Source organism: Pantoea sp. y20, from assembly GCF_054903455.1.
Genome location: NZ_JBUBNJ010000002.1, coordinates 687,553 through 745,223 on the forward strand (window position 1 = coordinate 687,553; position 57,671 = coordinate 745,223).

The window sequence follows — 57,671 nt, forward strand, 5'->3', positions numbered from 1 at the left end:
GTTTGATGCGCTGCACGCTGCGCAGATCGCCGAAGATCCTCAGCGCTACAACTGGACAACCTGGCCTGCGGCGTTGCAGTCGCCCGAGAGCGCAGCGGTGCGGGCATTCCGCATCGAACACACCTATGACGTGCGCTTTTATCTGTGGCTGCAATGGCTGGCCGCGCGCCAGTTTGCTGATTGCTGGGCGGTGTGCCAGCAGCAGGCGATGCCGATTGGCTTATACCGCGATTTGGCCGTGGGCGTGGCGCAGGGCGGCGCGGAAACCTGGAGCGATCGCGAGCTTTACTGCTTGCAGGCCAGCGTCGGCGCGCCGCCGGATATCCTCGGCCCGCTGGGCCAGAACTGGGGATTGCCGCCTATGGATCCGCAGATTATGCAGGCGCGCGCCTACCAGCCATGGATTGATCTGCTGCGCGCCAACATGCACGACTGCGGCGCGCTGCGCATCGATCACGTGATGGCGCTGCTGCGACTGTGGTGGATCCCGCAGGGCGAAAGCGCGGCCGAAGGCGCGTATGTGCATTATCCCATCGACGATCTGCTGGCGATTCTGGCGCTGGAGAGCCAGCGTCATCACTGCATGGTGATTGGTGAGGATTTGGGTACGGTGCCGGAGAAGATCATCGGCAAGCTCTACCAGGCGGGCGTTTACTCCTACAAAGTGCTCTATTTTGAGCAGACGTCCAAAGTGGCCTTTCGCGCCCCCGCCCGCTGGCCACGTCAGGCGATGGCGGTCGCCACCACCCACGATATGCCGACCCTGCGCGGCTGGTGGCAAAGCGATGATTTACGGCTGGGCAGCGAGTTGGGGCTTTATCCTGATAAGCAAATTCTTGCCGGTCTGAGTAAGTCACGCTTAGCCGCGCGCCGCGCGCTGTTTAAGAGCCTGCAACGCAGCAATTGCTTGCCCGAACAGGCCGAACCGCAGGTGATGGATCGCGCGTTAAGTGCGGCGATGCAGCGTTATCTGGCCGACAGCAATAGCGCGCTGCTGGGCCTGCAACCCGAAGAGTGGCTGGATATGGCTTCCCCAGTGAATATTCCCGGCACCACCCGCCAATATCCCAACTGGCGCCGCAAACTCAGCGCTTCGCTGGAGGCGATGTTTAACGACCCGCAGATCAATGCGTTGTTGGCGGATATCGATCAACGCCGGCGGAAAGTGAAATAATTCACAGCGGTCGCCATGGAAGGCGATCTTAAAAACGCACACATCCGTAGCGGCGCGATTCATCGCGTTGTTTTGACTTTCGTGCTCCGACACAGCATTGCGCAATAAATTGCGCCGCTACGAACTTTGGCTCCCAATAAAAAAGGTGCGCCGAAGCGCACCAGATGGGACAAATCAGCACTGCCGGGGCGGATTACCCCTTGCCTTTAACACTGCTGATAAACACCTGTCTGGCCGACGTGGAGCCTAAACGCTCGGCCTCGTCCAGCAGCTTCAACGCCTTATCGATATTGCCCTTCTCAACCGCCTCGCGGATGTTCTGATTAAAGTAACCTTCGGTATCCGTCATGATCGGTTTAGGTTTTGCATCCGAAACCGGGGCAGCACGATAAGTCGCCGGCGCAACCGGCTGCGTATTGCCCACCGTTACCGGCGCAGGACTCGATGATCCAAACAGCGGCCCAACCAAAATGGATGAACCTGAACTGGTTTTCACTTTCAGTTTCAAGGTGCCATCGCGGCTGTGCTGCGCAATCGGATCGGGAATATCCGGCACCGCATTGCCGGTACCGCGTGCATAGGCTTTCGCCGGATCCAATAACGTGGTGGTTTCGGTCAAATCCTTCTCGGTGGTGAATACCAGCAGATAGATCTTTTGCTGACCCAGCGCAGGCGTCAGTTTCATCACACCTTCCAGCCGATCAGCCGCCATCACGCCCGGCTGCTGATAGGTGAAAAAGCGCGCCGGGAACCAGGCCGCCGGACGCATGTTCTCATCCAGCACCAGCACATTCGGTGCGAACACCTGATTTTGTTTCACTTCACTGCTCAGCGTAATGGTGAGTTCACCGATATTGGCTGGCAAGCTGTAGGCCGCCACCGAACCCGTCACGCCCGCTGCATTCAGGTTGCTGTGGCTCTCGCTCAGCGTGGTGACCTGCGTGCGGGAGGTATCGACCGGCAGCCAGCTCAGCGTTTGCAGGCTGGCGGCGGGGAATGCGGGCGCGGCAGAGAGATCCTGTGGCACCAGATTGACATCCGCGAGCGCCGGTAAACTTTGGCCGGCCAGCAGCGCGGCGCTCAGGCAGAGCGCAAAAACCGTTTTTTTCATTCTCATTGTATAACCTCAAAAAACTGTCAGGCGGCGGCGCGAACCAGGCAATGGCGCACCGCGCCGAAAAGAGATTGTCTCAGTTAAGCCACATGCGGGAGCATTACCACCAAATCTCCATCTGCGCCCCGAATGTCACCTCATCGTCGTTGCCACGGCTGTTGGTCAGAATGCCGTTGCCGCTGCTGTCGTTAGAAGCAAAGGAGGTCAAATCACCTGAGCTGTCTTTGCTGTAGCCCCATTTCTCATCCCACTTGGCGTAGGTCGCGAACAGACGCAGCGCCGGACGCGACCAGATGCTATCGCCCGCCTGCCACTGTTGCGCCAGCGTCACTTTGTACTGGCCGTTGCGCTCGTTAACCTGCTGCGACTTCACGTTGTCGTAGCCCACTTCAAGCAGCGTGCTCATGATTGGCGTCCATTTGTACATGGGGCGCACGCCCACGGTGTACCACTCGGTACCACGGTTGTTATCGAGATCGGTGTTCTGGTACATGGCGACATACATCAGATCCCAGCGATCGGCGAGGCTGATCGCACCGTGATCGAGTACGCGATACATGCTGCCGCTGTTGTTGATGTTGGTGCCCTGCGGCAGCCCTTTACCCTGTGAAGTCAACGCATCGGTGGCGTACTGCAGCACGAATTTGTTGTAGCCCTTCAGCATGCTCTGCGTGTGTTCGGCGGTGAACATCCAGCCATCTTTGGAGGCGTTATCTTCCAGGCGATAACCGTCACGCGCGTTGGCGCGGCCATAATCGACGCCCAGCTCCAGCACGCCGTTCGGGTTGGTTTCAAGACCTGCGAGGCGCACATCAAACACGTCGTTGGCGGTGCTGGTGGCGTAATCACGGATCTGATCGCTAGAGAAGGTGTAAGAACCGCCCGCTTCGGAGGAGCGCGTGGCGGCAAAGGAGAGTTTGCCGAAGCCGAGATCGACATCTTCCAGACCGGCACCAGGACCGGAAATATCCCAGTAGTAGAAGTCGATCATATGCACGTCATGACGCTGGTAGAAACGCTTACCGGCCCAGATGGTGGAACCCGGCAGCGCGTCGATCAGGTTTTTGCCCTTGACGTTGGCTTCGCGGAACGCGGGCGAGGTCGCTTCCCAGTCATTCTGCTGAGAAACCGAATAGGCGACGTTGGTATCGAAATAGAAGCTCTTATCGCCCTCTTTCCACACTTCCTGGCCCAGCTTCAGCTCAGCGTAGGTTTCACATTCGTTGCCCAGACGGTATTTACTTTGAGCGCCGGTGGCCTGAAAACATTGCTGTTCCCCGCCGCTGCCGGTCCAGCCGATGCCGGAACGGGCATAGCCGGTAAAATCGACTGCCATCGACGGGGCAGCGAGCGTGCCTGCCGCGATAGCAACCGCGATAGGGAGTTTGCGCAGAGTTAACATTTTCTATCTCCTGAGGTCATTGCTTTTATTGTTTTGCAGGGCTAAATACCGGGTTCCTGATGTAGCCGGCGACAGGCGCTACCATCTTCACGGAAAAGATGGCAACGCTCTGGCGGCAGGCCGATGCCCATCAGGGCGCCCTCTTCTACCAGCACGACGTCCTCCTGGCGATAAACCAGGCTTTGACGAATGGCGGGAATCTGGATGTGAATTTGCGTTTCGTGTCCCAGCTGCTCCACCACCGTCACCTCGCCTTCGAGGGTGACGTCAGCGATATCGCTGGAGAGCAGATGTTCGGGACGAATGCCTAACGACATGTTGCTGCCCACCTGCACACCGGCGCTGTCGACCGGCAGCCACACCAGCTGGGTATTGGGTAAACGCACCTGAACCTGATCGATGGCGGTGGCGGTTACTTTTACCGGTAAGAAATTCATGCGCGGTGAGCCGATAAAACCAGCAACAAAACGATTGGCGGGATAGTGATACAGCTCGAGCGGCTTGCCGACCTGGGCAACGTGGCCGCCATCCAGCACCACGATCTTATCGGCCAGCGTCATCGCTTCGGTCTGATCGTGGGTGACGTAAATCATGGTGCGCTTCAAACGCTTATGCAGGCGTGAGATCTCGATGCGCATTTGCACGCGCAGCGCCGCATCAAGGTTGGAGAGCGGCTCATCAAGTAAAAACACCTGCGGTTCCGCCACCAGCGTACGGCCAATCGCCACGCGCTGACGCTGACCACCCGATAACGCTTTCGGACGGCGATCCAGCAGATGCGCCAGCTGCAGCACTTCCGCCACCTGATTGACCCGCTGCTGAATCTCCGCTTTGCGCGTGCCGGCCAGCTTCAGGCCGAACGACATGTTCTCAGCCACCGAAAGGTGGGGATACAACGCGTAGGACTGAAACACCATGCCGATGCCGCGCTCGGCGGGCGGCACCTCATTCATGCGTTTGTCGCCAATAAACAGATCGCCGCTGGTGATGGTTTCCAGACCGGCAATCATGCGCAGCAGCGTCGATTTGCCGCAGCCTGAAGGTCCGACAAAAACCACGAACTCGCCTTCAGCGATCTCAAGGCTGATGTTTTTCGACACCTCGGTTTCGCCCCACACCTTGGAGACACTGCGCAACGTAACGCTCGACATGATGCTTTCCTCTCAGCTTGCTATTCCTTGTCCGCAAGTCGGCGGACAGACCCCGGCGACCACTATGGGCAAGGAGATAACCGCCGACATCCTCCACCGCACGGCGTCTGCGTGGGGGAGGAGACGGGAGGAGGAGATCTTGCAGACCTGTCTGATAAAACGCGGCAGGCAACCATTTTTGTGAGCTATGACGCAGAGCAGAGCGACGATTGTGTGCGCCAGCCCGGGATAACCGGGTGGTTTTGCAACGCAGATCACATCAGGTGATAAGCAGGCGTAGAGCCGGGGAGGATGAGAAGCGGCGGCAGATACTCACAATGTGGCAGGTAAAACGATTTCCGTTTCCGCTAACAGGATGGAGTTATGACAATGAAAACCGGTGCACGCATTCTTGCCCTTTCCGCCCTGACGGCCGTGCTGTTTTCAGCCTCTGCCGTTGCAAAGATTGAAGAGGGAAAGCTGGTCATCTGGATCAACGGCGACAAGGGCTACAACGGCCTGGCTGAAGTGGGTAAAAAGTTTGAGCAGGAAACCGGCATCAAAGTGACGGTTGAGCATCCGGACAAAATGGAAGAGAAGTATCCGCAGGTGGCCGCCACCGGCGACGGCCCGGACATCATCTTCTGGGCGCACGATCGCTTTGGCGGCTATGCGCAGTCAGGCTTGTTAGCGGAGATTTCGCCAGACGCGCGCTTCCAGGAGAAAATCTTCCCCTTCACCTGGGACGCGGTGCGCTTCAACGGCAAGCTGATCGGTTATCCGATTTCGGTTGAGTCGTTATCCCTGATCTACAACAAAGATCTGCTGCCTGAGCCGCCAAAAAGCTGGGAAGAGATTGCCGCCATTGATAAGAAAATGCGCGCGCAGGGCAAGAGCGCCATGATGTTTAACCTGCAGGAGCCGTACTTCACCTGGCCGCTGCTGGCGGCGGGCGGCGCTTATGCCTTTAAGCTCAATGATGGCCGCTACGACGTAAAAGATACCGGCGTGGATAACGCGGGGGCCAAAGCGGGCATGAGCTTCCTGGTCGATCAGGTGAAGGCCAAAACGCTGAATGCCGATACCGATTACTCCATCGCCGAAGCCGCCTTTAACAAGGGGCAAACCGCCATGACCATTAACGGGCCGTGGGCGTGGAGCAACATCGATAAGAGCAAAATCAACTACGGCGTCACGCTGCTGCCCACGCTGCATGGCAAAAACTCCAAAACCTTCGTCGGCGTGCTGAGTGCCGGCATCAATGCCGCCAGCCCGAATAAAGAGCTGGCCAAAGAGTTCCTGGAAAATTACCTGCTGACCGACGCCGGTCTTGATGCGGTCAACAAAGACAAACCGCTCGGCGCGGTGGCGCTGAAATCGTTCCAGCAGACGCTGGAAAAAGATGAGCGCATTGCCGCCACCATGACCAACGCGCGCAACGGCGATATCATGCCAAACATTCCGCAGATGGCTGCCTTCTGGTACGCGATGCGCACCGCCACGCTGAATGCGCTGAGCGGACGTCAAAGCGTCGATGCGGCGCTGAAAGATGCGCAGGCACGACTCAACAAGTAATCCTCTCTACCAGAGCCGGCGCAATCCGGCTCGTTACTGGCTGTTAAGGAAAACCGCATCATGTCAGGAAAACCGAAAACAGCACGGTTCAGCGCCGTGCTGAAGGCTCTTTTTCTCGGTATCTGCTGTCTGCTGGTCGGCTATCTGCTCGTGCTGATGTATGCAAAAGGTGAATATCTGTTTGCGCTGATGACGCTGATTATCAGTGCCGTCGGCATCTGGATTTATGCCAATCGTCGCGCTTACGCCTGGCGCTATGTCTATCCCGGACTCGCCGGCATGGCGCTGTTCGTACTGTTTCCGCTCGCCTGTACCGTGGCGATTGCCTTTACCAACTACAGCAGCACCAACCAGCTGACGCTGGAACGTGCGCAACAGGTGTTGCTGAGCCGTCAGTATCAGGATGGTTCGGCGCTGAACTTCTCGCTGATCCCGGCGGGCGATCGCTGGCAGCTGGTGCTGACCGAAGCGGCCAACGGACAAACCTTCGTTTCACCTGCGTTTGCCTTTGGCGGAGCGCAAAAGCTGAAACTCACCAGCGCCTCGCCACCACCGGGTGAACGCGCCACGCTGCGCATCGTCACCACCAACCGCCAGGCGCTAAACCAGATTCAGGCCGAACTGCCGGATGGTCGTCTGGTGGTGATGAGCTCGCTGCGGCAGTTCTCCGGCACGCGCCCGTTGTATGTACTGCAAGCCAACGGCGACCTGAAAAATCAACAAAGCGGCGCGCTGTATCAGGCCAATCGTGAAAGCGGTTTCTATCAGAACAGCAGCGGCGAAGCGCTGAGTCCGGGCTTCACGGTGAATACCGGCTGGAAGAATTTCATTCGCGTGTTTACCGATGAAGGGATTCAAAAACCGTTTCTGGCGATTTTTGGCTGGACGCTGCTGTTTTCGTTTGTGACGGTAATTCTCACCCTGGCGGTCGGCATGGTGCTGGCTTGCCTGGTGCAATGGGAAGCACTGAAAGGCAAAGCGGTATATCGCGTGATGCTGATTTTGCCCTACGCCGTGCCGGCGTTTATCTCGATATTGATCTTCAAAGGCTTGTTTAACCAGAGCTTCGGTGAAATCAACGTGATGCTGAAAGCGCTGTTTGGCTTTCAGCCCGCGTGGTTCAGCGATCCGACGCTGGCGCGCACCATGCTGGTCATCGTGAATACCTGGCTGGGTTATCCCTACATGATGATTCTCTGCATGGGGCTGCTGAAAGCGATTCCGGACGATCTCTATGAAGCCTCGGCGATGGACGGTGCCGGGCCGCTGCAGAACTTCTTCCTGATTACCCTGCCGCTGCTGTTAAAGCCGCTGATGCCGCTGATGATCGCCAGCTTTGCCTTTAACTTTAATAACTTTGTGCTGGTGCAGCTGCTAACCAACGGCGGACCGGATCGTATCGGCACTACCACGCCAGCGGGTTACACCGATTTGCTGGTCAATTACACCTGGCGCATTGCGTTTGAAGGTGGCGGCGGACAGGACTTTGGTCTGGCGGCGGCGATTGCCACGCTGATCTTCCTGCTGGTAGGCGCGCTGGCGGTGATCAATCTTAAAGCCGTGCGGATGAAATTCGATTAAGGAGACGTTATGGCTATGGTGCAACCCAAATCGCAAAAGCTGCGTCTGTTGATGACGCATCTGCTGTTGCTGACGTTTATTGCGGGAATTCTGTTTCCGCTGCTGATGGTGTTCGCTATCTCACTGCGCGCCGGTAACTTCGCCACCGGCTCGCTGATCCCGGAGCAGATTTCCTGGGAACACTGGCAGCTGGCGTTAGGTTTCAGCGTGGAGCACGCCGATGGCCGCGTGACGCCGCCGCCCTTCCCGGTGCTGCTGTGGTTGTGGAACTCGGTGAAAATCGCCGCCATCAGCGCGATTGGCATTGTGGCGCTTTCCACCACCTGCGCGTATGCCTTTGCGCGCATGCGTTTTGCCGGGCGCGCCACGCTGCTTAAAGGCATGCTGATTTTCCAGATGTTCCCAGCGGTGCTGTCGCTGGTGGCGCTCTATGCGCTGTTTGATCGCCTGGGACAATATCTGCCATTTATCGGCCTGAATACGCATGGCGGCGTGATCTTTGCCTATCTCGGCGGCATCGCCCTTCACGTCTGGACCATAAAAGGCTATTTCGAAACCATCGATGGATCGCTGGAAGAAGCCGCCGCGCTGGATGGCGCCACGCCGTGGCAGGCGTTCCGGCTGGTGCTGTTGCCGCTCTCGGTGCCGATTCTGGCGGTGGTGTTTATTCTGGCATTTATCGCTGCGGTTACTGAAGTGCCGGTCGCCTCACTGCTGCTGCGTGATGTGAACAGCTACACGCTGGCAGTCGGCATGCAGCAATATTTGAACCCGCAAAACTATCTGTGGGGCGACTTTGCCGCGGCGGCGGTGCTCTCTGCAATTCCAATTACGCTGGTGTTCCTGCTGGCCCAACGCTGGCTGGTCAGCGGCCTGACGGCTGGTGGCGTGAAAGGCTAACCCGTTTATTATCCTCCTTCCTCAATGTTCACTGCAGTTGAGGGTTTTGGCGGCCTTAGGGCCGCTTTTTTTTACGGGGTGTGAGAGTTATTGGTCGTCGCGCAGGAGTGCTACATAGCGTTCGTAAAAGTGGCTTCGCACCCGCGTTGTTCTCGTGTCGCTGATGGTATTAAAGAGATCTTTAATAAGAAGGATACTTAGTAAAAGGTTTTTTAATAGTGTTGGAATCAATGGGAATCTAGCTTTAAGGGGATGAAGAAATGAACGATGGTCAGCGTGGTATAACTTTGCTTTAACTCCTATGAAGCTTCTATAATTCCATTCGCGGAGGAATGTGAAGGCTAAAACATTTTCAGTGTCCAAATTGAAATTTGTATAACTGGAAATTTTCAACATGATTATTATGTTAATAAACACCAAAAATTATTATCCTCGGCTTTCTTAGATTAAAGATTTTGTTGTTTATGACGATAACTAAATCATAATGCTGTGTGGGTTGCTTGCTAGTTTAGGTAAAGTTGGTCTCGAGACAATTACCTCTCTAACAATGATAATAGTCTTGAAGGTCCTCCTCCAACAAATTAACAATTAACATATTGATAAATAAGGTTATAACAAGCAGGGAGCAAATTGTTATGAGCGTTACCATATTTCGAAGAATAGGCGGAAGAGTTGTGCCTCTCATTGTTGACGAGGCTAAGGAATCTGAACACTGGGCCTCTCAGCAGCAAAAAACCCCAAGACATTCAGTTAACAAAGACCGATTCGATACTATCAGATCTTTTACCATACCTAATGCTATCTGCCAAAAATGCGGGAAAGATGTCTTTTATTATGAAAATTCCAATGGTTCTCGCGTTTTGTTTGACTCACTTGGTCCACCTTGGCCAATTCATCCATGTTACACCGGCGACCTTACTTTTCACGATAAGAACACTGTGTCAATTACAGCAGAATGGAAACCAGTAATAATTGATAGATGCGTTAAAACAAGTAGTGGCGGAATTCGAATACAAGGATACTTAGATGGGATTAAAATCAGATTTTCTTTTGAAGAATCCATCTTCGCAAAAATGAATTTAACACTTGAAGATTGTTATAAACTAATAATTTTCGCAGATGAAAACAAAAGAAGAATACAACTCACAACAGGAAAAAAGATATGGCATAGTTATTATGAAATTACTACCGCTACGGATAATTCAGTTTCAAAACCAACTAGTAGTTATGTACGTATTATAGTAAAATCAAGTGACGATATAGATGCAGAAGTTATTGAAAACGACATCCCGGTCATACAGTATTCGCTAGAGCCTGCTAGTTATCGTAAATATTTCCTTGATGAAAGTAGTTTAAGTGTTAAAAGTTACCTTTCCGATTCAGGGGAGAGGATTGATAGTGCGCGATCAAATTCATTCGGTATGTTTATACTCCTAAATAAGATCTCAAAAAGCATTCAGCTCCTAAGAAATTATCAGGGTGATAGTGTTACTAACAACTTTCAAACCAAACTGGAGGTTGATGAGTTCTTAATATCCATATCGCAATTAACAATAATAAAAGAGGGGGATGAAGTAAGCTCAATTCTGATTTCTGGTCTTATTAAAAATACAATCAGCATTCACTATATGATTGCTGACAGCCAAAACATTCAACAACTTTTATATTTAAATGATACAAAACCAGGCATCCTTTTCAAGAAAAATCATACTATTATAAAAAACGGAGAAAGAATATTCCTCGTGATATCTGAACAGGAAAGTGCCGCAACTTCATCCTTTCTTGTTTTGTTTGTCGATAAGATAAAGGCGATGGAGATGATCAAATCAACGCCGGAATACCTTTCGTCAATACATAATAAGTCTAGATGGAACAAGAAAAAATCGACACCTAAAAAGGCAAAAGAAAAAAACATAGATTGTATCATCAAGACAAAAAAGAAGAAAAAAATCTCCATTGAGGAAAAAATAGACAAGGCTATGAGGAGTATTGATACACCTATGGCGGACGTTTTCCGTAATGCTATAAAAAAACATAAGTGAAAACGTTATAATTTATTGTGAGGAGTGTTCATAGGCTCAAGCATCAATTCTAGGGATAGTAGATTACGAGATCGCTTGACGAGCTAGCGTTCAGAAATGCCCAAAGGGCCGTTTGAGTTTGAGAATTCGCCGTTATTTTCGGTCTTAACTACTAAACTACCCCTAGGTAAGATGGGTGGTCAGTCAAAGCTATGATAAGCACTTATTGTGCTTAATGTTGGTTTCCACATCACTGGATGTTAAAGTCATAACTGATATAGATTTTTTTTACAAGCTTTGAGAAAGTGTTACAGAGAGCGTATTATTGGCTTTTCACAAACCAAAACTATTAAGAGCACACTATGATTCACTTTTTTAGATTGTTAATACTCTTAGTTAGTATTATATCTTTAATTTTCTCTATCTATATGTATCTTCAGACGCCTACCAATTTATACTACATAATTGGTGGCGTATCCGCAGTCCTTGTGGCATTTACTTCATACATGGAGATAAAAGCAAAAAAGAACCCTATGGGAATATCGGGTGGGAAAAATAGCACTAACATAATAATTAACGGTAATCAAAACGAAACAAAAGTAAAGAGAGACAATTAATGTTTAATAACGGGATATCCTCTGGCGACAACTCCAACACAGTGAATACGAAAGGTGATGGGAATATCACCAACATAACAAATACTAACATCGATACAAAAACAGTAGAGGTAATTGTTAAGGGGATTTTATATGACAGTCTTCCTAAATTCCAAGAACAAGCTAAACATCAGGTTAAAGAATCAATAAAAATTTATATCGACGACTTGATAAAAGAGTTAGAAATACAAAAAACGAGCAATGAATTAATTAACACAAAACTACCCAATCCAGACATTCAATATTCAATTTTTGAATCTGCAAAAGCTTATGCAAAATCACCAGAAAGGGCAGAAAAAGACACATTAATCAACTTGGTCGTAAATAAGATAAATACCGATTCAGATGACTTTGATGAGCTCTCTGAATTAGATATGGCAATTGAAGCGGCATCAAAAATGAACTGCAGGCAGATCAAAGCGCTGGCTTTGGTTCGTTTCTCTTTAAACATAGTAAAATTCGGTCTGAGCCCGACGAGGGGATATTTGCCACTCGACCCTGCAAGACAAGAAGATTACCATGAAAATGATGATTACTATTTTTTTCATGGTGAGATCGTGCGCAGTAAAGACGAAATAAATAAATTATACATAGATAAATATAACAGGGAAATTATTGAAATCTTTCCCGACGGAGATATAAAGAATACTAATTTCCACATACCATTATCTCTGGGATGTATAAGGAAGTCTCCATTTGAGAAAATCACAATTGAACAAATAATAATGAAAAGGACCGGTTTAAACATCAACAAAGAAAAGGATGCTTTAATCATACATCCTTTTATAGATAGGATGAATGCCATAGGTGGAGTTGAAGAGTTTAGCTCTATTATACTTACTGAGGTCGGAGATAAAGTAGCTAACGCATACATTTCAACAAAAATGCGATTAATTAACTAGGGGGTTTATTGTGCAAATTACTTGTATCCTCTAGGGTTGTTTCATACGCGATCCTTGGCAGAACTGATGTTCTGCAAATGCTTGTTGTATCGACCTGCCCTTGCTTATGGAAGATAAAGAAGTAAGTGCAGGTTAACTAATCCCATTATTTCCAAACTATAGCGGCGATAGTAAATCAGTCTAGCTTGTCTAACCTATCCGAAAATATGCTGTTATTTGCGTGCGGATGTTTATCGTGCGACTCAGTCAATATTTTAAAACATTATTAGTAAATGCCGCTTGATTTATGCTGATCTGACTTTAGAATACGGTTAAAATAGACTCCATTAGCATCATTATTCTCCTTTTCTGAGTGGAACTATTCAGAGCTATATTGAGGCAATATTTTTAAATACAAGTCGTAATTTCCCTCATCAAAACAGACCAAATTAACTTGCTCGATATTGGAGTTCTCACGCAAACACTGATTAATCACACCTAATGCGATCTCAGCCGCCAACTGTTTAGGAAACCTATATATGCCAGTACTGATATTGGGAAACGAAACGGTTTGAATGCCGTATTCTTTTACCAGTTTAAAACAGCTCAGATAGGCATTTTTCAACAGCGTTTCTTCGTCATGTTGCCCGTCATGCCAGTGTGGGCCAACGGTGTGAATGACATATTTAGCTGGCAAATCACCCGCCGTGGTGATCACTGCATCTCCGACTTTACAGCCACCTTGTCGATTCCTGATTTGCTGACACTCAGCCAAAATCGCCGGCCCGCCCGCACGATGGATGGCGCCATCAACTCCGCCGCCGCCCAGCAAGGAAGTGTTGGCGGCGTTCACAATGGCTTCCACTGGTACTTTGGTTATATCGTCTTTGAGCAATACTAGTTTGTTCATGTATTTCTAACCCTCAGCGTCAGCAATCTTAGCCAAAAGCTAAGCAATCATCCTCTCATTCCATCCATCCTTAAACACAATATTTCCGTCCACGTATTTCCATGTGATCGTTTCATATCGTAGCTCAATATTTTCCAGATGCGTGCTGGTCTGGCCGTTTGGCAGCAGAGCCGGTGAAATGCTGGAGATTTTGACGTTATCCAGTTGGATATTAAAATACTCAACCTCAATACCCGCTTCGTTAATTCGGTACATCTTGATGGTCGCAGATTTCAGCGTTCTGGCCTGACACAATGCACGAAACAGTAGCGGTGTTGTTCTATCAAACTCCTTTTGAACGGATATCGGTGCATGAATCCTTGTGGCCGTAAGCCTTCCCGTGTGCGGATCCACCGGGATGGTAATATTATGCATGACCGAATTGAGCTCTATTGAACCGAGTCTGGTCGGCATCATGCACGAACCCACAATTGGCGAACCGCTTTCATCTTCTAACCAGAGATGTGCTGGAGTTGACATATTTAATCCTTTAAAGTTTTCGACATTTATAAACAACAAAAATATACGCGCACAGGTAAACTATCCATACACTCATCATCCCACTCTCGGGATAGAAATAAAATTTCAACATACCAAACACGAGCGCACATAAAACGGGAACGTATATGCGTAATAGAAATTGCAATTGCGTTACCAACCACCGATTTAAAAACCCTCTCATAGTTTTACTCCAACCTACTCGTATACAAGTCTGACGAGCATTTACACCTAATTATATTGAACATATGCTATTTCTCTAAGAGTCTTAAATTCACAATCAAGAACATATGTTTAGCCTGAAAAATAGGCACCTAAACAAACATACTTCAAACTTAATTCAACGACATTTGTAGATAACAAATGACAGAGAGCACAGATAAAATATCCCTACACCTAACATACTGCTATCTGGGAAAAAGTAGATTTGTAGCAACGCAAAAAGTATTGTTAATACTATCGGCACGTATGTGCAGATCAGGAACTTTGATTCTGATATTAACCATTGCTTTAAAAATTTTTTCATCATTTCCCCACTAACTTCATCAATACTTCAGCGACTTCGTAATCTGAAAGCCATTGATTTTTTAGCGCACCAGCCCGCATGAATGAAGGTTCAATAAGGAAATACATCATTTCGAGTTCTCGCATATACAATGCGTGGTAAAAAGGAGGGTGCATTATTTGCAAGCGCTTTGCGCTGTCTGCTGCGTTTTGAACTATGGCATAAATCCCCAATACTGACGCTGCCGCGCCAACTGCAGTACCAACATTACGGCCAACAGGAAGCGTTATATTCATCCCCATAACGACAGCCATAGCCGCTCCAGCACCAAATGCGCGAGTAGTGAGTGTGCTGGCTGCGATGTGAATATTGGCTCGCATCAGATGCATTTTAATTGCTTCGAGTTGGCGGTAAGACCTGCCTTCAAGCTGATAGTCTATGTAAGTTTGCAACAGTGAAAAAACAATATCTCTGTCTTTTATTAACCGTACGACTGCTTTTCTAAAACGATTATCTTCCAGCATCTGATTTTTACAGACGTCCATGTATTCATCAGTAAAGCACGATGCATAAAATGAAAGCCGGGTCGCCCCTTTATTGATCTTACTGACCTGATCGGAAACTGCGTCAATAACGCCGGAAACGGCGTTGTCGAGCTTTTCTGCCAGAATCCTTTGCGCCTGAAGCTGCCGTACGACCGCATCACTGTGGTACATATATATCCCTATAGTTAATCCTGTTAACCATGCAAACCATAGGGGAATAATAAAATTCAGTGAAGCGAAAATTTAGCCAGTTGTGATCCGTATTCATAAAAAAACCGCACTTACCAGTGCGGTTTACTCGTTTAACTAAAGAATTTTCTGAGAAAGACTCGTAAACGCAATATCCATTATTATCACGCAACGATCCCATTATTTCCCCATCACGGCGGCGATAACCGAACAATCTAACTCAACTTCACCAGCCCAATCGTTTTCTCAATCACCATTAAAATCAGCACCGCGAAGATAATAAAGATCACCGAAATCGCATTCACCGTAGGATCGAAAGTCTGATCGACGTAATTAAATACCCGAACCGGCACGGTGATGGTGTCTGGCGCGCTGAGAAACAGGCTCACGGAGACTTCACCAAACGAGGTCACCGCCGCAAATACCGCACCGGCCAGAATGCCGGGCTTAATGAGCGGCAGCGTGACGTGGCGAAACGTATACCAGCGCCCCGCGCCCAAACTCATCGATACCGCTTCGAGCCGCTTATCCATTGCCGCCAGGCTCACGCTAACGGTGCGCACCACATACGGTAGCGCCACCACCACATGGCCAATCACCAGCCCGCTGATCATCCCGGCGATACCCGCCGCCGTCAGCACATAGAGCAACGCAATACCCAGCACCACTTGCGGAATCATCAGCGGCGACAGAATAAACGCCTGCAAGGCTTCGCGATAGCGGAACTCCAGCCGCGCCAGCGACCAGGCGGCAAACGTACCCAGCACCACGGTGATTGGCGTGACGATCACCAGCAGCAAGGCGCTGATCCACAGCGACGCGATCCAACCGTCATCCTGTAAAAGCGCGCTAAACCAGCGCAGCGAGAATCCCTGCGGCGGAAACTGCGGATACGGTTCCGGGCTAAACGCCGAGAGCACAATTACCAGCACCGGCAGCGCTAAAAAGGCGTAAATCACGATGCCCGCCAGCGTCACGCCGAACTGCGTCAGGCGCTGTGCCAGGCTTTGCGTGTTATCCATGATTTTTCTTCTCCCAGCGTTTCAGGAACGCGCCCGCAATCCCGGCGACAATCAAGGTCATCACCAGCAACGTCAATGACAGCGCCGCCGCCAGCGGCAGGTTAGCGATCTGCATCGCCTGCTGATAAATGGCGATCGGCAGCAGCGGCTGTAAGCGCCCACCAATCAGCAACGGCGTGATGTAGCTGCCCGCCGCGAGGGAAAAGACGATGATGAAACCGGTTAGCATGCCGGGCAGCGTCAAAGGCAGCACCACGCGGCGGAAGGTCATCGCGGGCGTAGCACCCAGACTCATCGCCGCCAATCGCAGCGAGGGCGCGATTTCATTCAGCGAGGTAATCAGCGGCAGTACGGCAAACGGCAGCATCACCTGCACATAAGCGATGATCACCGCATTCATGTTCCACAATAGACTCAGCGGCTGCGGAATCAGGCCGGTGAACAGCAGAAAGCCATTGATCAAACCATTCTGCGCCAGCAGCACAATCCACGCGAAGGTGCGGATCACCACGCTGGTGAGCAGCGGAGAAATCAGGATCACATACAGCAGCGTGCGCCAGCCGCGCCGCTGCGTCGTCACCAGCAGCCACGCCGCCGGCCACGCCAGCAGCACGGTAATCGCGGCGGAGAGCAACGACACCCACAGCGTGGTCCAGAGCGCGTGCAGATATTGCGGATCGGCAAACACCGTCACATATTGCGCCAGGCTGTAACCGGGCAGCGGATTGAGCAGGCTATAAACGTTGGTCAGGCTTTGGTCGAACAGCAGCAGCAGCGGCACCAGCAAAAACAGCAGCAGAAAAAGTAGCGATGGCGTCAGCAGCAGCCAGGGAAACAGATTACGCGTGGCGATCTTCATCAGGCGCGCTCCTGCGCGGGCAGCACGATGACATCCGCCGCTTGCCAGTGCAGATAGCAGCGATCGTCCGGCGCGGGCAGCTGTGAAAAGTGCGCTTCTGCGGGCTGCACGCGGATCTCGCCGCCGCCCGGCAACTGGCACACCAGCCGCAAGGTCGCACCGGCAAAACTCACTTCTTTCACACTGGCGGCGCTGCCGTTGCTGGTAAATTGCTGCGGCTCGCTGGAGAACTGCACGCGCTCAGGGCGCACAATCAGCAACGATGAGGCACTTGCCGGTTGCGCGGCGCTGAGTTGCAGCGCTGATCCGGCGACAACAAAGTGATCGCGCGCCTGGTAAAGTCCGTTGTGCGCAGAGGCATGGAACAGATTGGCCTGTCCGACAAACTCAGCGACAAAGCGATTCGCCGGTTGGCGATAGAGCGCGGCGGGCGCGCCAATCTGCTGCAGCTCGCCCTGGCCGAGAATGCCAATGCGATCCGACAGCGTCAGCGCCTCTTCCTGATCGTGCGTCACCAGCACCGTGGTGATGCCGACGCGCTGCTGCAACGCGCGCAGTTCGTCCTGCATCTCCTTGCGCAGGCGCGCATCGAGGTTCGACAGCGGTTCATCCAATAGCAGCACCTGCGGTTCAATCGCCAGCGCGCGCGCAATCGCTACGCGCTGCTGCTGTCCGCCGGAAAGCTGATGCGGCATGCGCTGCGCCAGCCCTTCCAGTCGCACCTGCTTTAGCGCTTCGGTGACACGACGCTGCTGTTCGCTGCGCGATACTTTGCGCACCTTCAGCCCGAACGCGACGTTATCGCCCACGCTCAGATGCGGAAACAGCGCGTAGTTCTGGAACACCATGCCGATGTGGCGCTGATACGGCGGCAGCGCGGTGACATCCTTGCCACCAATCAACACGCGCCCGTTATTCGGCGACAAAAATCCGGCGATGATATTCAGCAGCGTGGTTTTGCCGCAGCCGCTCGGCCCGAGCAGGGAGAAAAACTCGCCCTGCTCGATGGTGATGCTGACGTCATTCAGCGCGCGATGGTTATCAAACTGCCGCGCTACGCCGTCAATGACGACTGAACTCATTTGGCACCACCCAGCGCCTGGCTCCAGCGACGCGTCCAGTCCGCCAACTGCGGCGTGGCGGTGCTGTAATCAATCCAAATCAGTTTGCTGTAGGCCTCTTCGCCCACTTTCACCTGCTTCTTCAGGTTGTCACTGTACTGCACGTCTTTGTTGGTCATGCCATACAGTGATTTATCCGAGAAGGCTTTCTGCACGTCAGGCGCAGACATGGCGTTAACCACTTTATAGGCGTTGGCGAGGTTCGGCGCGCCCTTTGGAATCACCCAGTTCGCGGCACCGACAACCGGGCCATCGGATGGATAGACGAAATCGACTTTCATGCCTTGCTGCTTGAGCGCAAACACGCGGCCATCCCAGTACGGCACCACCCACGCATCGCCACGCTCCAGCAGGGTTTGAATCGCGCCCGGACTATCCGGGAACGCCACCGCGTTGCCGCGCAGTTCCGCCAGTTTGGTGAAGACTTTATCCACGGCGGCAGGCTGATTGAGTTCGCCGCCCAACGCGTGTACTAAGCCCGCGAAGAACTGCAAACCGGCGGCGTAGGTCGGCGATGAAATCGCTACGTGGCCTTTGTATTCCGGATTCCACAAGTCGAGCCAGCTTTTCGGCGGGGTTTTCACCAGATCGCTGCGATAAGCGAGGCCAAGCTGGCCGAGGCTGAAGGCGGCAGCGTAGGTTTGATTGTCATAAACAAAGCGCGACTGCACGCTCTTATACAGATTATTCAGGTTGGGAATATCTTTGGCATCCAGCGGCTGCAGCAAGCCCGCCGCCTGCGCGCGCTGCACGGTATCGGGCTGGAACACCACCACGTCATACGGCGAACGACGGCCTTTGGCGGCACGCAACTTGGCAAACCATTCGGCATCCGCGCCCGGCACTACGGTCAGCTTCAGGTGATTATCTTTGGCAAACTGCTCCAGACCGGACGCGCGGATATTTTTCTCCCAGTCACCGCCGTAAACGCCAACGATCACCGAGTCTGTGGTTTCAGCCGCGCTCGCCGCACCGCTGATCAACATGCCCACCAGCGCGGTGAGCAGGATTTTTTTGTTATTTAACTGGCGCATGGCCATCTCCTGGTATTGAGGTAATTGACGCTGAAAGTTCACTCTCCAGCGCGCGCAGCGCAGCGACAAACGCCTGGCGCGCCGTCGCGATATCTGGAGAAGTTGAACGGGGAAAATCTGCCGGTAACTGCGCTAACGCGGCGGCAAACACCGCAGAGCGATGGCGCTGACGTTCGGCCGGACTGAGTGGATAAAGCAGCTGATTGAGCCGCGTCAGCACATCGCCCTCAAACAGCGTTTGCCAGTTCTCGCGCGCCGCGCCGAAGGAAGATGACGCCGCACGCGGTTGGCTGCGCAAGGCGGCGGTGGCCGCGGCATCAATGCCGTGATCGGTAAACACCACGCCATAGTGCTGCGCCGCGTCGGCGTGGCTCAGCAAATGGTTATCGACATCGTTTTGCACCGCCAGCGCATCGCGCTTGAAGGGATCGCCCCAACCGCCGCCGCCGGGCGTTTGCAGCAGCACTTCGTCACCGGCGTTGACGCTCAGCAGATCGATCTTGCCGAGCGGTTGACCGCCCGCGACATCAGGATTAAGCGTCAGCCTGGTCGATTCCCCCGGCTGGCCGCCCTGCACGCCCCACGGCTGGAACAGCATGCGCTCCATGCCGCGCGCCAGCAGCGTGCTGTCATTTTGCAGAATGCGCACGCGAATCTGCTGGCCCATGCCGCCACGCCATTGTCCTGCGCCGGCAGAACCGGGGCGCAGCGCGTACTGGCGGATTTCGATATGGGTTTCCGCTTCCACCATCTCCACCGGATTGTTCGCCAGATTCGAGATGCTGTTGTCGCGGCCGTCGATGCCATCGCGCCCGCAGCGCGCCCCGCCACCACCGACCATCGGTTCGATCACCTGCACATTCTGCTCGCGGCCATTGCGCGCCACTTCGGCGATCACCAGCGGAATGATGGTGCCACCGCTGGCGGCGGGCATTACGTCCGGCAACGGCTGTCCCAGCAAACCGTTCAGCAGATCATTCACGCGTACCGCCGCCGCATGGCGTACGCCAACTGCCGCCGGATAGTGCGGATTGACCAGCGATCCGGCGGGCGCAAACAGCGTCACCGGCGCGAGTAAACCGGCATTCAGCGGCACGCCTTTGTCCAGCGTGCACACCAGCGCCAAAATGCGCAGCGTCAGCCACGCATGTGGATCGCCGTGGCTGGGAATGTTGATCGCCGCCGCCACCTGCGCATCGCTGCCGGTGAAATCGAGATGCACGTTGCCATCGTTAAAGGTGGCGGTGATGGCGAGCCGCACCGGCAAGCCGCTGCCTGCGGCGTCATCGAGGTAATCTTCAAACTGATAAACGCCGTCGGGAATGCGGCGCAGCACCTGGCGCGCGCGAATGGCCGAATATGCCTGCAAATCCTGCTGCGCCTGCACCACTTCCGTAACGCCATGCTGCGCCACGATGCGATTCAGGCGATCGCGACCGGCATTGAGCGCGGCCAGCATCGCCTGAATGTCGCCAGCAATCGCATCCGGCGTGCGGCTGTTGGCGGTGAGAATGTTCATCACATCACGATTGAGTTCACCCGCACGCACCAGCTTGACCGGCGGAATTTGCAGCCCTTCCTGATAAATATCGCTGTTGGTCGGCGAGATGCTGCTCGGCACGCGCCCGCCAACGTCGGAGGCGTGTAAAAAAGCCCAGCCCCACGCCACCAGTTCGCCATCGACGAACCACGGCGCCAGCACCTGCAAATCTGGCAGATGCGTCGCCAGCCCGCGCGAGCGCCAGGGATCGTTAGTCAGAATCACATCGCCGGGCGCGACCTCGCCGACCGCCTGAATCGCGGTTAGCGCGTTCAGCCCGACAAAACCGGAAACGCCAATACCTTTCGGATAGGCAAAGAAGCGGCCTTGTAGATCAGCCACCGCGCAGCAAAAATCGGCGGTTTCCTTGACGTACAGCGTGCGTCCGGTGCGCTGCAGGATGTGGCACATCTCTTCGGTGAGCGCGGTGAGTTTTTGGTTGAGGATTTCGAGGGTGATGGCATCCAGTTTCATGCTGCGTCTCCCGTTACACGCGCAATCAACAGATTGCCGCTGCTATCGGTGCACGCCGACCAGCCAGGCAAGATCAGCGTGGTGGTATCGTCTTGTTCGATCACCGCCGGGCCGTGAATGTGGCTCTGCTTACCGATGTTCACACGTTGCCAGATGCGCGCATTCACCCAGCCGCCGCGCAGATAAAGTGGGCGCGAAACTGGCTCATCAATCTCAACGTCTGCGTTAAAAGGTTTGTCGGTTGGGCGCGGCAACGCGGCATTCAGTGACAGGCGCAGCGTGGTGAGTTCAATGGCCGCGTCAGGCGTGTTAAAGCCATAACGCTGCTGATGCAGCTGCTGAAAATGTTCCAGCAGTTGTTGATGCGTGATGCTTGCCGGGCTGCCGAGAGTGACGCTGAGTTCGTAGGCCTGCCCGGCATAGCGCATATCCGCTTCCACCCGATAATCGGCGCGTTCGCTGAGGCGGCTGGCCTGTTCGGCAAACCACTTTTGCGCCAGCTGATGCAGCTCCGCAACGGTGGCGGCGATTTTGCCGTAGCTCTCCGCTGTAACGTTGATGCGCAGGCTGCGCACAAAGTCGCGGCGGATATCGGCGCTGATTGCGCCCTCGGCGCAGAACGTGCCGGGACGCAGCGGCACCAGAATGCGATTGATGCCCGCCTCTTCGGCGAAGAAGTTGGCGTGGGTCGGGCCCGCGCCGCCAAAGGGAATCAGCGTCAAGCCATCGGCGGTCAATCCGCGCTGCGCCAGCGCTTTGTTCAGTTCGGTCGCCATCTGCGCGGTGGCTACTGCGATAGCGCCGCTTGCCACCTGTTCGGCCGCCAAACCTAACGTTTCACCCAATTTGCTGAGTGCGCGATGCGCGGCGGCATGATCCAGCGTGATGGTACCCGCCAGCGCCGCGTCGGCGGATAAGATGCCGCTCACCAGATAGCAGTCGGTGAGCGTGGGTTGCGTGCCGCCGCGCTGATAGGCAACCGGACCCGGATCCGCGCCCGCACTTTCTGGGCCAACCTTGAGAATGCCGAAATCATCGACATGCACGATGGAGCCGCCGCCGGCACCAATCGCCGATACGCCCACCACCGGCAAAATCAGCGGCAGGCCGCCAATCTCGGTGCGGTTGACGCGTTCGATTTCGCCCTGCTCCGACAGCGAGATATCGCTGCTGGTGCCGCCCATATCAAATGAGACAAAGCCCGTTCCGGACGCCAGATGCGCGGCAGCAATCACGCCGGATGCCGGTCCGGAGAGCAGCGTGTCCACCGGGCGCTGATGTGCGGCGTCCAGCGGCAGCACGCCGCCGTTGGACGCGGTGATCAATAAGGGAACGTCAATCGCCTGCTGCGCCAGTAAATCGCCTAGCCGGTTAAAGTAGCGCTGCATCAGCGGCTGAATATAGGCGTTCAGCCCGGCCACCAGCGTGCGTTCATACTCACGAATCTCCGGCCACAGTTGCGCCGAAGAGAGCACCGGCACCGCGCCTAACTTTGCAGCCAGCGCGCTTGCCAGTTCCGCTTCACGCGTGGGATTGGCATAACCGTTGATGGTCACCAGCGCCACCGCGCTCACCTTGAGTTGCAGAACCTCGGATGCCACCGTTGCCAGTTCGGCCTCAGTTGGCCACTGCGTCACTTCACCGGCGGGACTAAAACGCGCCGGGATCTCCAGCACGCGCTGACGCGGTAAAAAAGGCGGCTCGCGGTCGGCATGAAAATCAAAGGAGGACGGCATGCGCGCACGCGCGATCTCCAGCACATCGCGGAAACCGGCGCTGATCACCAGCGCGATGTCCGCGCCGCGCCGCTGGATAATGGCGTTGAGGCCCAGCGTGGTGCCGTGCAACACCAGCGACAGCGCGCTGGCGGGCAAACCGCTTTTCAGCAGCACGGCGCGCAGCCCGTCACTCACCGCCAGAGCGGGATCGGCGGGCGTGCTGGGCTGTTTATGGAAAAAGCGTTGCTGGCGTTGCGGATCAAATAAAACAAAATCGGTAAAGGTTCCTCCGACATCCACGCCGACTGTCGCTCCGGCTGCGGGGCTGTTATCCACCTTAATTCTCCTGCATTACTGGTGACTTAGCGTCGTAGGGCGTTAATCTCCGTTGCTTTGCCATGCAATACGAGCAACAAAAATAGCTAAGCTTTGCAGGAATGCGCATGAAGTGGCGCTTAGCTGCGTGGTAGCAATGGTTCGCGCAAATGCGTCTAAGCCGACGCGGTGGAATGTTTTATGTTGTGCATAAATTGAAGGAGAAGCCTTATGTCCGCGTCGTTATCACCTCAGGAAAGCGCGCTGTTGCCACAGATCCAGCAATGGATCGCGGAACATCGCGCCGCATTAACCAATGATTTGGCCGAATGGATTGCTATTCCCAGCATCAGCCGCGCCGACCGCGCAGCGCCCGGCGCGCCTTTTGGCCCCGAGTGCGCGCAAATCTTGCAGCAGGTGTTAGATCAGGCCGAGCAGGCCGGTTTCAAAACCGAACAGCATCAGGGCTACGCCGGTTCGGTGATTTATGGCGAGCACGCGCGCGACATCGGGCTGATTAACCACCTGGATGTGGTGCCAGCGGGTGACAACTGGACCTTTCCGCCCTTTGCGCTGACGCAGCACGGTGATTTTGTGATTGGTCGCGGCGTGGCGGATAACAAAGGGCCCGGCGTGCTCAATTTCTATCTGTTAAAGCTGATGCGCGATCTGAAAATTCCGCTGCATCACAATCTGCGCATCGTTTATGGCCTGGCGGAAGAGACCAACATGGCCGATATGGCGTGGTTCGCGGAGAACGGTCCGGTGCCTGATTATTCGATTGTCACCGATGGCATGTTCCCGGTGAACAATGCGCAGAAAGGGCAACTCAGTTTTACCCTGAATGTCGCCGAGTCGGGCGTGCTGGCGGATATTGTTGCCGGATCGGCCAGCAATAGCGTGCCGGATTTTGCCAGCGTGCGGATTGCGCAGGCCGATCAGCATGCGGTTAGTGAAAAGCTGGCGCTGCTGCAGGGCATTGCCGCGACCTATGTGTCGATCAAGCCGGAAAACGATGGCGCTTTCACCCTGAAAGCGCGCGGCAACGGCGGGCATGCCGCCTTCCCCGACGGCACGCTGAATGCCACGCAGGTGCTGCTCACCGCACTGATTGAGCTGGAGCTATTGGGCGATCACGAACGTCAGCTGGCGGAAACGCTGGTACAGCTGTTTGCGTCGCCGTATGGCGAGAGCGCCGGATTGGGGCTGGAAGATGCGGAGTCCGGCAAACTGACGCTGAACGCGGGCGTGTGGTACAGCCATTACGCCGACACGCTGAGCATTGACTGCGATATCCGTTATCCGGTTTCGTGGCGCGGCGAGCAGATCGTCGAGATGCTGCAACAGCAGTTAGCCGCTACTACCATTACGCTCGATCCCGGCTGGCGCGACGTGGCGCCGTTTTTCCTGCCGACCTCACATCCGGTGATTTCGCTGCTGCAGCAAGTGTGGAATGACACCACCGGCAATGACGATCGCCCTTACGCGATGGGCGGCGTGACCCATTCGAAGAAGCTGCCAAACGCCATCACCTTTGGGCCCGGTTACCGGAAAACCGCAGCAAACACGCCCGATTTTTTACCCGAAGGCCATGGATTGCCGCACGGTGCCGACGAGACAATCCATCTGCCATCGCTACTGGAGGCGTTACCGAAATATGTGATCGCGTTGATCAGGTTGGATAGTTATTTGCTTGCGCAGGGCTAAACCGATCGCCAGAAATGGCGACCGTAGGGATCAATTCATCACTAATCCGCCATCGACGTACAACGTTTGTCCGGTGACAAATTCACTCCAGTCGGAGGCGAGAAACAGCACCGGGCCGGTAACATCTTCCGGTCGCGCGATGCGCCGCAGCGGGGTTTGTGCGGTGAGGAGATCACGCACCGCTTCGCGCGTTGCCTGGCTGGCATCGGTGGGATACACCAGGCCGGGCGCCACGCAGTTTACGCGGATCCCTAGCGGGCCCAGCTCCGTCGCCAGCGTGCGGCTAAAGCCGGTCAATGCCGCTTTCGCGGTGATGTAATCGTGGTAAGGCACGGAAGGACGCGCCACCAGATCGCTGGTGAGATTAACGATACTGCCGCGCACGCGCGCGCGCATTAAAGGCAGCGCACCCTGGCAGACGTTATAGGCGGCTTTTACCGCGCCATCGAACTGCGACTGATAGCCTGACCACGACGCTTCCCAGAAACGTGAACGATTTTCAGTGTCGAAAACGTAGGGTGCGAAAGCGTTGTTGATTACCGCATCGAGGCGGCCGGTGGCGTTGACGATCTGCTCCATCATGGCGTTGACCTGCTGCTCAAAGGTGACATCGGCGGCAATCGCCAGCGCGTCGCCGCCCAATGCGCGGCACTCCTCAACCACGCCCGCAGCGGCAGCTTCATTGCGCAGATAGTTCACCACCACAAACGCGCCTTCTGCGGCGAAGGCTTTAGCGATCGCTGCACCAATGCCGCGGCTTGCGCCGGTTACCAGAACTGTTTGGTTGGAGAATTTCATTTTGGCTCCAGGTTGATATGGTCACGTAATATCTGTAGCGGCGCGATTTATCGCGCGCAGCTGATTGATGCGCAATAAATTGCACCGCTACGGTATGTGCGATCTGTTACCGCGTCACTCCGCATACGGTGCGTAACGCTCGGCGGTCGCTTCTGCGCCCTGCTCGATCTCCGTGATGGTCACCAGATCGAGCAAACTAAAACGTCCATCGTGATGCCAGCCCGCTTCCGGCGAGGTCATATTGCCGAACGCCGCGATGCGCGTAACGCCCACTTGCCCGAGCAGAGCCGAAATGCCGAACAACGCCTGCGGCGCGGCCGCCACGCCTGCGGTTTGCAGAAAATGCCGCTGCGGCGCCACCAAATCGACCACTTCCTCCAGCGCATCCACGCACACCACTTTCAACGTACGGCCCAATGCCGCCGGCGATAAAGGCTCCGCATGATCAACGCTCACCACTGCCCAATCGTCTGCCGCCTCGCCGTAAAGCGTACGATCGCCGCCCAGCGCGCGAATCTCCTCGCCATTACGCCACGCGGCAATGCTGTTGATCTCTTCGCTCGCCAGCGGACGGCGCGGATGTTTGTGCGCCAGCGCGGCGAGTTCATGGGCGATGTAGCTGGCGAACTCATCCGGCGACACCTTGCCGCCGCGCTCGACAAACAGCATTTGCGGCGAGTAACAACCGGCTTGGTCGTAACGCATCACGTCGTAAGCCACGCGACGCGCCAGCTCCGCGCCTTGCCGTACATTCAGCGCCGAACGCGCCACCATTCCGAAGCTGATTTTATGGCCGTGCGGCAGAAAGCGCGTGGTAACCGGCAAACGCTGTTGGATCGCCGCCAGCGTTGAATTTCCACCATAAGCCACCAGCGCATCGGGCTGACGCAGCCACGTTAGTTCGGTTTGCGCATCGCCGCCTTTCCACCACACCACCGCGATACATTCGCCCAGGTTAGGATCGATCTCCGCCAGCAACTGCGCGAACCAGCTTGCCATCAGCGGCTCATTGCCTGGCAGTTTACCGATGGTGCCCGCCTTAACCAGCAGACCGCAAATCAAACTCCACAGCGGCAAGCCCGGCACGTTGCCCGCCCAGATATGCATTAACAATTGCGGGCCAAATGCGCGCGCAAAGCCGCCTTTGGGGCGCGGCTGGAAATCGTCGAGCATCTGCGCATCGGCGAAATCCTCCGCCAGAAAGCGCTTCAGCTGCGGCTGACGAAAGGTTTTCAGATAGCCGGTAAGGCCAAGCCGCACCATCTCGGCATCGTAACCGGTGACGATGGGCAGCAGCTTTTCGGCCTTGATGCGCAGTGGATGATGACGATCGAGCAGTCGCGCCACCGCTTCATCAATGATGCCCATGATCTGCGCCACGCTCAGCTGCTGGAGATAAGCGCGGGCGTTGGTGCGGATGCGCGTTGCGAGCGCCTTTATCTGCGCGTCATCAAGTTGCGGAACGCAAACCTCGAGGCTTTCGCCACGATGATTGAAACTCAGCGTGTGCCAATGCACTTCGTCAGCGGAGAGGCCCGGCAGATGTCCGGCAATTTCTTTCACGACTGTGCCTGCGCGCTGGCGAGAAACGCTTCCATGGTCAGCGAACAGCCTTTGGCATCAGCGCCGGTCGCGCGTCCCAGCAGATGGAATCCACCGGGCACCATCACGCCTGCATCTTCCGTTAACAAAGCGGACACCGAGTTGAAATGCGCCAGATCGTGATGCGCCAGCACGCCAACTTCGCCGTCCGGCACATCATCACCGGTAAGCGGATTGACCACGCGCGTGCGGATCCAGTGCGGCCCGGATTTCACCGGCGGGCAGCGCTCATTGCCCGCGTCGTAAAACTGCGTGCTGATTTCCGTCATGCCGTACATGTTGATGCAGTGGGAACGCGGAATGCCGAAGGCATGAGAGAGCGAAGCGTAGAATTCTTCCGCGCCCATCTCGCGCGACTGGCCTTTGAAACCGCCGGTATCGAGAATGCGGCTACCTGCTGGCAGCGCGAAGCGGCGTTTTTGGCGCTGCATGTTATCCAGCAGAGGCACAAAGCTGTAACTGGCGCCCAGCAACGCGTACGGTTCGCCGCCCGCTTCGGCCTGTTCCAGCGCAGTGAACAGACGATTGGTTTCGAGGCCATGTTCGCCCACCATCACTTCACTGTCCGGCGTGCCACACTCCTGCAGCGCCAATTTAAGATAGGTCGCCAGCGAGGAGTTCGGCATCGCTACAGTATCCGGGAACAAAATGCCCATGCGGATGCGATCGCGGCCCGCCATAAAGCGACGGCGGAAGTTGAGCAGCATCGATTTTTTCCACACCTCCAGCGTCGAATGGTAACTGCGCCCTTTTACCGTGCCGGTGGTGCCGCTGGTCATAAAGATCTCGGCAATTTGGTCGGTGGGACGGCAGCTGAGCGTCAGATCTTTGAAGGCATTAATCGGGATGGCGGGAATGTTGCGCCAGTTTTTCACCGTCAGCGGCGTGCGTCCGCGCTGGGTGGCGAAGCGGCGATAAGGGGAATTGTGTGCGAACTGATAAGCGAAGATTTCGAGGGCCAGCTGGTTGAAATCGTCGTCTGAGCTATCTTCGCGCTGCAGGAATGTCAGCAGAGCCTGGATGATGTGTGTTTCGTTCATGTGCGTCGCCACCTTTGCGATTGCGCAGAGACTCTCAGGCAACGCCTGAAGAGCGCGAACTGTCCGCTACAAAGCACAAAGAGGGAATCAGGGCGCGATATCGCCCTGCGGTTCCGCATCCCTACGCCGGTATTAGCCGGATCAGGTTCAGAGGGTCACTACGTTGCCCGCGCATACACGCCAGCCGGTAGAATCTCAGCCCCTTAACAGAGCACCCCTTGGAACAAGCCGCAGTCTAGGATGGCGCGCGATGATGTGTCAACCATGTTAAATACGCGTGAAAATTTGAGCTGCCCGACACAAATCACGTCATGTCTTATACTCAGAGCATGAGTATTTGCGGAGGTGATGTATGGCTGGCGGTTGGTCAGAAGATGGTGCGGTACACAAACAAATTGATGCCACGGTAGATGATGCGGTGGCACGCGCTCGTGAAAATCTTGGGCACGGTGAAAGTGCTGAATTTTGCGACGAGTGCGGCGAACCGATCCCGGAAGCGCGTCGCGCAGCATTGGCTGGCGTACGTTACTGCGTGAATTGCCAGAGCAAGATCGATAAAAAACAGGCGGCGATCAGCGGTTATAACCGCCGTGGAAGTAAGGATAGTCAGTTGAGATAGTTATTTAAATTAGCAATTCAGGTTAATGGATATTTTAAAATTTCATTTGCACTCGTTACTTTTAATTAGAATTACCATTAATCTGAAGCAAGACCATTCGCATATCTCCCGATTTTTCAAAGTTAAATACTGCAGCACTATTGCTGAAGCCGAAAGAAGAGCCTAATTTTACAAACTTTATGGCTTAGATTTCACCTTGAGCAACTTGAGTTTAGCCAGTAATGCTGATAAGTTAGCCACACAACTCAACCCTGTACGCAGCGATTCAGTTCACTGGCCGTTAGGGTGAAAAAACCGGCTCAGGCCGGTTTTTTCGTATCTTAAGGAAGGATAAGAGTGCGTACTGCAATATTCATTGATGGATACAATGTATTTTATGGACTCCTTGCAGGTACGCCTTATAAATGGCTCAACTTGTCATTGCTGCTGTCGCATATATGCCGGGTACAGGATCCGACTGCCATAATTGAAACAATAAATTATTATACCTCCTCGGTTATTCCCCACCTCGCCACACGCGGTATTGAATCCCGACACGCTCAGGATACTTATATTCGCGCGCTGAAAACGACCGGAATAAATATCTTCACCGGACGTCATCGACTTGAGCACGCTCGGGCTCCACGTTTCATTAGTAAAAAACTACCCGCATCACGTCTCGATAAGGTAGATATCTGGGAGCTGGAAGAGAAAGAAACCGACGTGAATATTGCCATCAGCATGTATCGTTTGTTTGCTAAACAGCAGACGTTGCCAATAGAAGAGAGGATCGCGCAGCTGGTGTTAGTATCGGCTGACACCGACATGACGCCAGCACTTAAGGCGATTCGCGAAGATTTTCCCGACATTCGTATCGGGATCATTTTGCCGCACCGCCAGGGCAACGTCCGTGGTGTTCCGGGTTCACTGCAGAATCATAGTCACTGGATACGCAGAACGATCACCAATGAAGAGCTTGATGCATGCCAGTTTCCTGTTCGGGTTGCGACGCATAAAAAACCTGCGGTTAAACCCGAATATTGGTAAGCATCAAAACCACGCCATTTAATGCGCCTCGCGGTAAATGGCATAGCTCGCGATGTTCTCCGTCGTGGCCTATTTCATATCGAAACGTAATGCGGGAACGGTTACTGATAAATCATTCAGTTCAACGTCCTGCGTCAGGCTAAATCCTATCAGCTCTCATCAGCGCTTAAACCTGCATTACGCGGCCTCAACCGGCTGGCAAATCTCCAGAATGGCCAGCAGATAGATGCGCACCATGTCGAGGAATTCACTGATTTCTACGCGCTCATCCGGCATGGTGTTGTATTTGCCGCCTGGCCCACAGACGATCCCTTCCATGCCCGCATGCTGATAGAGATGTGCCGCATCGGTGCCGAAGAACGCCGGAGGCGTGATCACGCCGGTGGGCTGTTCGGTGCCGCGCACGGTTTTCCAGCCGCGATTCACCGCTTTGACGATGGCGGACTCCGGGGACACTTCGAACGGTAACATGGTGGGTTTATCACGAATGCCATCATCATAAAGCTCGGCTTTCAGGCCCGGATAGCGTTGGCATAAGGTATTCAGCAGCGCCTGCAGATCGGCGAGCACACCTTCCACCGTTTGTCCTGGCGCGAAACGTGCCGAGCCTTTTAAGCGCACAAAGTCAGCCACCTGCGGCGGTCGCCACTCTTCCAGATCGCGGCCTAACGCGCCATGCACGGTACCGATATGACCACGGTTAATCTTGCGATGCTCAGCGGTTTTCGCGCCGCTAAAGGTCATGCCGTTAATCTGCGGAATCAGCTCGACGGCGGCGCTGATCGCGTCCACCGCTTCTTCCCGTTTTGACAGATGGCGCGTATCGCCGGTGAGCTCAATAGTAAACATCAGCGAACCGGCGTGCATGGTCAGCGCTTGCAGATCGGTGGGTTCGGCATTGATGAAGTAGTCGGCGCGCACACCTTGCTCAATCGCCGCCAGCGTACCAATGCCGCCCTGCAACTCGCCCACCACGTAGGTCAAAATCACATCGCCTTTCAGCTTTACACCGGCATCAATCAGCGTTTTTAACGCGCAAAAATAGGCGGCATCACCCGCTTTCATGTTCGAAACGCCAATACCGTAGATAAACTGTTCATCGATTTTTCCTTCCCAGGGATCGACGGTCCAGCCTTCGGTGACTGGATTAGTATCCAGATGTCCGTTGAACAGCAGGCTTTTGCCGCCGCCGCTGCCTGCCAATCGTCCGATGGCATTCAGCCTGTCGCCGGGCACGTTCTGCAGTTCGGTTTCCAGGCCCAGCTGCGCCATCTGCGCGGCCATGTATTTCGCCAATTCACGCTCGCCATCGGTGGCGCTGTAGCTTTTGTGCTGCACCATTTTTGCCAGGAATGAGAGGCAAAAATCGCGATCGATATGATGAATCAACTGTTCAGGCTTCATGTTTCTCTCGTCATGCAACGGACTTGGATAAGTCGGGAATATGCACCGCATCAAGCAGTGCACGGGTATAAGGATGTTGCGCCAGCGCCGTCATGTTGTCGCCGGGCAGCACTTCCACCACGTCACCGCGATACATCACGGCGACACGATGGGCGATTTGGCGAATCAGGTTGAGATCGTGGGTAATAAACAGATACGCGGTGCCGTAGCGGCGGCGCAGTTCCAGCAGCAGCTCGATAATGGTGGCCTGCACCGAGACGTCGAGCGCGGCGGTGATCTCGTCACAAATCACCAAATCCGGCGGATTGGCAAACGCACGGGCGATAGCAACGCGCTGCTTCTGCCCGCCCGACAATGCATGCGGATAACGCTGCGCAAACTCCGCCGGCAAACGCACTTCCTGCAGCAGGCGCGCGACCGCCTGCGCCTCGGTTTCACCTGCGGGTAAACCATACAACCGCAGTGGCCGTGCGATGATTTCGCCAATGGTCATGCGCGGATTCAGCGAGGCATCAGGATGCTGGAAAATCATCTGCACGCGGCGGCGATACTCTTTATCCATTTGCGCCCGGCCATGTAGCGCGTAGCCACAAAAGTCGAGCTCGCCGCTGAACGGCACCAGGCCGGTAATGGCTTTACCGAGCGAGGATTTGCCGGAACCCGATTCACCAACCACGCCGAGAATTTCTCCCTGATGCACGGTGAGCGCAACCGCATTGGCGGCGCGCGTAGTATTGGCTTCACGCTTCAGCAGACGATCAAGAAGACCGTGTTTGCCGTAATCGATGGTCAGCTGTTTCAGGCCGAGTAACGGTTGGTTGCCGGGCGCGTCCTGCACCAGCCGGTGCTGCGGATTGGGTACCGCCTTAATCAGCTTGCGCGTATAGGCGTTTTGCGGCGCGCTAAACAGGCTGCGCGTGTCGGCCTGTTCGACAATGCGTCCCTGTTCCAGCACACAGACGCGATTGGCCACTTTGGCCACCAACGCCAGATCGTGCGAGATGTAGAGCGACGCAACGCCGGTCTCTTCGCGCAAACGCTCATACAGATCGAGGATTTGCGCCGAACTGATCACATCCAGCGCGGTGGTTGGCTCATCAAAAATCATGCAGTCCGGCTGGCAGGCAAACGCGGTGGCGATCAGGATGCGCTGCTTCTCGCCACCTGACACCTGATGCGGATAGCGGCGCATCATGCGCGCCGGATTTTTAAGTTCAACGTCGTGCAGCAGCGATTCGGCCATCTCCTGCGCTTCACGCGCCGATAAACCGCGATGGCGGCGTAACACTTCGGTGACCTGCTCACCCAATGTCAGCGTGGGATTGAGCGAGGCGCTGGGATCCTGAAAAATCATGCCGAGTTTGGCACCGCGCAGCGCTGTCAGTTTGGCCGCGGGTAAAGTCAGCAGGCTCTCGCCGTTGAGACGAATATCGCCCTGCAGCTCGCGCGCATTGCCCGCCAGCCAGCGCATGATCGCCCAGCCGAGCGTGGTTTTGCCGGAACCCGATTCGCCCACCAGCCCCAACACTTCGCCAGGCATCACCTGCAGGTTGATGTCACGCAGTACCGGTAGCGCATGTCCTTTGGCTAACGCGTAATCGAGGCTGTAATTTTCCACCGACAGCACCGGTGTCAGCTTGTCACTCATCAGTGGCTCCTTGGGTTGAGCACATCACGCAGCCCGTCACCCAGTAAATTAAACCCAATGGCGACCAATGCGATGGCGAGGCCCGGAATCATCATCATCCACGGCGCATTAAAGAAGTAAGCGCGCGCTTCAGAGACCATCAATCCCCATTCTGGCTCTGGCGGCTGCGCGCCCAGCCCCAGAAAACTCAGGGTGGCAAACAGCATGATGGCGAAGGCGACGCGAATGGTGGCTTCCACGATGATCGGCGCCAGAATATTCGGCAGCATTTCTCGCAGAATGATGTAGTGCCCGGCTTCGCCGCGCGCGATGGCGGCGTTGATGTAATCCTGCTGGCGGGCGGCCAACGCCACGCTGCGCGAGATGCGCACCATGCCCGGCACAAAGGCGATAGTGATCGCCAGCACCGCGTTCATGCTGCTCTGCCCAAGCGTGCTGACAATCAGCAACGCAAACAGCAGGCTGGGAATCGCCATCACCGCATCCATGGTGCGCATCATGAACTCATCAAATTTGCCGCCCAGATAGGCGCTGGCGGTACCGAGCACCGAACCGATTACCATCGCCAGCGCGGTCGCCAGCAGCGACAGTAGAATGGTTGAGCGTGCGCCCACCATTACGCGGCTGAAGATGTCGCGGCCCATCTGATCGGTACCAAACCAGTGTTCCGCGCTGGGCGGCTTATAGCGCGTCAGGATGGAGATCGATTCGGGATCAAAAGGCGCGACGTGCGCACCGCCCACCACCATCAGCAGCGCCAGCAAGATAATCAGCACGCCAGCGGCACCCTGCGGTGAACGCAGCAAACGTTTCAACATATCAGGCATAGGAGATCCGCTTATCGAGAGTGACATAGGCCAAATCAGCCAGGAAGTTCACCACTGAATAGGTCGCGGCGAGAATCATCACGCCAGCCTGAATGGTGGGCAGATCGCGCGCCTGCACGGCGACAATCAGTTCGCGGCCAATGCCGGGAATGGCGAAGATCTCCTCCACCACCACAATGCCGCCCAGCAGGTAACCAACATCCAGCGCCACAATGGTGATGGTCGGCAACAAGCCGTTGCGCAGCGCATGTCGCCAGAGAATGCGGCGACGCGATAAGCCTTTTAGCCACGCGGCGCGGATGTAATCGGTATGCAACACATCGACCATTTCTGAGCGCACCATGCGCGAGACGTGCGCCACCAGAATCAGCGCCACGGTCACCGAAGGTAGAATCAGGTGCTGGATCCCGCTGACGACGTTCTCACTGAGCGGCACATAGCCGGTGGCGGGCAAAATCTGCCAGACATCAGCAAACAGCAGCAGCACCAGCGTGGCGGTGACGAACTCCGGGAAGGAGATGCCGATATAGGAGATGACACTCACCAGCACATCGGCGGTTTTGCCACGGCGCACCGCCGCCCAGATGCCGAGGGGAATCGCGATAATCAGCATCAGAATTAAGGCGCACACCGCCAGCAGCAGCGAGCGTGATAATGCCGTCAGCAGCGTCGGCGCCACTTCAAGGCCATTGCGCATCGATACGCCAAAGTTGCCCTGCAGCGCCTGCGTCAGCCAATGCCAATATTGCTGCCATGCTGGGGCATCCAGCCCCAGACGTTCACGCACCGCCGCTAGCGCTTCCGGCGTGGCGTTTTGTCCCAGCAAGGTGACAGCCGCATCGGCCGGTAACAGTTGCGTGATGCCAAAAACCAGCAGCGACACCACTAACAAGGTGTAAACCATCAGCAGAAGGCGTTTGAGCAGATAACTTGCTGTCACGTTCGCTCCTTATGCTGCGCGCTTCGGCGCTTTGTCGGTTAACCAGATATGGTCAAGACGGAATACCGCACCGCGCGGATGCAGATGATATCCGCCGACATAATCGCGGCTGGCGGCGAGCAGATCGAAGAAGGTCGGGATCACCGATGGCACTTCGTCATGCATCAGCTGCTGCGCTTTGCCATACAGCGTGGTGCGCTGTGCTTCATCACGGGTTTCACGCGCCGCACTTACCGCTTTATCAAACTCCGCGTTATTCCAGTGCGTTTCATTCCACGATGCGGTTGAGGTGTAGAGCAGCGAGAACACCGCGTCTGGCGTCGGCTGCATGTTGTAGAAGCCAACGTAGAAGTTGCCCTTCTTCCACACCTGATCGAGATAGGTGCTGTGCGCCATGGTCTGCACGTTGATGCGGAAACCGCCCTGTTTCGCCATCTCGCGCAGGGCAATGCCCAGCTGCGTGCGGGTGGCCGGTTTGTCGGAGGCGATAAGTGTTAAATCGATCCCGTTGGGGTAACCGGCCTCCGCCAGCAGCGCTTTGGCTTTGCTGTAATCCACCGCTTTTTTCGCCAGGTTGGCGAAGAACGGATACGCGCCGTTAATCGGCGTGTCGTTGCCCGGTGAACCCAGGCCATCCGCCACGAAATCCACCGACGCCTGACGATCAACGCACAGTGCCAGCGCCTGACGTACCCGCACATCATTAAACGGTTTTTGGTCGCAGCCCATGTTCACATTGAGGAACTGGCCGGAGGCCACGCGCAGCGGCAGCACGCCGGAAGATTTAGACAGGCGCGCGAACTCGCTCGACTGCGCGCTCAGCATCAGATCGGTGTCACCGGAGATCAGCGCGGAACTCTCCGCGATGCCATCGGGATAGACCACCACTTCCACGCCATCCAGATAGGGACGCGCCGGATCGTAGTAATGCGGATTGCGCTTCACCACAATTTTGCGTTCTGGATCGTAGGAGACCAGCTGGAAAGGGCCGGCACCGAACGAGGCTTTGCTCAGCTTGTCATACTGGCCTTGCGCGATACTGGCGGGGATGATTTTCGCATCCGGATAAGCCAGCATCACCGGCAAATCGGCGTATGGCGCATCGGTTTCAATCAAAACCGTGTTGGTATCTGGCGCGCTGACGGCGTTAATCGGCCCAATGTTATGCAGCGCTGGCGAGGCATTTTTCGGATCAAGCAGCGCCTGCAGGCTGGCGACCACATCGGCGGAAGTCAGCGCGGAACCGTCGCTGAACTTCAGGTTCGGGCGCAGGGTAAACGTCCACTGTTTAAGATCGGCGCTGGCCTGCCAGGATTGCGCCAAATCGGCTTCGGCTTTCATCTCCTGCGTCAGACGCGTTAAGCCGCTGTAAAGCAGTTCCGCTACCAGATATTCCGGGTTGACGCGCACCTGATGTGGATTTAACACGCCGACGGCTTGATCAACGCTGATGCGCAGCACACCGCCTTTACGCGCCGTGCCGCCCGGCGTGGCGCTCGCCACCTGCGCGGCATGGGCCGAGAACGACCAGGGCAGCATCGCTGCGCCCGTCAGAGCGGTAGAACTGGCGATAAACTGTCTGCGGTTTAACCCTTTCATTGCGCACATCTTCTCTTCCTCGTGATTAGTTAATTACCCTGGGTTGGCTGAAAATCATCGGCGAGATACGCCAGAATGGACTGCGAAAGTGCGATCACATCTGCCAGCGTGGTGTACTCATCGGCGGCATGAATGCGGTTGTCAGGACGGGCGAGGCCGCCGAGTAAAATCTCCTGAATCCCGGCTTGCTGGACCCAGCCCATATCGGAACTGGTGGACGATCCCCAGGGTTGGAACTCGCTGGGTTGGAAGCCAAAACCCTGACTCAGCGCCGCCTGCCAGCGCGGCCAGTGCGGACCGTCCGGATTAGCGACCGGCGCCAGATGGCCAATCATTTGCAGCGTGACGTCGAGCGCGGGGCTGTCGCGCATCGCACTTTCCACACAGTGCGTCAGCTCCTGCCACACCGTGTCAAAGCGCTCTTCCGGCGCGTAGCGGCGGTTAATCAGCAGCTCAAACCGTTCAGGAATGGTTGATCCTTTGCTGCCGCCCTGCGCAGCGGCCAGCGTTAACAGTGACGTCAACGGTTTGCCGTGATAGTGCGGCGGAGAAGGCATCGCCGAGGTGCGTTGTTCCACCTCGAGCTTCAGCTGATAAAGCGCGTTCATCATTGGCAGCGCCGCTTCAATAGCATTAACGCCGTTAACCGGATCGCCGGAGTGCGCCGAACGTCCGGTGATAATCACTTTGAGATCGATGCTGCCAAAGCAACCGGCCCAAATGCGCGGTACCGCGCCGCCGTTGAAGCTGAGCAGGTGACCGGAGAAAAGCTGTTGTTCCGCCAGATAACGAATGCCGGGATACAAGCCGCCCTCTTCATCGCTACACAGCAGAAAAACCGGATTAAAACGCAGCGGGATGGCCGCCGCCTGTGCCGCGCGCACTGCCGCCATCGCGGCAACAATGGTGCCTTTCATGTCTGCCGCGCCGCGCCCAAACAGCTTGCCTTCCGCTGCGGTCAGCGTGAGCGCTGGAAAACGCCAGCCATCGCCGGCGGGAACGGTATCGGTGTGGAAATAGAGATTGCAGTTTTCAGCGGCACCAGCATCAAGCGATGCCAGCAAATTGACACGTTCACCGTACGCGCTACCGTCCGGTGCCTGCCATAAATGTTCCGGCACGGAGACGCGCGCAAAGTGAAAATCCAGCGGTGCTAACAAGTGCGTCATCAGGTCAGCAAATGCGCCATAACCGTTGCCCGGCGGGAAGCAGGTATCGACTTCCAGCATCTGTTTTAGGTCATCCGTCATTTGCGCGCCGTCATGAGCAATCATCGCTAATGCGTTGTTAAAACGTGGATTTTGCGTCATAGGATTATCGTCTGTTGTATTTCTATATAGTTTATAGATAATGCAATTCAACGACTGAGGTCAATCGGTAATCGGAAACATGCAAAAAAACTATGACGCGAACCACGCTCAACCTTTCGCCAGACTCAGCGAAGGTGAAGGTGCGCCGCTGTACGAAGTGGTCAAGCGCCATATCAGCGAATCGATCCTGCAAGGTGAACTGCCCGCAGGCACGATTTTGCCGAGTGAAAATAGCCTGGCGGCGAAGTTTGGTGTGTCGGTGGGCACAGTGCGCAAAGCGCTGGCGGCGCTGACCACGGAAGGCATGCTGATGCGACGCCGCAAAACCGGCACCGTGGTAACCGGCTGGGCGCCGCTGCACAATCTCAGCCACTTTTTCCAGTATTTTCGCCTGCACGATAAAACCGGCGGATTGCTGCAATCCGATACCCGATTACTGGATTATCAACTGAGTCATGCCAGCGCCGAAGAAGCAGAGAAACTGCAAATTGGTCAGGGCGATGAAGTGATCCGGCTGAAGCGTTTGCGTCGCGTGAAGGGCATCGCCGCGATGCATGAAACGCTGGTGTTGCCCTCGGCGCGACTGGCCGATTTCCCACCCGCCGAGCAGTTACCGCCGCTGCTTTATCGCTATTTGTTTGAGCGCTACGACCTGCGCGTCGCCGCCGTGCGTGAACAAATTACCGCTACGCTGGCGAATGAAGAGGATGCGGCGCTGCTGGAGCTGAGTTTGCCGCACGCCGTGATGGTGATTGATGAAGTTTCATTTGATCAAAGTGCCCTGCCGGTAATTTTGGCGCACCACCGTTTCAGTACTGAACACTTTATGTATGTGAATGAGATCCGCTAAGCGCGCGGCATGAACCGCCATCTGAGTCGGGTTAAACAGCGCAGATGCGCCGGGTTTCTGGCTGTTTCGGGAAAATGTTCTAAGCTATTTAGGTAGTTAAAACTTATTCCACTGAAAGGAACTCATCACGATGAAAAAAACAGTACTGGCAACGGCATTTCTTGGCACTTTTATGGCAATGACATTAACCGCTTGTTCTTCAAATCAGGCGATTAAGACTACCGACGGACGCACGATTGTGACGTCTGGTAAGCCGCAAATCGACAGTGACACGGGCCTTGTTTCTTACAAGGATGCGCAAACCGGTAAAACTGAGCAGATCAATCGCGACAAGATTACCAACATGAGCGAACTGGATAATTAATATCCTTTTAACAGCCTGGAGAGACTAATGAAAAAATCAATTTTGCTTTCTATTACTGCGCTTATTGCCCTGTCCGCGTTAACCGGATGTACGCGTACCTCGTACGCTATCCACACCAATGATGGACGCACCATCGTCACCGATGGCAAACCACAGGATGCTGAAACCGGCCTGCTGGGTTACGTCGATGCCAATGGCGTGAAGCAGCAAATCAATAAAAGTGACGTGAAAGAGATCTCTGAAGTTCCGCATTAATAATCTTTCTCACTCAAGCCGCCCGCTGTAGTGGATTTCCTTACAGCGGTGCGGGCTTAAACACCATTCAAATCTTAAAACGTATAGGTCACCGCCGCTGTTGCGGTCAGCTGATTCTGCCTGAACACGATGGGACTGTCCGCCGCGTGATCGTCCAGCCACGTGTAGCCCGCACTTAACGCGCCGCCCCAATGCTGGGTAAACTGATGACTCCATGTCAGGTCGGTTTCCACCCCATAAAATCCCGCTGCCGGTGAGTAAGTCGCATAGCCACTTTTCACGCTTTGACGCGCACTGACGCCGTACCAGGTTTGCATGTAACGCGCATCCCCAAATAGCGCGGACGTCTGCAAGGAAAGGCTATCCTGCTGGCTTTGCAGCGGAATTAATGTTACCGAGGTGCGATAATTCACGCCCTGACTGTCTGTCAGCGGCAGCACGGCTTTCGCTTCGAGGACCAGCCACGGCGAGACCGCCCAACCGGCCGCAATAGCGGTGTTGAGTGTGGCATTGATCGTGCCCATGCCACGCAGCTTGTCAGAACCGTCGCGCCAGTCGGAATCCTTGTCTGCCCTGCCCAGACCATATCCCAGCGAATGCTCCAGATACAGGCCGCTGTCGCTTTGCAGATCGTAGCCGACCCCCTTTTGCGAATCGACGAAAAAGGCACCTTTTCTGGCCTGCAACATCGGCACCGCTTGCCAGCGTTGCTTATCTGCGCCGCTGTATGTCGGCGTGGTCTGCGCGCCCACGCCAATCATCACGCCATCCTGCGCTGCGCTGTCATCAGCGCGGCTGCTGGTACTGATACTGACCAGTAACAAACAGCCACTGTACAGCGCCTTTTTTCTCGTTATCATCGTGTCACCTCAGTTACCCATCTGTTTTTAGCCCCTTGCCCGGGCGTTGCGTCACGGATTGGAGTATCCCGAAGCATTGTCAATAACGTGCCAGGGATTTATGAAGAAACTGTCAAGGTGAGCCATGAACAACAGACGAGTATTGGTTATTGAGGATGATGCAGACGCGGCAGACGTGCTGGAAGCCTATCTGCTACGTGAAGGATACGCCGTGGAGATTGCTGGCGATGGGCATAGCGGACTTGAGCGCGTTGAGAAGTGGAAACCCGATCTCATTCTGCTCGACATCATGTTGCCCGGCATGAACGGCACCGAGGTGCTGGCTGCCGTGCGACGCCGCGCGGACACGCCGGTGATTATGATTACCGCGATGACCGACACGCCCGACAGAATCGGCGCGCTGCGCTTAGGCGCGGATGACTACGTCGTGAAACCCTATCATCCGGGCGAAGTGGTGGCGCGCGTGCAGGCGGTGCTGCGCCGCAGCCGGGCGGCCGTTGCGGAGGATGAAGTGCTGCGCTGGCAGGCGCTTGAGGTTAATACCGCCGCGATGACTGCAATGGTCGCGCAGCCAGAGCAACAGCCAACACGCGTTGAACTCACGCCAACCGAATTTTCCCTGCTGGTGACCCTGATGCGAGCGCCGGTGCGCGCACTCAGCCGTCACTATCTGATCGAAACCTGTATGCCTGAAAGCGAGGCGCTGGAAAGGGTGATCGACACCCACGTCTACAACCTGCGTAAGAAGCTCGAAAACGCCGGTTTGTCCGAGATATTACTTAACGTGCGCGGCGTGGGTTACAGGTTCAGACAGCCATGAAAAAGTCACCTCCTCAAACGCTGTGGCGCTGGATCTGCGTGCGTATTTTGACGCTGGCCATCGTCACGGTGATTGCCGTCGCCGGCATTATGTTCCTGCGCTTTGCGCTGCAAAACCTGTGGATCATCCACCATATGCCGCCGGCGATGCGCCAGGAATTTCTGACACTGCGTGCGCATCCGCAAACCAATCTGCCACGCTTCCACGAGATCGTTGATGAACGCTGGGGCGTGCGCTACTCCGATCCTTCGGTGGGTGCCGCTGACTGGCTGATGGTGATCATCCTGATTTTCATCATTACGCCGTTTGTTGCCTTCACCGTTCTGCGCAACGCCCGCCCGCTGGCGTTGCAGTTTAGCCACCTGAAAAAAACCGCTGATCGGGTATCCGAAGGGCAGTTTGGTTCCGCCGCCACCATTGTAAAAAGCGCGCCGGCGGAGCTGTTGCACTTCGCACACGACTTTAATCGCATGAGCCAGCAGCTGGCGCTCTACGATCGTGAACTGCGCGCCTCGCACGTGGCGCTGGCACACGAACTCCGTTCGCCGCTGACGGCAGCCATTGGTCGGTTACAAGGTCTGCTGGATGGCGTGTTTCAGCCCGAACCGCAGCAGCTGGAGATGATCATGAAACAGCTGCGCCACATGAGCCGACTGATTGATGAGCTCCACCTGCTGTCGCTGGCCGACGCCGGGCAACTCAAGTTGGATCTGCATGAGATCAACCCCGGAGAACTGGCGCGGGAGCGCGTGGCCTGGGTGCGACCGCAAGCCGAAGCCAGCGGCATGATCATCAGCGTGGCAGCAGACAGCACGCTCACCTGCCGCGCCGATCCCTTCCGCCTGGGTCAGGTGTTTAGCGTGTTGATTGAAAACGCCTTGCGCTATGGCAAACCTGCGGGCCAGTTGCAGATTACTGCCCGCGCGGTGCCGGGAGGCTGCAGCATCGAATTCAGAGATGATGGCCCCGGCGTGGCGCCTGAATTTCTGCCCGAGATGTTTGAACGTTTCACGCGCGGTGAATCCTCGCGCGCGCGCCACTCAGGCGGCAGCGGGCTGGGCTTGTCGATCGCCCGCGCCATCTGCGCGGCGCACGGCGGCAGGATCAGCGCCAAACTACCCAAAGAGGGCGGCCTCAGCCTGGCGATTTTCCTGCCGGACGTCAGTCCGGCACCGTTTTAAGCGCTCTTGACAGGATCTTGACTCGCCGTACAACGAATCTCGACAGTTCGCCGTTTTAATGGCGCCAAATCCTTGTACGGAGTGGCGCCATGACTGACTCTTTCACCGGCCTGGTCAAACAGGCCGCCGACCATCTTATCGATGCACAACGCCTGATAACGTTGCTGCCATTGTTGCCCTGCATGGTGGCCATCGCCTTGTCGCTGACTGCCTGCGGGCCACGCGATCCCTTACCACCCGCGCCTCCCCGACCGGTAAAATTCATCACCGTGAAGCCCGCCCTGCAAGGGCAACAGGTGCAGATGACCGGCGATATTCATGCCCACGACGAAACATCATTGGGTTTCAGGCTGGATGGGCGGATTCTGACGCGCCCTGCCGAAGTGGGCGATCGTGTTGACGCCGGTCAGGTGCTGGCAACGTTAGAGAGCAGCACTACCGCCAATGCGTTACGCAGCGCGATGGCGGACACCGACAGCGCGCGGGCAGCTGAACGCGTTGCGGCGCTGAATCTACATCGTATGAAACAGTTGATGCCTTCCGGTGCGATTGCACGGGCGCAGCTCGACAGCGCGCAATCCGATTGGCAATCCGCTGCGGCGCACCTGCAAAGCAGCGAAGCCGCACTCAATAGCGCGCAGGAAAATCTACGCTGGACGCAGCTAACGGCTCCTTTCAGCGGCGTGATCACCGCCGTCAGCGCCTCTGCCGGACAGGTCGTGAGCGCCGGTCAAACGGTGATGGCATTGGCAAGCGGTGCGCGGCGGGATGTGATTCTGGATGTGCCTTTCCCGGCAGCATTTTCCTCACTCCCCAGCGATGCCTTTCGCGTGTCCCTGCTCTCTTCACCGGCGATCGCCGCGCAGGCGCATCTGCGCGATATTAGCCCGCAGGCCGATCCGCAAACGCGGACCTGGCGGGTTCGATTAACGCTAGACGATCCACCGCCAGCGATGCTGTTGGGCGCCAGCGTCAGCGTGGCACTACCGGAGAGCGATCCCCGCACCTTTATCCTTCCTGCATCCGTGCTGACGCGCCTGGCGGACAAACCGGCGGTGTTTGTGCTGGATGCGCAGCGCGGCAAGGTCACACGCCGCACGGTGGTGATTTCCCGCTTCACCGCCAGCGAAGTCTATATCGCCAGTGGTCTCACGGCAGGCGAAAGCGTGGTCACGGCAGGCGTCAGCACACTGCGCGATGGCGAAGCGGTTGCGCGGGGAGATGAGCAGCCATGAGTGAACCTTCCGCTCGCGATAAATTCAACCTTTCCGCCTGGGCGCTGGCTCATCAACAGCTGATGGCTTTTCTGATGCTGATGATCCTTGGCGCTGGCGTGCTCAGCTATCAGGCGCTGCCGCGCAACGAAGATCCCGCCTTTACCATCAAAACCGCCGTGGTCTCCGCGCAGTGGCCCGGTGCCGATCTCGACGATACGGTGCAACTGCTTACTGAACCGCTGGAGAAAAAGCTGCAGGAAGTGCCCTATCTGGATTACGTGCAGAGCGAAACGCATCCCGGAAAAACCGTTATCTTTGTCAATCTGCGCGACAGCACGCCACCCGGCAAAGTGCAGGACATCTGGTATCAGGTACGCAAGAAAATGCAGGATGTCAGCTCCGCGCTGCCTGCGGGCGTTGCGGCACCGGCGGTCAATGATGATTTTGACGATACTTTTGGCACGATTTACGGTTTTACTGCGGAAGGATTCAGCACGCGTGAACTGCGCGATCGCGTTGAGTCGATTCGCGATCGGCTGATGAGCGTACCGGATGTCGGCAAAATTACGTTGCTCGGCGTGCAGGAAGAGCAGATTGTGGCGAGCTTCTCTCCGCGCACGCTCGCGGGAATGGGCCTGAGCCTGCAACAGGTCACCGCTGCCTTGCAGGCGCAGAATGCCTTGTCACCCGCAGGCGTCATTCGCACCGACAGCGATAACATCGCGCTGCGCGTCAGCGGTGCCTTCAACTCGGAACAGAGCCTGCGCGCCGTGACGCTGCACATCAACGATCGCTACATTCCCCTGACCGATATCGTCACACTGACGCGTGTGGCGGCGGAACCGCCAACGCCGCTTTATCGCGTCAACGGTAAGCCAGCGATTGGGCTGGCGATCTCCATGGCGCCGACCGGCAATATGCTGGATTTTGGCCACGCATTAACGGACAAAATGTCGCTGATTGCCAGCCAACTGCCGCACGGGATTGAGGTAACGAAAGTGGCGGATCAGTCGCGGGTGGTCAGCGACGCGGTCAGCGGATTTGTGCGGGTGCTCGGTGAAGCCATCGTTATCATACTGGCCGTCTCTTTCGTCTCGCTCGGGCTACGTGCCGGTTTAGTGGTGGCGGCGGCGATTCCTCTGGTGCTGGCGATGACCTTTACCGGCATGATGCTGGCGGGCATTGGGCTGCAACGCATTTCACTTGGCGCGCTGATCATCGCGCTGGGGTTGTTGGTGGATGACGCGATGATCGCGGTGGAGACCATGGTCGCCCGACTCGAAGCCGGTGATTCCCGCTGGCGCGCCGCTACAGTAGCCTTTGAAACCACCGCATTTCCGATGCTCACCGGCACGCTGGTGATGATTGCCGGTTTCATTCCCGTCGGCTTCGCCGCGTCCGGCGCGGGGGAGTATTGCTACTCGCTGTTTGTGGTGGTGCTGATCTCGCTGCTCAGTTCATGGGTCGTTGCGGTGTTGTTCTCTCCGCTGACCGGCAGCTGGATCCTGTCATCAAGGCCAGGTAAATCGCACGCTGAGCCCGGTTGGTTGCTGCGCCTCTATCGCCGTCTGGTTTCACAGGTGTTACGCCATCGGGGCTTGACGCTCGGCCTGGCGGGCGCATCGCTGCTGGTCGCCATCTGGGGCATGAGCCACCTGCAGGGCGAGTTTTTCCCGGCATCCGATCGCCCGGAGCTGCTGGTCAGCCTCACGCTGCCGGCGAACGCCTCGCAGGCGCGCACCTTAAGCGTGGTAGAACAGCTCGAAGCGAAACTCAGCGGCAACACCAATATCGACCATTTCTCCTCCTATAGCGGCAGCGGCGCCGTGCGTTTTTATCTGCCGATGGACGTGCTGAACGATGATGAAAACATCGCCCAGCTGGTGGTGGTAGCCAAAAATCTGGCGGCGAGGGACCGGTTGAAAGCTGAACTCGATCGCCTGCTGGCACGCGATTTCAGCGATGTGGTGACGCGCGTATCGCCGCTGGAACTGGGTCCGCCGGTTGGCTGGCCGATCCGCTATCGCATCAGCGGGCCGCACTACGAGCGGGTGAAACAGTATGCGGAAAAGCTGACCAGCATCCTCGGGCAATCCCGCGCGACGCGCAGCGTAAACCTGACAGCGGGCGAGCCGGAACGCGTCATCACCTTTGCGGTGAACCAAACCGCAGCCCGCGCGGCTGGCGTCTCTTCACAGGATATCGCGCAGCTGCTGAACCGCGTGTGGTCCGGTCAAAGCGTGACTACCGTGAGAGATCATAACCGGCTGGTTGATGTGCTGTTGCGCGCCAACGATGCTGACCGGCTGGATTTAACCAGCCTTGCTGCGTTGAAACTGACCACCGCGTCAGGCGCGAAGATTGCCATCGGCCAGGTTGCGACGCTGCAGTGGGGATTGCAGGATCCGGTGATGTGGCGTCGCCAGGGTTTTCCCTATGTGGTGGTACAAACTGATGTAGCGGCGGGCATGCAAGCGGAGACCACATCCGCGCAGCTCAGCGCAGATGTCCAGCAGCTGCGTGCCGGATTAGCGCCGGGTTACACCCTTGATGAAGAGGGCACGGTTGCCGAATCGGATAAAGGTAACGGCTCAGTGTTTGCCGTTTTGCCGGTGACGTTGTTTGTCATGCTGATACTGCTGATGGTGCAGCTGCAACGCGTATCGCGCATGTTGCTGGCATTGGCGATGGCGCCTTTTGGACTGCCTGGCATTGTTCTGGCGATGCTGCCCAGCGGCACGCCGATGGGATTTGTCGCCCTGCTCGGTATGATTGCGCTGGCTGGCATGATCATCCGCAACGCGGTGATCCTGATCATGGAAGCCGATAGCAATCTGCGTGCTGGCATGTCGCGCAATGATGCAGTAAGCCAAGCGGCTGAGCATCGTGCCCGCCCGATTCTTCTCACCGCCTGCGCCGCGATTTTAGGCATGATTCCCATCTCGCATCAGGTGTTTTGGGGGCCGATGGCCTACGCCATCATTGGCGGATTGCTGGTGGGAACGCTGATGACGCTGACGGTATTGCCCGCTGCGCTCAGTCTGGTGATGCAGCGTGAATCAGCGTCTTCCGCTGAATGAAAAAGGGTTGGCTGGCCTTGCGCCAGCCAACTTACGTTAACGTGCCAGGCGCCAGCCGCGTGTCAGGCGCTTCTCTATCTCCACCAGCACAAAGATCCCGGCGCTCACCGCCAGCGAAATTAGCCAGTATTTGAACGGCAATGGCGCGGTGCCAAACAGCGTATTCATCAAGGGAACATAGATAATCATCGCCTGCAGCGCGATAAGCACCACGGTGACCAGCCAGATGCCACGGTTTTTCAGCAAACCGGCATCCAGCGAGAATCCGTTGCTGTTACGGCAGTTCAGCATGTAAACCCACTGCGCGGTGACCAGCATCTGCAGCAGCACGGTGCGGATGAACTCCGGCGTGTAGCCGCGCGGCTGGAGCCAGGCTTCCAGCACAAAGGCGCTAATCGAAATCAGCAGGCCGACGAAGATGACGCGCCAGATGGCGTAAGCGTCCATCACCGGGCTGCGTGCGTTACGCGGCGGGCGGCGCATGATGTTGCGCTCTGCCGGTTCAAATGCCAGACCAAACGACAGCGTTGCCGAGGTCGCCATGTTCATCCACAGAATCTGTACCGGCGTCAGGGGCAGCAGGTTGCCCATCAGAATCGCAATGATGATCAGCAATCCCTGCGCGAGGTTGGTCGGCATGATAAACAGAATGGTTTTCTTCAGGTTATCGTAGACGCGTCGGCCCTCTTTCACTGCCGCTGCGATGGTGGCGAAGTTGTCGTCGGCGAGGATCATATCCGCCGCCTCTTTGGTCACTTCGGTGCCTTTGATGCCCATCGCGATGCCGACGTTGGCCTGCTTCAGCGCGGGCGCATCATTGACGCCATCACCGGTCATGCCGACAATTTCACCGCTGCTCTCCAGCGCTTTCACCAGACGCAGCTTATGCTCGGGGCTGGTGCGGGCAAAAATGTCGTATTCACGCGCCGCCACGCCCAACTCGGCATCATCCATGTGCTCCAGCTGGTAACCGGTGATGGCAGAATCGCTGTTACCAATGCCCAGCATCTGGCCAATCGCCATCGCGGTTTCCGGGTGATCGCCGGTGATCATCTTCACGCGAATCCCTGCCTGCTGGCAGTCGCGAATCGCGGTGATGGCTTCCGGACGCGGCGGATCCATCATGCACGCCAGGCCCAGCATCTTCATGCCGTTGCGTAAATCCTCATGCTCGATGTGGTGCTGCGCTTCCGGCAGCCAACGCCACGCGGCGGCAACCGTGCGCAACCCTTCGCTGGCGTAGGTGGTGATCGCCGCTTCCCAATATTCGCGATCAATCACTTCCGCATCGGTAGCACCCTGCTGCTGCTGACACAGCGACAGCAACACATCGGGCGCGCCGGTCATTAGCAGGCACGGTTTGCCATCAATCAGGCAGCTCACCGCCATGTATTTGTAGGCCGAGTCAAACGGCAGCTTGCTCAGGATCTGCACCTTGTCATTGTGAATGCCCGCCTTGGCGGCCAGCACTTTCAGCGCCCCTTCGGTTGGGCCACCCACAATGCCCCAGTTGCCGTTGGCATCCTGACGCAGCTGGCTTTCGTTACAGATATCCACCACCTGCAGGAAGCCCTGCATCAGCGCATCGCTCTGCTGACCCGCTTCAAGGGTAAATTCACCTTTAGGCTCATAGCTGTTACCGCTGATGCGCCATTGGCTGTTCGCCAGCACCACCGCTTTCACCGTCATCTCGTTCATGGTCAGCGTGCCGGTTTTATCCGAGCAGATCACCGTCATGGCACCGAGCGTTTCGACCGTCGGCAGCTTGCGAATGATGGCGTGATTGCGTGCCATCGACTGCACGCCAAGCGACAGAATGATCGAAATAATCGCCGGTAAACCTTCCGGCACCGCCGCTACCGCGAGGCTGATCACCGACAGCAGCAGCTCCGTCACCGCGATGTCGCGCAGCAGATAACCAAACACAAACAGCGCCGCCATCATCAACATGATGATGCCGAAGATGGCTTTTCCGAGCTTGTCGATCTGCACCAGCAGCGGGGTTTTCGCCTCTTCAATCGAGGAGATCATCGCATTGATGTGGCCCAGCTCGGTGTCGCCGCCGGTGGCGATCACCACGCCCAGCGCGGTACCTGAACTGACGGTGGTGCCGGAATAGGCCAGATTCAGGCGATCGCCGAGCCCTTTTTCACCTTCAAGTGCCACGGTGTTCTTTGATACCACCGTGGATTCGCCGGTCAGAATCGCCTCTTCGACGCGCAAGTTATGTACCTCGAACAGCCGCAAATCCGCCGGGATCTTATCGCCAGGACGCAGCATTACCACATCGCCGACCACCAGATGCTGCGTAGCGACGGTGATCTGCTGGCCGTCGCGCAGCACCATGGCATCGCTCGACATCATGTTCTGGATGCTTTTCAGCGACTTTTCGGCGTTGCTTTCCTGAATGAAGCCGATCAGGGCGTTGATCACCGCCACGCCGAGAATCACAAAGGTATCCACCCAATGGCCCATCACCGCGGTGATCACCGCCGCCGCCAGCAGGATGTAAATCAGTACATCTTTGAAATGCGCCAGAAAACGCATCAGCAGTGATTTTTCCGCCTTTTGCGGCAGCACGTTCGGCCCGTTGGCGTCCAGTCGTTGCTGTGCGTCGGTGCTGCTTAACCCCGCGGGTGAGCTGTTGATGGCTTTAAATACGGCGGCGTTATCCTGCTGATAATAGGGACGCGCGGATGCTTCCGGACGTTTTGGCTGAATAGGAATAACGGTCATAATTAACCCCGTGACATTGAATTGAAAATAAAAAAGCGTGCGAAAATAAAAACCACATTTTAATTATATTTTCCCGAAGCATACTGACCGTGGTCATGTTTTTACCGATTCATAAGTGTGATGCTAATAGTGATAGCACTGATTGCGCAATGTTATTATTTAAACGCAAATAGAAAGATGCATGACGCATATTAATTTTAGTTTCATCGAGAAATGTATTAATCATAGGGGGAATTATTATGAATAAATTACACAACCTGACAATACCGATGATCATTTCCTTTATTATCATTGCGGTATCATCAGCTACCGCCATCGGCTTACTCTCTTATCATGTAGTTTCGCGCATGGTGGCATAATTGATTTCGCCAGACATCGCTAAATTAAACCAACCTTAAACGCACATAATTGTTTCCACCTAATGACCCTTACTTTGCGGAGGGTCATTATTCCCTCTTTCAGGCAATGGCATATTCCCGCCCTTTCTTTCTTATTGAGGCAGGGGCATGAATAATTGGCCAGTGCTGGGCGCACTTGTAATTTTTTTGGTTTTGATCGGTTGTGACAATAAAAGCGGTGATGAACTCAGCGCACCGCGCGTAATTAAAGCGCTAACGCTGACGGAAAATACCACAGAGAAAGTCAGGGTATTTCCAGCGCGTATTTCGGCGGGCGATTACACCGAATTGGCGTTTAAGCGTACCGGGCGGCTGGCGCAGTTGCAGGTGCGTGAAGGCAGCCATGTTAAGGCTGGCGAGGTGATTGGCCGGCTGATCGATACCGATGCGCAGCTGCGCGTCAACGATCAGCAGAACAGATTCCAGCTGGCGGATCGTCAGTATCAGCGCTTCAGTGCGCTGGCCACGCGCAGTGCGGTTTCGCAGGCAGACATGGATGTGCAAAAGGCGAACCGCGACTCCGCCGCCGTGGCGCTCAACATCGCCAAAGAGGAGCTGGATTATCACACCTTGCGCGCACCGTTTGACGGCATCGTCACCAGCGTGGCCTCACAAAATCATCAGGTGGTTACCGCCGGACAAACGGTGGCGGTGATCAGCCGCAACGATGTACTGGATGTGATTTTCAGCGTGCCGGAAAACCTGTTCACCAGCCTTGACGTGCAAAACGTGAGTTATCAGCCAGAGATCAGTCTTAATGCGCTGCCGGGCCGCACGTTCCGCGCGGCATATAAAGAGCATCGCGCAGCAGCTGATGCTGCCACGCTAACCTGGCAAGTAGTGCTGACGATGCCGCGTCCGACGGATTTACCGCAGGTCAGCGGACTGAGCGGCACGGTGAAAGTGCAGATGCATAACCTGCCCACTTCCGACGGCACGCCGCTACTGCGCGTGCCGGCCAACGCGGTGTTTAACCCGGATCACAGCCTGCCGAATCAGCCTTACGTGTGGCTGATCAGCGGTGAAGGTGATGTGCTTAACGTTCAGCAGCAGCCGGTGGTGGTGGGAAAACTCAATGCGCAGGGCATCGAAATTCTCTCCGGCCTTCAAGTGGGCGATCGCATTGTGGTCGCGGGCGTCAGCGATCTGCGTGATGGTCAGGCGGTGCGCCTGTGGACACGCGAGCGAGGTCTGTGATGCGCCTGCTGGAACCGTTTCTCAACTACCCGATTCGCAGCTGGCTGGTGATCCTGCTGCTGGGCGTGGGCGGCATTTTTGCGCTGCTCAATATCGGTCGTCTGGAAGATCCGCTTTTCACCATTAAATCGGCGGTGATTGTGACGCACTATCCTGGCGCGTCGGCCCAGCAGGTGGAAGAGGAAGTCACGCTGCCGCTGGAGAACGCCTTGCAGCGCTTGCCATCGCTCGACAACGTCAGTTCGATCTCCAGCAACGGTTTGTCGCAGATCACCGTTACGATTCATAGCCACTATCGCGCCGACGACTTGCCACAGGTGTGGGATGAATTGCGTCGCCGCGTTGACGATGCCACGCGCCAGTTTCCACCCGGCGTCAGCGCGCCGCTAGTGAATGACGACTTTGGTGATGTCTACGGCTACTTCTTTACCCTTTCCGGCGAGAACTTCACCAACAGCGAGCTGCGCACCTACGCCGATCAATTGCGGCGTGAGCTGAATTTGGTGCCGGGCGTGGCGAAAGTGGCGATTGCCGGTATTGAGCAGGAGCAGGTGAATATCACGCTCTCCAGCCAGAAGATGGTGGCGCTGGGCGTGACGCCACAGCGCGTGGCCGCTTTGCTCAACAGCGTCAATGCCGTCTCCGATGCGGGCCAGATTCGCCTCGGCAATGAAGCGATTCGTTTCCATCCGACTGGCGAGTTTCACTCACTGGATGAGATCGGTGCGCTGCCAATCTCTGCGCCCGGCAGCAGCCAGCAAGTGTTGCTGCGCGATATCGCCACGCTCAGCTATGGCGTTACCGAACGGCCGGGCAATCTCTATCACGCCAACGGCAACGCCGCGCTGGCGATGGGCGTCTCCTTTGCGCCTGGCGTCAACGTGATTGATGTCGGCGATGCGTTAAGCGCCAAAATTCAGCAGCATCAGCAGGCCAAACCGCTCGGCATCGATCTGAACGTGTTTTATAACCAGGCGCAGGAAGTGAAGCAGTCGGTGGATGGTTTCATCAATAACTTTCTGATGGCGCTGGCGATTGTGGTGGGCACGCTGCTGCTGTTTATGGGCGTCCGCAGCGGTATGGTGATCGCCGCCTCGCTGGCGCTCAATGTGCTGGGCACGCTGCTGATCATGTATCTGTTCAAGCTTGAGCTGCAGCGCGTGTCGCTGGGTGCGCTGATTATCTCCCTCAGCATGCTGGTGGATAACGCCATCGTGGTGGTTGAAGGCATCAAGGTCGATCGCCAGCGCGGCAAGCCGTTGCAACAGGCGATGATGCAGATGGTGAAACGCAGCGCGCTGCCGCTGCTCGGCGCCACGGTGATCGCCATCATCGCCTTCGCGCCAATTGGTTTATCGCAGGATTCCACCGGCGAATACTGTAAATCGCTGTTCCAGGTGCTGCTGATTTCTCTGCTGCTCAGCTGGATCACCGCGCTGACGCTGACGCCGGTGTTCGTGCAGTGGATGGATGGTCGCCAGGCAATCAGCAAAGAGCGCGCGCAGCCGTATCAGGGCGTGGTGTTTCGCCTGTATCGCCGCGTGCTCACCATGCTGCTGCGCTTCCGCATCACTACTTTAGTGCTGATGGCCGCGTGCCTGGCCGCCTCGATCTATGGCTTCGGCTACGTGAAGCAGAACTTCTTCCCCGCCTCCAATACGCCGATTTTCTTCACCGATCTGTGGCTGCCGTATGGCACCGACATCCATTACACCGCACAAACCGCGCGCGAGATTGAAGGCTGGATCAACCAGCAGCCGGGCGTCAGCAGTACCGTGACAACCATTGGTCAGGGCGCGATGCGCTTTACGCTGACTTACGATGCAACGCGTCAGTACAGCAATTATGCGCAGATCATGGTGCGCGTGCAGGACGCCAGGCAGCTAGAAATGCTGGCGCAGCACACCGAGCAGCACATCGGCGAGCACTTCCCACAAGTGACAGAGCGCATCAAACGCATCAATTTCGGCAGTGCCAGCGACAGCGCCATTGCGCTGCGGATTACCGGCCCCGATCCCATTACGCTGCGGCAGATTGCCAGCCAGATTGACGACATTTTCCTCGCCGAAGGCAGCGCGTTTCCGCCGCGTCATGACTGGCAGGCGCGCAGTAAAGTGATTCGTCCGCAGTATTCACCGCTGCGCGGTCAGGAGCTGGGCGTGGACAAGCGCGATATCGACCGCGCGCTGCGTATCAACTTCAGCGGTGATAGCGTCGGTTTGCTGCGCGAAGGCTCGCGGCTGATGCCGATCATGCTGCAGACTTCCGAGCTGGAGCGGCAGAATATCGACCATCTTGGCAATATTCAGGTGTGGAGTCAGGCGCAGCAGCGTTATGTGCCGCTGGCCAATCTGGTGAGCGATTTCCAGCTGGAATGGGAAGATCCGCTGATAATGCGCCGCGACCGCATGCGCGTCTTGACGGTGCAGACCGATCCCGATCCCGCCAGCGGCCGCACCGCCGCAGAGATTGTGGCGCGCGTGCAGCCGGCCATCGATCAGCTGAAGTTGCCCGCCGGCTATCATCTGGAATGGGGTGGCGAGTTGGAGAGTTCGCGCGATGCCCAAAGCGGCCTGCTTGGCTCGCTGCCGTTAGGTTTCCTCGCGATGTTTGTGATTACCGTGCTGATGTTTAATTCGTTGCGCGATGCGCTGGCGATCTGGATTACCGTGCCGCTGGCGCTGATTGGCGTCACCTGCGGCTTCCTGCTCACCGGCATTCCGTTTGGCTTTATGGCGTTGATTGGTTTGCTGAGTTTGTCAGGCATGTTAATTCGTAACGGTATCGTGCTGGTTGAGGAAACGCACCGGCTGGCGCGGCATCAGCCGTTACAGCAAGCGATTCTCGATGCCGCAACGTCGCGTCTGCGCCCGATTCTGCTCACCGCCTTTACCACCGTGCTCGGCCTGCTACCGCTGCTGCGCGATGTGTTTTTCCAAAGCATGGCGGTGGTGATCATTTTCGGTTTGGGATTCGCCACGGTGCTAACGCTGCTGGTGTTGCCGGTGCTGTATCAAACCTTTTATCGGGGTAGTAAGTCTTGAGCGTGAAATTTTGCCTTGAGTCCGTATTATCCGTGTGGGCTCTGACGCATCTTGAAATTGAGCCGTTTTCAAAACCACGCTTGGAAGCTAAGAAGCAGGCCGGGGCCGCTTTTGGGCCGGCAATCCGCAGCGCTGAATGTAGCGAGGAAGCCAGGAGAGCCCGCAGGACGCGGGCGAAAGGCGGAGCCGGGACAAGGAAGTCCCGTCTCCGCCGGTCCGTCAGGCTGACGAGCGAAATGAAGGTACCGCGTAAGCGGCGCGAGGACCGCCGGACCAAAGGCGGCCCCGGCCAGCGTATTCGCCATTGAAAAAAAACAAGCATAACGGCATTTATGGCGACCTTTTTGGAAAATGCTCTCCCTGCTTTTCGTTACCCGCGCTCGCTAATAATATTTTTTTCAACATAAACGTCAGCGGAATTGCCAGAATCGCGCCGATGATGCCCAACAAGGATTGCCAGATAAGAAACGCCAGCAGCTGTGTGGTGAGCGCCATATTCAACCGCTTACCCAATAATAACGGCTCAATGACTGAACTCAGGATTAAATTTAACGCCACAAAGAACAGCGCGACCACCAATGCGGTTTGGATATCGTACAGCATATAACTTTGCAGCACTGGCGGGATGGCCGCCATAAATGAACCCAGCACCGGAATATAGTTGAAGACAAACATCAACACACCCCAGAAAAAGGCGAACTTCAAGCCAAGAAGATGTGCGCCCGCCCAGACAATAATGCCGCCGACAATACTGGTCAGGGTTTTAACCTGAGCATAAACGATAACGCTTTGCACGCCCTCTTCAAGCGCCACGTAATAGCGCTGATATTTCCCTTCGGCCTGTTTACGTAGCAGGATTTTTAAATTTCTCATTTCATACAGCATGAAAAACAGCATCAGAAATACCATCAGCCACCAGGAAAGAATGCTGGGTATTTGCGTGAGAAAACCCGTGACAAAGCGCACCACCGCACCCGCATCAACAAACGCCAGCATGTCGTTGGGCGTTAAAACCAGGCCCAAATGACTAAATGTCTGCGTCACCGGCTCGAAGCGTTCGGCCAGTAACTGCGGTGCCTGACGGCTCAGCTGGATTAAATCGGGGGTTAATACGGTGAGTTTGATGATGGTGAACACAATCACCAATAACAGCAGCACAATCACCAGCAGCGATGAGAGCAGACGCGGCACGCGTTTTCTTTCGAGCCGACTGATTAACGGATCGAGCATAATCGCCAGAAACAATGACAGCATCACCTGATTAATTAATGCCGATGCCAGATAGATACCGGTGAGAATTATGGTCAACGTGGCGAGAATTATCAGTACGCGCAAAAGCCTTGACCATAAAGGAAACTCGTTCAGTCCCATTATTAAGATCCTTCATCCTATACAAAATGTATTATAGAGAAAAACCTGTGCGCTGGGCCTTGTTTGAGGTCAAGTGACGAAAAACATTCAGGCCGTAAGAGAAACGGCCTGAATGTCACGCGCTATTAATTGATTCTGAATCTCCGCGTTAATGGCTTTTCGATTTCGACAATTAAAAACATCACGAAGCCAATGATCAAGGTAATAATCCAGTAACGTAACGGTAGCGCGGTGGTACCAAACAGCAGCTGCATAAAGGGCGCGTAGATAATCAGCAATTGCAGAACTAACAGCACGCCGCTGACGATCCAGATGCCTTTATTCATCAGCAAACCTTTGCTCAATGAGAAGCCGTCGGAAACACGACAGTTCAGCATATAAAACCACTGCGCCGTTACCAGCGTTTGTAATAACACGGTACGAATAAACTCCGGTGAATAGCCGCGCGGTTGCAGCCAGGCTTCCAGTACAAAAGCGCTGATGGCGATCATCGAACCGACAAAAATCACGCGCCAGATGGCGAAACCATCCATCACATGCAGTTTGGGATCGCGCGGCGGACGACGCATGATATTCTGCTCACCCGCTTCAAACGCCAGGCCGAAGGAGAGCGTGGCGGAAGTCGCCATGTTCATCCACAGAATCAACACCGGCGTCAGCGGAATGAGGTTACCGGCCAGCAAGGCAATGATGATCAGCAAGCCCTGCGCGAGGTTGGTCGGCATGATGAACAAAATGGTCTTTTTGAGGTTGTCATAGACACGGCGCCCTTCCCGCACCGCGCTGGCGATGGTGGCGAAGTTATCGTCCGTCAGCACCATATCGGCGGCTTCTTTAGTCACTTCGGTGCCTTTAATCCCCATGGCGATACCGACATCCGCCTGCTTCAGCGCGGGCGCATCGTTAACGCCATCGCCGGTCATCCCGACCACCTCTTTTTTGCTTTGCAGCGCCTGCACCAGACGGAATTTATCTTCCGGGCTGGTACGGGCAAAGATGTCGTACGCCTGCGCCGCCTCACTCAATTGCTGGTCATCCATCACTTCCAGTTCGCGTCCGGTGATGGCGGTGCTGGCGTTACCGATTCCCAGCATCTGCCCAATACTCATCGCAGTTTGCGGATGGTCGCCGGTGATCATTTTCACGCGAATGCCGGCTTGCAGGCAGTCGCCAATCGCGGTGATGGCTTCCGGTCGCGGTGGATCCATCATCCCGGCGATGCCGAGCAAAATCATGCCCTGATGCAAATCCTGATGCGTCAGCTCAGTTTGTCCTGGCGTGGCCGGTTTCCAGGCCGCCGCCACCATGCGTAATCCTTCGCGCGCATACTCCTCAATTTTGGCTTCCCACCACGGCAGATCGATCGGCTGCAATCCGGCCTCTGTTTGCTGCTGCTGACAATGTCTGAACAGTACGTCCGGCGCGCCGGTCAACAGCACGCACTCTTCATCGCCAATCAGATAGTGCGTCGACATGTATTTGTATTGCGAATCAAAGGGGATTTTATTGCGCAGTTCGGTGGTGACTGAAGGCAGATGTCCTTTGGCGGCCAGCACTTTAAGCGCGCCTTCCGTCGGGCCGCCGGTGATTTTCCACAGTCCGTTTTCGTCTTTAATCAGCTGGCTGTCGTTACACAGATCGATGGTGCGCAGATAGCGCTCGAGGATCGAGCCTTGCGCCACTTTTACCGGCACAGCGTCATCGGCTTTATGGATGGCGCCCACCGGTTCATAGCTCACGCCATCAACGCGGTAAATCTGATCGGCGGTGATAATCGCTTTCACCGTCATTTCATTCATGGTCAGCGTGCCGGTTTTATCTGAGCAAATCACCGTCATCGCGCCCAGCGTTTCCACGGTAGGCAGCTTGCGGATGATCGCCTGCTGCTTCGCCATGGTTTGTACGCCAAGCGACAGAATGATCGAGATAATCGCCGGTAATCCTTCGGGAACCGATGCCACCGCAAGGCTAATCAGGGACAGCATCAGCTCTGAAACCGGCATATCGCGGAACAGCAAACTAAAGACAAACAGCGCGGCCATCATCGCCAGGATGATCAGGAAAATGGCTTTACCAAGTTTATCCATCTGCACCAGCAGCGGCGTGCGGTGCTTTTCGATATCGGACATCATCTGGTTGATGTGCCCAAGTTCCGTGGCGCCACCGGTAGCGACCACCAGCCCTTTGCCGCCGCCCGAACTGACGGTGGTGCCGGAGAACAGCAGATTGGTACGATCGCCCAGCGGCAGCTCGCCGATGAGCGCGTCCGTGCCCTTCTCAACCACGGTGGATTCGCCCGTCAGAATCGCTTCTTCAACGCGCAGGTTGTGCGCCTCAATAACGCGCAGATCCGCCGGGATGCGGTCGCCAGCGCGGATCACCACCACATCACCTGGCACCAACGCGGTGGTGGGCAGCGTCTCGTGATTACCCGCACGGATCACCACCGTTTCGCTGGAGAGCATATTGCGGATACTTTGCAGGGATTTTTCCGCATTGCTCTCCTGAATGTGGCCAATCAGGGCATTCACCACCGCCACGCCGAGAATCACCAGCGTATCAACCCAGTGTCCCA

43 protein-coding genes and 1 riboswitch (2 of these 44 only partly in view) are annotated in these 57,671 nt (G+C 55.8%); of the genes, 18 read left to right on the top strand and 25 right to left on the bottom strand.

Annotated features, from left to right (window positions below; all coding sequences use genetic code 11):
• Positions 1 to 1,174 carry the 3' portion of a 4-alpha-glucanotransferase gene (malQ, locus tag ACYAC5_RS22955; RefSeq protein ID WP_277975238.1) on the top strand. The gene continues 872 nt to the left of window position 1, outside the view, so 1,174 of the gene's 2,046 nt are visible here — the last part of the coding sequence; its start codon lies beyond the left edge, outside the window; its stop codon occupies positions 1,172 to 1,174.
• Between the two features lie 193 nt (positions 1,175 to 1,367).
• Here malQ and malM read toward each other — a convergent pair whose 3' ends face one another.
• The 3 genes from malM to malK all read right to left on the bottom strand — a co-directional run bounded on the left by malM (position 1,368) and on the right by malK (position 4,841).
• A complete protein-coding gene (gene malM, locus ACYAC5_RS22960; protein ID WP_277975237.1) occupies positions 1,368 to 2,291 on the bottom strand; it encodes a maltose operon protein MalM in 924 nt (307 codons plus the stop codon).
• A gap of 97 nt (positions 2,292 to 2,388) precedes the next feature.
• Entirely contained in the window at positions 2,389 to 3,690 is a 1,302-nt protein-coding gene (locus ACYAC5_RS22965; protein WP_137387053.1) for a maltoporin, read from the bottom strand.
• A 41-nt stretch (positions 3,691 to 3,731) separates the two neighbouring features.
• The gene (gene malK, locus ACYAC5_RS22970) at positions 3,732 to 4,841 is read right to left on the bottom strand and encodes a maltose/maltodextrin ABC transporter ATP-binding protein MalK (RefSeq protein ID WP_277975236.1); all 1,110 of its coding nucleotides are present in this window, start codon (positions 4,839 to 4,841) and stop codon (positions 3,732 to 3,734) included.
• Positions 4,842 to 5,204: 363 nt separating this feature from the next.
• Here malK and malE point away from each other — a divergent pair, with 363 nt between their 5' ends.
• From malE to ACYAC5_RS22995, 5 genes are all read left to right on the top strand, one after another.
• Positions 5,205 to 6,395, top strand: coding sequence for a maltose/maltodextrin ABC transporter substrate-binding protein MalE (malE, locus tag ACYAC5_RS22975; protein ID WP_192235192.1), 1,191 nt, complete (start codon positions 5,205 to 5,207; stop codon positions 6,393 to 6,395).
• A 60-nt stretch (positions 6,396 to 6,455) separates the two neighbouring features.
• Positions 6,456 to 7,976 carry a maltose ABC transporter permease MalF gene (gene malF, locus ACYAC5_RS22980; protein WP_277975235.1) on the top strand — a complete coding sequence of 507 codons (1,521 nt, stop codon included), beginning with the start codon at positions 6,456 to 6,458 and terminating at the stop codon, positions 7,974 to 7,976.
• Positions 7,977 to 7,985: 9 nt separating this feature from the next.
• Positions 7,986 to 8,876 carry a maltose ABC transporter permease MalG gene (gene malG, locus ACYAC5_RS22985; RefSeq protein WP_101761284.1) on the top strand — a complete coding sequence of 297 codons (891 nt, stop codon included), beginning with the start codon at positions 7,986 to 7,988 and terminating at the stop codon, positions 8,874 to 8,876.
• A gap of 635 nt (positions 8,877 to 9,511) precedes the next feature.
• On the top strand, positions 9,512 to 10,918 hold the full coding sequence (locus ACYAC5_RS22990) for a hypothetical protein (protein ID WP_277975234.1): 1,407 nt from the start codon (positions 9,512 to 9,514) through the stop codon (positions 10,916 to 10,918).
• A 595-nt stretch (positions 10,919 to 11,513) separates the two neighbouring features.
• Positions 11,514 to 12,455, top strand: a complete 942-nt coding sequence (locus tag ACYAC5_RS22995; RefSeq protein ID WP_277975233.1) for an LPO_1073/Vpar_1526 family protein — start codon at positions 11,514 to 11,516, stop codon at positions 12,453 to 12,455.
• Positions 12,456 to 12,813: 358 nt separating this feature from the next.
• Here the strand turns inward: ACYAC5_RS22995 and ACYAC5_RS23000 are convergent, their stop codons facing one another.
• The 9 genes from ACYAC5_RS23000 to ACYAC5_RS23040 all read right to left on the bottom strand — a co-directional run bounded on the left by ACYAC5_RS23000 (position 12,814) and on the right by ACYAC5_RS23040 (position 23,224).
• Positions 12,814 to 13,344: an O-acetyl-ADP-ribose deacetylase gene (locus ACYAC5_RS23000; protein ID WP_277975232.1), complete on the bottom strand. Its 531-nt coding sequence runs from the start codon at positions 13,342 to 13,344 to the stop codon at positions 12,814 to 12,816.
• Between the two features lie 39 nt (positions 13,345 to 13,383).
• Positions 13,384 to 13,863: an Hcp family type VI secretion system effector gene (locus tag ACYAC5_RS23005; RefSeq protein ID WP_277975231.1), complete on the bottom strand. Its 480-nt coding sequence runs from the start codon at positions 13,861 to 13,863 to the stop codon at positions 13,384 to 13,386.
• A 543-nt stretch (positions 13,864 to 14,406) separates the two neighbouring features.
• Positions 14,407 to 15,102 carry a hypothetical protein gene (locus ACYAC5_RS23010; protein WP_277975230.1) on the bottom strand — a complete coding sequence of 232 codons (696 nt, stop codon included), beginning with the start codon at positions 15,100 to 15,102 and terminating at the stop codon, positions 14,407 to 14,409.
• A 233-nt stretch (positions 15,103 to 15,335) separates the two neighbouring features.
• Positions 15,336 to 16,142 carry an ABC transporter permease gene (locus ACYAC5_RS23015; RefSeq protein WP_217547923.1) on the bottom strand — a complete coding sequence of 269 codons (807 nt, stop codon included), beginning with the start codon at positions 16,140 to 16,142 and terminating at the stop codon, positions 15,336 to 15,338.
• A complete protein-coding gene (locus ACYAC5_RS23020) occupies positions 16,135 to 17,001 on the bottom strand; it encodes an ABC transporter permease (RefSeq protein WP_462063160.1) in 867 nt (288 codons plus the stop codon). Before ACYAC5_RS23020 ends, ACYAC5_RS23015 begins: the two co-directional genes overlap by 8 nt.
• Positions 17,001 to 18,083, bottom strand: a complete 1,083-nt coding sequence (locus ACYAC5_RS23025; RefSeq protein ID WP_277975228.1) for an ABC transporter ATP-binding protein — start codon at positions 18,081 to 18,083, stop codon at positions 17,001 to 17,003. Before ACYAC5_RS23025 ends, ACYAC5_RS23020 begins: the two co-directional genes overlap by 1 nt.
• Positions 18,080 to 19,156, bottom strand: coding sequence for an ABC transporter substrate-binding protein (locus tag ACYAC5_RS23030; protein ID WP_277975227.1), 1,077 nt, complete (start codon positions 19,154 to 19,156; stop codon positions 18,080 to 18,082). The genes ACYAC5_RS23025 and ACYAC5_RS23030 overlap by 4 nt, the downstream gene beginning before the upstream one ends.
• The gene (locus tag ACYAC5_RS23035) at positions 19,140 to 21,170 is read right to left on the bottom strand and encodes a hydantoinase B/oxoprolinase family protein (RefSeq protein ID WP_277975226.1); all 2,031 of its coding nucleotides are present in this window, start codon (positions 21,168 to 21,170) and stop codon (positions 19,140 to 19,142) included. The genes ACYAC5_RS23030 and ACYAC5_RS23035 overlap by 17 nt, the downstream gene beginning before the upstream one ends.
• Positions 21,167 to 23,224 carry a hydantoinase/oxoprolinase family protein gene (locus tag ACYAC5_RS23040; protein WP_462063162.1) on the bottom strand — a complete coding sequence of 686 codons (2,058 nt, stop codon included), beginning with the start codon at positions 23,222 to 23,224 and terminating at the stop codon, positions 21,167 to 21,169. Before ACYAC5_RS23040 ends, ACYAC5_RS23035 begins: the two co-directional genes overlap by 4 nt.
• A 210-nt stretch (positions 23,225 to 23,434) precedes the next feature.
• On the opposite strand from ACYAC5_RS23040, the gene ACYAC5_RS23045 reads away from it, so the two are divergent.
• Positions 23,435 to 24,910, top strand: a complete 1,476-nt coding sequence (locus ACYAC5_RS23045; protein ID WP_462063163.1) for a Sapep family Mn(2+)-dependent dipeptidase — start codon at positions 23,435 to 23,437, stop codon at positions 24,908 to 24,910.
• Between the two features lie 30 nt (positions 24,911 to 24,940).
• Here the strand turns inward: ACYAC5_RS23045 and ACYAC5_RS23050 are convergent, their stop codons facing one another.
• The 3 genes from ACYAC5_RS23050 to ACYAC5_RS23060 all read right to left on the bottom strand — a co-directional run bounded on the left by ACYAC5_RS23050 (position 24,941) and on the right by ACYAC5_RS23060 (position 28,350).
• Entirely contained in the window at positions 24,941 to 25,708 is a 768-nt protein-coding gene (locus tag ACYAC5_RS23050; RefSeq protein WP_462063164.1) for a 3-oxoacyl-ACP reductase, read from the bottom strand.
• A 114-nt stretch (positions 25,709 to 25,822) separates the two neighbouring features.
• Positions 25,823 to 27,271: an acyl-CoA reductase gene (locus ACYAC5_RS23055; RefSeq protein WP_309837844.1), complete on the bottom strand. Its 1,449-nt coding sequence runs from the start codon at positions 27,269 to 27,271 to the stop codon at positions 25,823 to 25,825.
• A complete protein-coding gene (locus ACYAC5_RS23060; RefSeq protein WP_462063166.1) occupies positions 27,268 to 28,350 on the bottom strand; it encodes a LuxE/PaaK family acyltransferase in 1,083 nt (360 codons plus the stop codon). Before ACYAC5_RS23060 ends, ACYAC5_RS23055 begins: the two co-directional genes overlap by 4 nt.
• Positions 28,351 to 28,451: 101 nt before the next feature.
• Positions 28,452 to 28,579, bottom strand: a riboswitch (TPP riboswitch).
• 123 nt (positions 28,580 to 28,702) lie between these two features.
• Between ACYAC5_RS23060 and ACYAC5_RS23065 the strand changes: the two genes are divergently transcribed.
• Both ACYAC5_RS23065 and ACYAC5_RS23070 read left to right on the top strand, forming a co-directional pair.
• Positions 28,703 to 28,969: a DksA/TraR family C4-type zinc finger protein gene (locus ACYAC5_RS23065; protein ID WP_008110643.1), complete on the top strand. Its 267-nt coding sequence runs from the start codon at positions 28,703 to 28,705 to the stop codon at positions 28,967 to 28,969.
• A gap of 336 nt (positions 28,970 to 29,305) precedes the next feature.
• Positions 29,306 to 29,995: an NYN domain-containing protein gene (locus tag ACYAC5_RS23070; RefSeq protein WP_137387070.1), complete on the top strand. Its 690-nt coding sequence runs from the start codon at positions 29,306 to 29,308 to the stop codon at positions 29,993 to 29,995.
• Positions 29,996 to 30,172: 177 nt separating this feature from the next.
• On the opposite strand, the gene ACYAC5_RS23075 is transcribed toward ACYAC5_RS23070, so the two are convergent.
• Genes ACYAC5_RS23075 through ACYAC5_RS23100 form a run of 6 tightly spaced genes read right to left on the bottom strand, consistent with a single transcriptional unit; the run spans position 30,173 to position 37,723 of the window.
• A complete protein-coding gene (locus ACYAC5_RS23075) occupies positions 30,173 to 31,399 on the bottom strand; it encodes a M20 family metallopeptidase (RefSeq protein WP_110867135.1) in 1,227 nt (408 codons plus the stop codon).
• A gap of 10 nt (positions 31,400 to 31,409) precedes the next feature.
• Positions 31,410 to 33,047, bottom strand: a complete 1,638-nt coding sequence (locus ACYAC5_RS23080; protein WP_280173000.1) for an ABC transporter ATP-binding protein — start codon at positions 33,045 to 33,047, stop codon at positions 31,410 to 31,412.
• Positions 33,047 to 33,874 (bottom strand): ABC transporter permease, encoded by an 828-nt coding sequence (locus ACYAC5_RS23085; protein ID WP_137387073.1) that lies wholly within the window; start codon positions 33,872 to 33,874, stop codon positions 33,047 to 33,049. Before ACYAC5_RS23085 ends, ACYAC5_RS23080 begins: the two co-directional genes overlap by 1 nt.
• Positions 33,867 to 34,814, bottom strand: coding sequence for an ABC transporter permease (locus ACYAC5_RS23090; RefSeq protein ID WP_110867133.1), 948 nt, complete (start codon positions 34,812 to 34,814; stop codon positions 33,867 to 33,869). Before ACYAC5_RS23090 ends, ACYAC5_RS23085 begins: the two co-directional genes overlap by 8 nt.
• A 9-nt stretch (positions 34,815 to 34,823) precedes the next feature.
• Positions 34,824 to 36,422, bottom strand: coding sequence for an ABC transporter substrate-binding protein (locus ACYAC5_RS23095; protein WP_309837854.1), 1,599 nt, complete (start codon positions 36,420 to 36,422; stop codon positions 34,824 to 34,826).
• A gap of 20 nt (positions 36,423 to 36,442) precedes the next feature.
• On the bottom strand, positions 36,443 to 37,723 hold the full coding sequence (locus ACYAC5_RS23100) for a M20 family metallopeptidase (protein WP_192414539.1): 1,281 nt from the start codon (positions 37,721 to 37,723) through the stop codon (positions 36,443 to 36,445).
• Positions 37,724 to 37,802: 79 nt separating this feature from the next.
• On the opposite strand from ACYAC5_RS23100, the gene ACYAC5_RS23105 reads away from it, so the two are divergent.
• From ACYAC5_RS23105 to ACYAC5_RS23115, 3 genes are all read left to right on the top strand, one after another.
• Positions 37,803 to 38,573 (top strand): GntR family transcriptional regulator, encoded by a 771-nt coding sequence (locus tag ACYAC5_RS23105; RefSeq protein WP_462063170.1) that lies wholly within the window; start codon positions 37,803 to 37,805, stop codon positions 38,571 to 38,573.
• Positions 38,574 to 38,703: 130 nt separating this feature from the next.
• Entirely contained in the window at positions 38,704 to 38,937 is a 234-nt protein-coding gene (locus ACYAC5_RS23110; protein ID WP_007885913.1) for a YgdI/YgdR family lipoprotein, read from the top strand.
• A gap of 27 nt (positions 38,938 to 38,964) precedes the next feature.
• Positions 38,965 to 39,192 (top strand): YgdI/YgdR family lipoprotein, encoded by a 228-nt coding sequence (locus ACYAC5_RS23115; RefSeq protein ID WP_101761264.1) that lies wholly within the window; start codon positions 38,965 to 38,967, stop codon positions 39,190 to 39,192.
• Positions 39,193 to 39,266: 74 nt separating this feature from the next.
• On the opposite strand, the gene ACYAC5_RS23120 is transcribed toward ACYAC5_RS23115, so the two are convergent.
• The gene (locus ACYAC5_RS23120; RefSeq protein WP_110867129.1) at positions 39,267 to 40,052 is read right to left on the bottom strand and encodes a MipA/OmpV family protein; all 786 of its coding nucleotides are present in this window, start codon (positions 40,050 to 40,052) and stop codon (positions 39,267 to 39,269) included.
• Between the two features lie 124 nt (positions 40,053 to 40,176).
• Here ACYAC5_RS23120 and ACYAC5_RS23125 point away from each other — a divergent pair, with 124 nt between their 5' ends.
• From ACYAC5_RS23125 to ACYAC5_RS23140, 4 genes are all read left to right on the top strand, one after another.
• Positions 40,177 to 40,872 carry a response regulator transcription factor gene (locus ACYAC5_RS23125; RefSeq protein WP_101761262.1) on the top strand — a complete coding sequence of 232 codons (696 nt, stop codon included), beginning with the start codon at positions 40,177 to 40,179 and terminating at the stop codon, positions 40,870 to 40,872.
• Positions 40,869 to 42,053 carry a sensor histidine kinase gene (locus tag ACYAC5_RS23130; protein WP_217547886.1) on the top strand — a complete coding sequence of 395 codons (1,185 nt, stop codon included), beginning with the start codon at positions 40,869 to 40,871 and terminating at the stop codon, positions 42,051 to 42,053. Before ACYAC5_RS23125 ends, ACYAC5_RS23130 begins: the two co-directional genes overlap by 4 nt.
• An 89-nt stretch (positions 42,054 to 42,142) precedes the next feature.
• On the top strand, positions 42,143 to 43,288 hold the full coding sequence (locus ACYAC5_RS23135) for an efflux RND transporter periplasmic adaptor subunit (protein WP_462063173.1): 1,146 nt from the start codon (positions 42,143 to 42,145) through the stop codon (positions 43,286 to 43,288).
• Positions 43,285 to 46,350 carry an efflux RND transporter permease subunit gene (locus tag ACYAC5_RS23140; protein WP_462063175.1) on the top strand — a complete coding sequence of 1,022 codons (3,066 nt, stop codon included), beginning with the start codon at positions 43,285 to 43,287 and terminating at the stop codon, positions 46,348 to 46,350. Before ACYAC5_RS23135 ends, ACYAC5_RS23140 begins: the two co-directional genes overlap by 4 nt.
• 36 nt (positions 46,351 to 46,386) lie before the next feature.
• Here the strand turns inward: ACYAC5_RS23140 and ACYAC5_RS23145 are convergent, their stop codons facing one another.
• Positions 46,387 to 49,086 (bottom strand): cation-transporting P-type ATPase, encoded by a 2,700-nt coding sequence (locus ACYAC5_RS23145; RefSeq protein WP_462063176.1) that lies wholly within the window; start codon positions 49,084 to 49,086, stop codon positions 46,387 to 46,389.
• 506 nt (positions 49,087 to 49,592) lie between these two features.
• Between ACYAC5_RS23145 and ACYAC5_RS23150 the strand changes: the two genes are divergently transcribed.
• The gene (locus ACYAC5_RS23150; protein WP_462063178.1) at positions 49,593 to 50,681 is read left to right on the top strand and encodes an efflux RND transporter periplasmic adaptor subunit; all 1,089 of its coding nucleotides are present in this window, start codon (positions 49,593 to 49,595) and stop codon (positions 50,679 to 50,681) included.
• Positions 50,681 to 53,725: an efflux RND transporter permease subunit gene (locus ACYAC5_RS23155; RefSeq protein WP_462063180.1), complete on the top strand. Its 3,045-nt coding sequence runs from the start codon at positions 50,681 to 50,683 to the stop codon at positions 53,723 to 53,725. Before ACYAC5_RS23150 ends, ACYAC5_RS23155 begins: the two co-directional genes overlap by 1 nt.
• Positions 53,726 to 54,055: 330 nt before the next feature.
• Here the strand turns inward: ACYAC5_RS23155 and ACYAC5_RS23160 are convergent, their stop codons facing one another.
• Together ACYAC5_RS23160 and ACYAC5_RS23165 are read right to left on the bottom strand one after the other, a co-directional pair.
• Positions 54,056 to 55,096, bottom strand: coding sequence for an AI-2E family transporter (locus ACYAC5_RS23160; RefSeq protein WP_312463194.1), 1,041 nt, complete (start codon positions 55,094 to 55,096; stop codon positions 54,056 to 54,058).
• Between the two features lie 125 nt (positions 55,097 to 55,221).
• A protein-coding gene (locus ACYAC5_RS23165) for a cation-transporting P-type ATPase (protein ID WP_110867122.1) crosses the window boundary here: on the bottom strand, positions 55,222 to 57,671 show its 3' portion. The gene runs 238 nt beyond the window's last position; 2,450 of the gene's 2,688 nt are visible here — the last part of the coding sequence; its start codon lies off the right edge, out of view — the gene reads right to left on this strand; the stop codon is at positions 55,222 to 55,224.

What these genes read in the sequence shown, in the direction of transcription:
- ACYAC5_RS23010 (WP_277975230.1), bottom strand. Translation starts at nt 15,102, where the DNA reads ATGTACCACAGTGATGCGGTCGTACGGCAGCTTCAGGCGCAAAGGATT.
- malE (WP_192235192.1), top strand. Translation starts at nt 5,205, where the DNA reads ATGACAATGAAAACCGGTGCACGCATTCTTGCCCTTTCCGCCCTGACG.
- ACYAC5_RS23110 (WP_007885913.1), top strand. Translation starts at nt 38,704, where the DNA reads ATGAAAAAAACAGTACTGGCAACGGCATTTCTTGGCACTTTTATGGCA.
- malM (WP_277975237.1), bottom strand. Translation starts at nt 2,291, where the DNA reads ATGAGAATGAAAAAAACGGTTTTTGCGCTCTGCCTGAGCGCCGCGCTG.
- ACYAC5_RS23005 (WP_277975231.1), bottom strand. Translation starts at nt 13,863, where the DNA reads ATGTCAACTCCAGCACATCTCTGGTTAGAAGATGAAAGCGGTTCGCCA.
- ACYAC5_RS23030 (WP_277975227.1), bottom strand. Translation starts at nt 19,156, where the DNA reads ATGCGCCAGTTAAATAACAAAAAAATCCTGCTCACCGCGCTGGTGGGC.
- ACYAC5_RS23155 (WP_462063180.1), top strand. Translation starts at nt 50,681, where the DNA reads ATGCGCCTGCTGGAACCGTTTCTCAACTACCCGATTCGCAGCTGGCTG.
- ACYAC5_RS23035 (WP_277975226.1), bottom strand. Translation starts at nt 21,170, where the DNA reads ATGAAACTGGATGCCATCACCCTCGAAATCCTCAACCAAAAACTCACC.
- ACYAC5_RS23020 (WP_462063160.1), bottom strand. Translation starts at nt 17,001, where the DNA reads ATGAAGATCGCCACGCGTAATCTGTTTCCCTGGCTGCTGCTGACGCCA.
- malK (WP_277975236.1), bottom strand. Translation starts at nt 4,841, where the DNA reads ATGTCGAGCGTTACGTTGCGCAGTGTCTCCAAGGTGTGGGGCGAAACC.
- ACYAC5_RS23095 (WP_309837854.1), bottom strand. Translation starts at nt 36,422, where the DNA reads ATGTGCGCAATGAAAGGGTTAAACCGCAGACAGTTTATCGCCAGTTCT.
- ACYAC5_RS23150 (WP_462063178.1), top strand. Translation starts at nt 49,593, where the DNA reads ATGAATAATTGGCCAGTGCTGGGCGCACTTGTAATTTTTTTGGTTTTG.
- ACYAC5_RS23100 (WP_192414539.1), bottom strand. Translation starts at nt 37,723, where the DNA reads ATGACGCAAAATCCACGTTTTAACAACGCATTAGCGATGATTGCTCAT.
- ACYAC5_RS23015 (WP_217547923.1), bottom strand. Translation starts at nt 16,142, where the DNA reads ATGGATAACACGCAAAGCCTGGCACAGCGCCTGACGCAGTTCGGCGTG.
- ACYAC5_RS23130 (WP_217547886.1), top strand. Translation starts at nt 40,869, where the DNA reads ATGAAAAAGTCACCTCCTCAAACGCTGTGGCGCTGGATCTGCGTGCGT.
- ACYAC5_RS23060 (WP_462063166.1), bottom strand. Translation starts at nt 28,350, where the DNA reads ATGAACGAAACACACATCATCCAGGCTCTGCTGACATTCCTGCAGCGC.
- ACYAC5_RS23105 (WP_462063170.1), top strand. Translation starts at nt 37,803, where the DNA reads ATGCAAAAAAACTATGACGCGAACCACGCTCAACCTTTCGCCAGACTC.
- ACYAC5_RS22995 (WP_277975233.1), top strand. Translation starts at nt 11,514, where the DNA reads ATGTTTAATAACGGGATATCCTCTGGCGACAACTCCAACACAGTGAAT.
- ACYAC5_RS23045 (WP_462063163.1), top strand. Translation starts at nt 23,435, where the DNA reads ATGTCCGCGTCGTTATCACCTCAGGAAAGCGCGCTGTTGCCACAGATC.
- ACYAC5_RS23065 (WP_008110643.1), top strand. Translation starts at nt 28,703, where the DNA reads ATGGCTGGCGGTTGGTCAGAAGATGGTGCGGTACACAAACAAATTGAT.
- ACYAC5_RS23145 (WP_462063176.1), bottom strand. Translation starts at nt 49,086, where the DNA reads ATGACCGTTATTCCTATTCAGCCAAAACGTCCGGAAGCATCCGCGCGT.
- ACYAC5_RS23120 (WP_110867129.1), bottom strand. Translation starts at nt 40,052, where the DNA reads ATGATAACGAGAAAAAAGGCGCTGTACAGTGGCTGTTTGTTACTGGTC.
- ACYAC5_RS23075 (WP_110867135.1), bottom strand. Translation starts at nt 31,399, where the DNA reads ATGAAGCCTGAACAGTTGATTCATCATATCGATCGCGATTTTTGCCTC.
- ACYAC5_RS23025 (WP_277975228.1), bottom strand. Translation starts at nt 18,083, where the DNA reads ATGAGTTCAGTCGTCATTGACGGCGTAGCGCGGCAGTTTGATAACCAT.
- ACYAC5_RS23080 (WP_280173000.1), bottom strand. Translation starts at nt 33,047, where the DNA reads ATGAGTGACAAGCTGACACCGGTGCTGTCGGTGGAAAATTACAGCCTC.
- malG (WP_101761284.1), top strand. Translation starts at nt 7,986, where the DNA reads ATGGCTATGGTGCAACCCAAATCGCAAAAGCTGCGTCTGTTGATGACG.
- ACYAC5_RS23140 (WP_462063175.1), top strand. Translation starts at nt 43,285, where the DNA reads ATGAGTGAACCTTCCGCTCGCGATAAATTCAACCTTTCCGCCTGGGCG.
- ACYAC5_RS22965 (WP_137387053.1), bottom strand. Translation starts at nt 3,690, where the DNA reads ATGTTAACTCTGCGCAAACTCCCTATCGCGGTTGCTATCGCGGCAGGC.
- ACYAC5_RS23125 (WP_101761262.1), top strand. Translation starts at nt 40,177, where the DNA reads ATGAACAACAGACGAGTATTGGTTATTGAGGATGATGCAGACGCGGCA.
- ACYAC5_RS23160 (WP_312463194.1), bottom strand. Translation starts at nt 55,096, where the DNA reads ATGGGACTGAACGAGTTTCCTTTATGGTCAAGGCTTTTGCGCGTACTG.
- ACYAC5_RS23115 (WP_101761264.1), top strand. Translation starts at nt 38,965, where the DNA reads ATGAAAAAATCAATTTTGCTTTCTATTACTGCGCTTATTGCCCTGTCC.
- malF (WP_277975235.1), top strand. Translation starts at nt 6,456, where the DNA reads ATGTCAGGAAAACCGAAAACAGCACGGTTCAGCGCCGTGCTGAAGGCT.
- ACYAC5_RS22990 (WP_277975234.1), top strand. Translation starts at nt 9,512, where the DNA reads ATGAGCGTTACCATATTTCGAAGAATAGGCGGAAGAGTTGTGCCTCTC.
- ACYAC5_RS23000 (WP_277975232.1), bottom strand. Translation starts at nt 13,344, where the DNA reads ATGAACAAACTAGTATTGCTCAAAGACGATATAACCAAAGTACCAGTG.
- ACYAC5_RS23135 (WP_462063173.1), top strand. Translation starts at nt 42,143, where the DNA reads ATGACTGACTCTTTCACCGGCCTGGTCAAACAGGCCGCCGACCATCTT.
- ACYAC5_RS23085 (WP_137387073.1), bottom strand. Translation starts at nt 33,874, where the DNA reads ATGCCTGATATGTTGAAACGTTTGCTGCGTTCACCGCAGGGTGCCGCT.
- ACYAC5_RS23050 (WP_462063164.1), bottom strand. Translation starts at nt 25,708, where the DNA reads ATGAAATTCTCCAACCAAACAGTTCTGGTAACCGGCGCAAGCCGCGGC.